Origin of the sequence: Streptomyces sp. CB02366, from assembly GCF_001905905.1 — a bacterium.
Taxonomy (GTDB): Bacteria; Actinomycetota; Actinomycetes; order Streptomycetales; family Streptomycetaceae; genus Streptomyces.
The window spans coordinates 344-41295 of record NZ_LIVT01000022.1 but is presented as its reverse complement, the minus strand read 5'-3'; the positions used below and the strand labels follow the sequence as shown (position 1 = coordinate 41295).

The following is a 40952-nucleotide window of genomic DNA, read 5'->3' as shown; positions in this document are numbered from 1 at the left end:
CACATGAAGTACAGCTTCACCTGGCGCCAGCCGTTGCCGTAGGCGGTGGCGACCGTGCGGATCAGGTCCTCCTCCGAGACCATCTTGTTGATGACCTTGCGCATGCGCTCGGAACCGCCCTCGGGGGCGAAGGTGAGACCGGAGCGGCGCAAGATCGTGTTACGAGCTCGAAGGCCCAGCGAGATCTCCTCCTTGAGAAAATCCGCGAGGAAAAGGAGCATGGCGGTCCCCGAAATCTGGCATCCTACGCGAAATCGGTGAGTTCCCCGCAAGAACGGGATGTCATTGAGCGTGCGGCTGCCCACTTCCGCAGCTCGCGGGACGACTAAGTCAGTTCCGAAGATCGCAGGGAGTTCTGCTGCTTTGGCTGGTGCAAGATGCCCTTCGTGAGGCAGCAGGACCCAGTTCGGGGTGTCGTCGGGTTTTTTTCGTAAACGCCCAGAGTGGTGGGCGGTGCTTCATAAGAGCACTTCCGCAAAGGGGATCAAAATGACTTCGAGAACCCATATGATTGAATCCGTGCTGGCTTGGATCAAACGAGAAATGGACCCAAGTCGGATGGTCGATGTGGCCGCCCAGGAAGCCAACTGGACTGTCGCAATAACCGTAGAGGGCGCAATGATCGTCAGCAAAGTCGGAGGCGTGACCAGTGGTACGTCGAACGTCCCAGCTCTGAGTCTGTGGATACAAGACCAAGCATGGTGGCCCGATCTCTCCGGACTTTATCTGGCGAAAAAGTTTACGAAAGATGGGGTGAGTAATCACGCCGAGATGTGCATCCTGGCTGCGGTCGATAGCCTTGAGATGAGCGTGGCGAAAATGGGGTGTGCTAGCGATAATTGTGAAGCCTGCGGGCATGTACTGATCTGGGATGGAACTGATTCATTGAATGATATGAGTACAAGCCCGCAGCAGGGCTGGGTTCACCCTCGTGGGCGCATGGGGCTTGGCCTGCAGGTGAATGACCAGTGGGCTAAGCAGATTCTAGAGTTGGATAAGTTCAACGATCAGGGGCCTGCAAACTATCAGCAGTTCGAGTTCAAGTGGACTAAAGAACTGCAATCTGACCCGAAGGGTCAATTTGAATATCTAGGTGCGCCTCTTTCGAGGTAGAGTATCTGTACTAGAGGTTGTCCCGTAACTGCTGGTCAGAGGTGAGATGATCTTGCCGTGGCTGGTGTGGTCACGGCGTCGGAGCCCTCGTGGAGCAGGTCCGTTTACCGGGCTGAGCCCTCGGCAGTTCAACAAGCTGACCACCGCGCTGCGGCGTGAGGGGGCCGATCCGGCCCGCAAGGGCTGAGCGTGGTCGCTGCCGTTGGAGGACCGGGTGCTGCTGGTGGCCGCGTACTGGCGCACCAACCTCACCCCGCGTCAACTCGCCCCGCTCTTCGGCGTCCCGAAGTCGGCGGCCGACCGGATCGTCGCCCACCTCGGGCCGGCTCTCGCCCTCCAGCCCCGGCGGCGGTTCCGCAAGGAGGCCGTGCTCATCGTGGACGGCACACGGGTCCCCACCCGCGACCGGACCGTGGCCGCCTCCAGCAAGAACTACCGCTACTCCACCAACCACCAGGTCGTCATCGACGCCGACCCCCGCCCCATTGTCGCCGTCGGTCGGCTGCTGCCCGGCAACCGCAACGACTGCCGGGCCCGGCAGGACTCCGGCGCGAAGGCCGCCGTCGGCACCGCCCCCACGGTGATCGCCGACGGCGGCTACCGGAGCACCGGGCTGACCATCCCGCACTGAACCTCTTTCATCCTGTGCTGGAGGGTGAAAGAGGTTCAGTGAGCCTCTTTCACCCTGAATAGTTGCAGGTCAGCAACGTGTGGACGGCTTGGACGATGGTGCCGATGCGTCGGGTGGAGCATCGGGCTCGGCGGAGGATGTGCCAGGACTTCAGCTGTGCGAAGGCGCGTTCGCCGGGTGCTCTCAGCCGTGCGTGGTCGCGGTTGAACTGCTGATAGTGAGCGGGCTGTTCGCGGTGGTGGTAGTACGGGGTGCGGAAGGTGGCGCCGGCGCCCTGGTAGGCACGGTCGGCGAGGACGAGGATCTGCCGGGTGAGGCAGGCCTGGACGACGGCTGTGGGCCCGGGCCGCGGTCAGGTCGTGGGTCCGCCGGGTGTCGCGCGGGAGAACCAAAGAGGTGTGCCGTCGGGACGGGCGATGACCTGCACGTTCATCCCATGCTTGCGGTGTTTCATCGAGTAGTACGGCTCGTCCGCGCCGATCCGGTCGATCGGGATCAGCGTGCCGTCAACGATGACGTGATCGCCCTCACCGAGACCGGTGAGCGCTTCGTGGAGGCCCGGAGCCCAGCCCGCCAGCACGTCCAAGGTCTCGTCGACGTACCGCCAGGCGGTGGCCTGGGATATCCCGAAACCGGCCCCGAGCTGCGAGAACGTCTCGTTCTTACGCAGGTGCACCAGCGTGAGCAACGCCTGCTTGAAACAGCCGAGCTTGCGCCAGCGGGTGTTGCGGGCCTGGCGGTGCTCGTACTGAAGCTTCCCCGTGATCTTGGACACTCGATGGTTATGCCGCGAGGGTGTGTCGGTGCCGTTGGCGGGTCTCGGTCGGGGTGAGGTAGCCGAAGACCTTGTGTCTGCGCAGTCGGCGCCGGTTGTAGAACGTCTCGATGAAATCGAAGACGTCGGCACGGGCGGTGGCCCGGTCAGGCCAGACGCGGGTGCCGATCTCTTCTTTGAGTAGGGCCCAGAAACTCTCCGCGGCGGCGTTGTCGAAGCAGGACCCGGTGCGTCCGCAGCTCTGGCGGAGTTCCAACTCCCTTATTCGGTCCTGGAATCGGGTCGAGGTGTATTCGCTGCCGCGGTCGCTGTGGATCACGCAGCCGGGTTGCAGTCCACCGCGGCCGTGGGCCATGTCCAGTGCATCGATGACGAGATCGGCGCGGTGGTGATCGGCCATCGAGTAGCCGACGACCTCGCGGGTGGCCAGGTCGAGCCAGCAGGCGAGGTAGAGCCAGCCCTCGCCGGTGGGCAGGGCGGTGATGTCGCCGACCAGTTTCGTGCCGGGCGTTTCGGCGTGGAATTCGCGGCCGATCAGGTCCGGGGCCGGCCTGGCCTTCTTGTCCGCTCGTGTCAGCGAACGGCGCTTGCGGCGGGTCACGCCCTGGATGCCGTGCTCGCGCATGAGACGGGCGACCCGTTTACGGTTCACCGCCCGTCCCAGACGCCGCAGTTCGGCATGGACGCGCGGGACACCGTAGGTCTGGCGCGAGCCGACGTGGATCACGGTGATCTCGTGCACCAGGGCCTGGTCGGCGGCCCGGCGGGCGGCCCGGGGCTTTGCCTCGGCGAGCCAGGCATAGAACGAGGAACGGGCCACCTTGAGCAGGCGGCAGAGGAAAGCGACGCCGTGGGTGGTCTTCTCCGCCTCGATGAACGCATACGTCTCGTTCACCGATCGCTCTCCTTCGCGAAGAAGACCGCGGCTTTTCGCAGAACCTCGATCGTCTTGGCCTGCTCGGCGTTCTGCCGACGCAGGCGCTTGAGCTCCTCGCGCTCGGCGGTCGTGAGTTCTCCCGGGGCGCCCTCGCCACGATCGGCCTTGGCCTGGCGGTACCAGCCGCGCAGGGACTCGGAGCTGATGCCGAGTTCCCGGGCGACGGCGGTGACCGTCTTGCCCGTGGAGTCGACGAGCGCAATGGCGTCCCTCTTGAACTCCGCGGTGTACCGCTTCGTGTACTTGCTTCCCACCTGGTGCTACTTCCTCTGGAACCTCAGGTCCCAGTCTCCAGGTGTCCACGATCAGGGGGAAGGCTCATACAGCAGCCAAGCGACATGCTCGACCAGCTCATGAGGGACGTCGAGCGTGGCAGCATACGGAAACCTTCAGGGCCCCTTCGGTCGCCGGTGTGATGAGTGGAATCACCACGCCAACGACAAGGGGCCCTGTCTCGTCACCACCCTCGCTGACCAGCCTCTTTCACCCTCCAGCACAGGATGAAAGAGGTTCAGTGAGCTTCTTTGAGTTGGTCACCGATCGGGTGAATGGGCCGTGACGCGCAACGAGCGAGGCCCCCGGGCTGTTGATCGAGATGTCTGACGTCTCAACAACACTGCTCGGGGGCCTCGTTGGTCGTCCATCCTGCCGCACTCGACATGCCGCATGCACTCGTGGAGTGGGTCACGACGCTGATCGTCCCCCGTGAGGGTGACCGGCGCTGCAAGCTCCGTCCGTCCCAGTGGGCGATGGTGGCACTGGTGTACCTGCGTGAGCACACCACTCTGGCAAAGATCGCTGCTGGGTTCGGGATCAGCTCCACTGCCCACGCCTACACCAGGGCGGTCGTCGACCTGCTCGCCGCCCGTGCACCAGGTCTGCTGAAGACGCTGCGTGAGCACGATCCCGGCTTCGTCCTGCTCGACGGCACCCTCGTCGAGTGCGACCGGGTCGGCAACGGCCGGGCCTACTACTCCCCCAAACACCGGCGCCATGGTGTGAACGTGCAGGTCGTCACCGACCCGGGCGGCAGGCTGCTCTGGCTCTCGCCCGCCCTGCCGGGCCGCACACGTGACCTGACCGCCGCCCGCACCCACCGGATCATCCGGATCTGCGAGCGCCAAGGCGTTCCCGTCCTGGCCGATCTCGCCTACCAGGGCGCAGGGCCGTGGCTGACGACCAGCATCAAACATCCCCCGGGCCGTCCAGGAGATACGCGCGCTCCTGGCCAAACGGGGGTGCGCGGTCCCCGACCGCCCGGACCTGCGTCTTCGGACCTTGGCGGATGTGTCCGCCTACGCCCAGGCCGAAGACATCGAGCTGCGGCTGGACGCCACCGAGATCCAGGTCCGCAGACCACCGGCCAACCGCGGCGGACGACGCGCGTTCGCTTCCGGCAAGAAGAAGCAGAACACGATGAAAGCAACCGTGATCGCCCACTGGCGTGGCCGCACACTAACAAGTTGGTGCTTGATAGCGGGTGAGGCGTGCTGGTCCGTTAGAGGACCGCGGTTCAGGCTTGGGCGGTGCAGTCGGAGACGAGGCTGGCGATGGCTCGGTAGGTATCGCGCAGGGCCTCTCGTAGGTGGGTCCAGCGGGTCGGCTGTTTCCAGCGTTTGTGGTCGGAGAGGGCGTGCTCGACGGTGATGCGCTTGGATGAGTGTCGGTGCCGGGCCTCTTCTCTGGCGGCGTGTACGTGCGGCAGGGCGATCTTGTTCGGTTTTTGGACGGTGTGATCGCCTGGCCGGGATGGTCACGCCGGAGCCCGAGGTAGCCGTCGCCCAGGAGCATTTCCGCGTCTGGGAAGTGCTGGAAACAGGTCCCGATGCCTTCGTTGTGGGCGGCGGTTGCATCGTGCACCTGTCCTGGTAGCAGGGCATCGGTCCAGAGCGTGCGGCCCTGATGGTCGGCGACGACAGTGGCTTTCATCGTGTTCTGCTTCTTCTTGCCCGAGACGAACGCCCGGCGTCCGCCGCGGCCGGCTGCGGGTCGGCGGACCTGGATCTCGGTGGCATCTAAACGCAGCCCGATGCCCTCGGCCTGGGCGTAGGCGACCACATCCGCCAGGGTCCGCAGACACAGGCCCGGACGTTCGGGGACCGCGGATCCGCGTGTGGAACGGTCGAGACCGGCCAGCAGGGCGAGGATGGAGTGGGGGAGATCGTGCCGCAGGTGGATCAGCGTGACGACCAGCTGGTCGACGAACACCAACCGATGGATCTTCCGGTCCTTCGCCTTGGCCGCGCAGCCCAGACTCTTGCCGTCCACGGCCAGGCCGCGCAGCCCGGCGGCCCCGGTCGTCGTGTGTGTGTGGGCTGTGAGCCAGCCTCGGGTCCGACCTGCGGAGTCTCGTGTAGTTGGTTAAGGGCGGGCGGGGTCAGCGATGATGCGTCGGCAGGCACGGTCTTCCACTTGGATCATGGGACGTAGAGAACTCCATGATCTTGGGGGCCGTGTCTGTCACGTTCCGAGAACACTGCTGAGCCGGCAGATCGCCACGAACCGGGCGTCACGCGACTACGCCGAAGCCCTGCCGGGCAGCCCAGTATGCGGCCGCGCTGCTCTGCTCGGATCCGTTGAAACCCGCGGCTACAGAACCGATCATGCTGCTTGCCTGCGGTCCGGCCGGATTCGGCACAAAGCCCGTCCTCGTCATGTCGGCGCAGTCCCGTCTGTCGAGGAGTGATGACCCTTCTATCAGTAACCACGGGGTGCCCTTGCCCGAGGAAGGGGCGTGCGGTCCTGTCCGGTACCGATCAGCCCCCAGCACACCCCGCCGTACCGCTCGTGGGTCGGTCGGAGACGGGTGGGGGCCGACCGGCCCTGGCCCGGCATCGTGCCCGGTGTCAGCCTAGGAACAGACAATCCTCCGCAGAAGGGTGGTGGGCATGATGCAAGCGCCACTGGTTGTAGGGGTCGACGGGTCTGAATCTAGTCTTCAAGCAGTGGACTGGGCCGCTGACGAGGCCGCGCGTCATGCGACCCCGCTGAGGTTGGTGTACGCCTCGCTCTGGGAGCGGTACGAGGGAGCGGTACCGACGGGCGGCCTGGAGCGGCCAGCGGGTCGGATTCTCGCCGAGAACATCCTGGGCGCGGCGGCCGAGCGCGCACGGCTCCGCGTACCCGATCTTGTCGTCTTCACCGAGGTGCTCGCTGAGGACGCGACCAGCGCCCTCCTGAGAGAGGGAGCTTCGGCCTCGGCGGTCGTCGTCGGATCGCGGGGGCGAGGACAGTTGGCGTCCGTGCTGCTGGGCTCGGTGAGCCTCGTCGTGGCGGCCCGCAGCGTGTGTCCCGTGGTCGTGGTACGTGGGGATGACGTAGCGCTCGCCTCCCGACACCAACGCATCCTCCTGGGGGTGGGCGGCAGAGACGTCGAGGCTCCTGCGGTGCGCTTCGCCTTCCGTGAGGCGGCCGCTCGCGGCTGCGCCCTCAGCGTTCTCAGGGCCTGGCGCCAACCGCCTCCGAGGCCCCCCGAGCACCCGCTCATCACGGGCGATCCCGCCCACTCGGCGGAAGCGCGTGCCGCCACGCTTCTCGACAAGGCCCTCGAAGGACCGGCCCGGGAGTATCCGGATGTCCGGGTGAGCAGGGCCACCCCAGAGGGGGCAGCTGCCAAAATCCTGGTCGAGCGGTCTGCTGCGGCCGACTTGCTGGTCGTCGGAGCCCGGCGTCAGGGGAGCTTCATCGGCCTTGAGCTCGGCAAGGTGGCCCACCGAGCGCTGCACCACGCCGCGTGCCCCGTGGTTGTCGTGCCCCAACACGTCACCGATGCCGCGACGACCGACGTCTGAGTTCCGACACCGAGTCGGCCTCTGCGCTGCGTCTGCTCCTGGTTCTGGCTAGCGTGAGCCGCAGGACCCGCCCCGGCGGGAGAAGTCGAGGAGTAAGGAGCCCGCAATGTCCTCAGCACCGCCTCCGGCCAAAGGCGACATGGGCCGACGCATCGCGGCGCGCCGCCTGCAACTCGGACTGTCCCGGCAAGACGTAGCACTGCGGGCAGGAGCCGCGCCCGGCTACATCGAGTATGTCGAGGAACAGGCCGCCACACCGGGCATCGGCTTCCTGCTCCGGCTGGCCGACGCGCTGGAGACCACGGTTCAGGAACTGTCGGGAAGTACGGGCGATCTGCCGCCCGGCTTCGGCCGCGGAGCCCGTAGGGCCCGGATGGTCGAACTCGACGAGGCAATGTGCTGGACGCTGCTGGGAGAGCACGGCGTAGGACGGGTTGCCCTGGCTCTGGAGGACGGACCGGTCGTGCTGCCGGTCAACTACCAGGTGCTGGGCAGCGAGGTCATGTTCAGTACGGGAAGCGCTTCCCCGCTCGCCGCTGCCGCCGACACGGAGATCGCCTTCGAGACCGACCATATCGACGACGCCTTCAGTAAAGGCTGGAGCGTGTTGGTCGTTGGAACCGTTCGTTCAGTGGCGGACGAAGAGGCAGCGCAACGGCTCAGGGAAACGGCGTACTCGACTCCCTGGGCAGATGAGAAGCGTGAGCACGTCATGCTTCTCGGGGCCCGGCGAGTCACTGGGCGGAAGATTCTTGTTCCCGATGCCCCGGGGGACGCCGACTGATGAGAGTCCGTGCGAGCTTTTGGCTGCGCCTTCCAGCGGGGAGGGCGCAGCAGCAGGCCCGCAGCTACGAAGGCGCTGGTTACGGCTGACGTCACTCGTAGGGGACTACGGCGACCGGTGCGGAGCTGTGGTGAATCACAGCGTGGGTGACGTGGCCGACGTGGGGCCCCACCGGTCTGCTGCTGCGTCGGCCTACGACGACGAGATCGGCTCCCTGGGATGCCTGGACGAGCTCGCTGGCCGGCGGGGCCATGACTGCCGTCTCGGTGACGTCGACCTGGGGGAATTCGGCCCGCCAGGGGCTCAGCATGTCGGTGAGTGCTTGGGCGGCGTGCTGGCCGAGTCCGCTGCCGACGTCCGGGTCGAGGATCGCCGCATACGTGTAGGTTGCCGGCAGTGACCAGCTGTGTATGACCTGCAGGGCCGCGCTTCTGCGGACTGCTTGTTCGAAGGCGAAGGCGAGTAGCGGGTCGCAGGGACGGGAAACATCAAGGCCCAGGACGATCCCGGGGCGGCCGTCTGAGGAGTCTTCGGAGGCGGCGTCGGTTTCCTGCGGACGCACCAGAACCACCGGGCTCCGCGTTTTCGCTACGACCCCCAGTGACACCGAGCCGATGAGGAAGCCGAGGAGTCTTCCGAGTCCCCGTGACCCGAGAGCGGTGACCTCGGCTTCGTTCGCGGCGCGTGTCAACTCGTCGACGGCCCGGCCCTGAACCACTTCCGTGGTCACCTCCAGACCGGGGTGATCGCGGCGGGCCCTATCTGCGGTGTTCCGCAGCAGAGCTTCGTACCGCTCGACGAGCGACTGCGTAAAAGTCTGCGGGATCTCCGGGGTGACCGGCCACTCCTCCACATGTACGAGGTGCAACGGGGCACCCCGGAGTGCGGCCTCCCGCGCGGCCCAACGGGCTGCCGCGAGGCCTTCGGGGGACTCGTCTAGGCCGACAGTGACGTGACCCGTCATGACAGCGCCTCCTCGGTGTACGGGGCTTCTGGATCGAAACCCTGCAACCAGGGTCTCGCCGAGGCATCGGTGGAGGGAGGGCCGACAGGTCTCGATCGGGACCGAACGGCCCATGCCGAGGACGCGCCGCGGTGGAACCGTTATATGCGCAGGCCTCTGGGCCATCCCGAGGAGGAGATATGACCAGCACTACTTCCGCCCCTGTCACACTCGGTGCCGTCGTCGTCGGTGTGGACGCGTCCGACCCGGCACGGGCGGCGGCGCTGTGGGCTGCGGAGGAAGCGGACCGTCGCGGTCGCCCGCTCCATATCGTCCATGCCGCTGACACCGATCACCGCATGCTCTATGCGAGTGTGGAGGCCATCCAGGCGATACTCGAGGCTGGCCGTGACCTGCTGACCGACACGGCGGAAGCGGTAAGTGAGCGATACCCCGACCTCGTCGTGACGAAGGAACTGAGCCGCATCGACCCGGTGGGCGGGCTACGGGCGGCGGCCGGTGAGCGCGGGACGATCGTTGTGGGAAGCCGAGGCTTGGGCGGCTTCGGTGCCCTGATGCTCGGATCTGTCGGGCTGGGTCTGGCGGCGCGGAACGAGGCTCCTGTGATCGTCGTGCGGGGTGAGCGCGACCGGGCCACGACCGGCGTGGTGACAGCGGCGGTGCACGGCGCATCCGACCTCGACTGGCTGATGCTGGCAGCCGCCGAGGCGCAGGCGCGTAAGGCCTCCCTCCGGCTGCTGAGCGTCTGCAACGTCCTGGCCCAGGTCGGCACAGTCACCACCATGCTCGACAGTCTCGGCGAGGTTGCGAAGCGACAGGTACACGAGGTGATTGCGGTGGCCGGGCGGATAGCGGAGGCCTATCCCGACCTCACGGTCACCCATCACGTCGAGGCCGGGACCAGCGTCCCGGGAATCCTCGTTGCGGCCTCGACGCATACAGATCTCATGGTCCTGGGAAGCCGACGTCACCTGCTCGGACTGGGACCGGCGCTCGGCCGGGTCAGTCATGCCGTTCTGCATCACGGGCATTGCCCTGTCGAGATCGTCCCCCCTGAGTACGTGGATACAGGCAAGCACAAGTGACTGTGCACTGTGGGGCAGGCTCGGAATTCGCGCCCCCCGTCGGGTGCCCTTGCCTCGCTGACCGTTTACGCGAACCTACGGAGACTGCCATGGCACCTCGGCAACACGTCATTCCGTTCACGGAGCTCGGCCGCCAGGACATCGGGAGTGTAGGCGGGAAGAACGCCTCGCTCGGTGAGCTGACCGCACGCCTCGGCTCCGCAGGCGTGCGCATCCCGCCGGGATTTGCCACGACTGCTCAGGCGTACGAGGAACTACTGGATGCGCACGGCTTGCGCGCCTCCATCGAGGACCAGATCGGGCGTCTGCACGACGACGCCCCGCTGGAGGAAGTCGGTCGGGCCACCCGCGCGCTGATACTGCGCGAGCCACTGCCGACATCGCTCCCGAGCGAAATCATCACCGCTTACGAGGATCTTGCTCACCGTACGGCTGGCGAGGATCCCCCCGTCGCCGTGCGCAGCAGCGCCACTGCCGAAGACCTGCCCGAGGCCAGTTTCGCCGGTCAGCAGGATACGTACCTCAATGTGCGCGGACCTGAACAACTGCTCGAATCCTGCCATCGCTGTTTTGCCTCGCTGTTCACCGATCGTGCCATCGACTACCGGGAACGCATGGGCTTCGACCATCTGTCCGTCGCGCTGTCGGTGGGTGTCCAGGTCATGGTCCGCGCGGACCTGGCCGGGGCAGGAGTGATCTTCACCCTGGACCCCGAGACCGGATTCCCCGACGTGATCGTGGTCAGTGCGGCATGGGGACTCGGCGAGACGGTGGTGAGCGGGCAGGTGGATCCTGATGAGTACACCGTCTTCAAGCCCAGCCTCAAGAACCCCTCCCTGAACCCGCTGATCGATGTGCGGGTGGGCGCCAAACGTCGCAAGACCGTGTACATGGACAGCGGACTCACGCGCACCGTGGACACGACCCCCGCCGAACGCGTACGCCGAGTGCTCGGCGACGACGACATCCGCACACTCGCCGGATGGGCCAGAGCTGTCGAGGAGCACTACGGCTGCCCGATGGACCTGGAATGGGCCAAGGACGGGATCACCGGAGAGCTCGCGATCGTCCAGGCCCGCCCCGAGACCGTACAGTCCCGGCGGCGCACCACCGCGATCCGGGAATGCCGGCTGACGGTGAACCCGGGGCAGCCACTGATCGAAGGCACAGCCGTCGGGGAGGCGATCGGACAGGGACCGGTCGTAGAGCTGACCGCCCCGGTCGCCCGGGAAGCATTTCCCGAGGGAGGCGTCCTGGTCACCGGCCTCACCGACCCGGACTGGGAGCCCGTGATGAAGCGTGCCTCGGCGATCATCACCGATCACGGCGGACGCACGTCCCACGCGGCCATCGTCAGCCGGGAACTCGGAGTCCCCGCCGTCATCGGCACCGGCCGTGCGACGCGCGTCCTGCGAAAGGCACACGACGTCACGGTGTCCTGCGCGGAAGGAGATCGCGGACGCGTCTACGACGGCCTGCTCCCCTACGAGGAGCGCGAGACCGATCTCTCGACCGTCCCGAAGACGCGTACGCGCATCATGCTCAATCTCGCCGATCCGTCCGCCGCCCTGCGCTGGTGGCGCCTGCCGGCCGACGGGGTCGGGCTCGCCCGGCTGGAGTTCATCGTCGCCCATCAGGTGAAGGCGCACCCCATGGCGCTGCTTCACCCGGAGAAGCTCGACGCGGATGACCGCCGCGGCATCGAGCGACTCACCGAGGGATACCAGGACCGGGGGGCGTATTTCGTCGACCGGCTTTCCCAAGGTATCGCCCGGATTGCCGCATCACGCTGGCCCGACCCCGTGGTGGTGCGTACCAGCGACTTCAAGACCAACGAGTACGCGCGGCTGCTCGGGGGGCGCACCTTCGAGCCCGACGAGGCTAACCCCATGATCGGCTGGCGAGGCGCCAGCCGCTACTACAGCGATGGCTACCGCGAGGGGTTCGCCTTGGAATGCCGTGCCCTTCGCCGGGTCCGCGACGAGATGGGTCTCACCAACGTCGTCGTCATGATTCCGTTCTGCCGGACGCCCGGCGAGGCCGACCTGGTGCTTGATGTGATGGACGAGCAGGGCCTCAGGCGTGGGCAGAACGGGCTGAAGGTCTACGTCATGGCGGAGATACCCTCCAACATCATCCTTGTCCGGGAGTTCGCTGAACGGTTCGACGGCTTCTCCATCGGAAGTAACGACCTGACCCAGTTGACGCTCGGCGTCGACCGGGATTCGGAAGCACTCGCCCATTTGTTTGACGAAAGCGACCCGGCGGTCACTCGCAGCATCCAGCGCTTGGTGGCCGGAGCCCATGACGCTGGACGCACCGTCGGTCTGTGCGGTCAGCGGCCCAGTGACGATCCCGTTTTCACCGAGTTTCTCGTGAGGTCCGGCATCGACTCGATCTCTGTGGCTCCGGACAGCTTCGCCGCGGTGAAGGAACATGTGGCGCCCGCCGAGGGCCTTCGGAGAGATGGGGATGTCCACCTAGGAGCAAGGTGAATGACATGCACAACACACATGTGCTGATCGCCTACGGAAGCAAGCACGGAGCGACACAGGGAATCGCTGAGAAGTTGGGAGAGGCGCTTCGCTCCGACGGATGCGACGCGGTGGTAATGCCCGCCGACCGTGTCGACGACGTGAGCGGCTACGACGCCGTGATTCTCGGTGGCGCTGTCTACGCAGGACGCTGGCACGTCGAGGCCCGCCGGTGCGCCCGACGTCATGCGGGGCAGCTGAGGCACCTACCTGTCTGGCTCTTCAGCAGCGGGCCGGTCGACGATTCGGCTGAACGGCGGGATATCGCGCCGGTACGTGGGGTTGCCCGCTGGATGCAGCGTCTCGGCGCACGGGAGCACATCACGTTCGGCGGAGCTCTCACGGCGGAGACTCCGGGCCGGATCGCCCACAGCCTGGTCCGACACGGGAAGGGCGGTGACTTCCGAAACCCGGAACGCATCCACCAATGGGCCCACCACATCGCAGCCCAACTAGCCACTTCCTCCTGATCGGTCGAGTGAGCCAGGGCTGTCGCGAGCAAGAAGGAGGGCGGCATGGTGAAGGACAACGACCATGAGCGGCCCGTCGACGAGCGCTGCTCCGTGGTCCGCCACCCCGCGCACCCCTGCAGTGCGTCCGGTGAGATCGCGCCACGGGACCGGCGATGACTGAGGAACCACCGACCGAAGGCAAAGGCAACGCCTTCCCGACTCCGGGCGAGACATTCGATCCCAGCGAGCCGGTTCCCCGACTGCGCCGCGAGCTCGCCACCGGCCCCGAAGGGCTCTCCGCGCGAGAGGCATCCCGTCGCCTCGCTGTCCACGGCCCCAACGAAGTGCGGTCGAAGGCCCACTCCTCCTTCCTCCGCGAGCTGTCCGCACAGCTCGCCCACCCCTTGGCCCTCCTGCTGTGGGCCGCCGCGGCCCTCGCCTTCGTGGCCGGACTCGCGGTGCTCGGCTGGGCGATCCTCGCCGTGATCGCGGTCAACGCCGCCTTCGCGCTGCTCCAGGAACGCCAGGCCGAGCGGGCGGTCGAGACCCTCGCCCGCTACCTGCCCGAACACGCCTTCGCCGTCCGGGACGGCAGAACCCGGCAAGTCGAAGCCCGGGACCTCGTTCCGGGCGACGTGGTCCTCCTGGAGGAAGGAGGCAAGGTTCCGGCCGACGCGCGGGTGACCGACGGCGGAGTCGAGGTCGACCTTTCAATGCTGACGGGGGAATCCGCGCCCGTGGAGAGGACAGACGCCTCCGGCCGGGCAGGCGCCCCGCTCATCGAGGAACCCAACCTCGTGTTCAGCGGGACGACCTGTCTGGGAGGGCAGGCCCGGGCCACGGTGTTCGCGACCGGGGACCGTACGGAGCTCGGACGTATCGCGGCGCTCAGCCAGCGCTCCAGGCGGGAGCCGAGCCCGCTGGAGCAGCAGGTCAAGAAAGTGGCCTGGTTCATCGCCGCCGTAGCTGTCGCGATGGGAATGGTCTTCCTCGTCCTCGGGGTGGCCGTCGGTCTGCCTCTCACCGATTCCTTGACGTTCGCGATCGGCCTCCTCGTCGCCAACGTTCCCGAAGGCCTGCTCCCCACGATCACGCTGGCCCTTGCGGTCGGCGTACGGTCACTGGCCCGCCGAGGAGCAGTGGTCAAGCGGCTGAGCGCTGTCGAGACCCTCGGCTCCACGGACGTCATCTGTACCGACAAGACCGGCACACTCACACTCAACCGGATGCGGCTGCAGACCGTGTGGACTCCCGGTCACGGCACCTCGGCCGGCCCGTGGGCCGCCGAGCTCGCGCACACCGCCTCACTGTGCACCACTGTTACCCGCACGGACGAGGGGGCCCTGCAGGGCGACCCCACAGAGACAGCCCTCGTCGAAGGGGCGGACGACCGGGGCGCGCCCGTGGACCTGGCAGAACGCGACGCGGATCGGCGGGCGCTGTTCCGGTTCGACCCTCGGCTGCGGTTGATGTCGATCGTTCAGGGCGACCAGGGGACGGGCACTCTCCGCGTCGTGGTCAAAGGCGCCCCGGAGGCCGTACTGCCACGCCTCCGCACCGCCGCGGACGTGGAGTCGGCACGCGAGGCCACGGAGAGCATGGCGGGGAAGGGGATGCGTGTCCTCGCTGTCGCGGGACGGGAGTGGCCCAAGGGCACGAAAGGCCCGTCGAAGCGAGAGGATGCCGAGTCCGAGCTGACGCTGCTGGGGCTGGTCGGGCTCTACGATCCGCCGCGTACGGAGGTTGCCGAGGCCGTGCGCAATTGTCACGACGCCGGTATCCGGGTGCTCATCGTGACCGGCGACAACGGTGCAACCGCTGCCGCCGTGGCTCGTGAGGTCGGCATAGGAGTTCCCCGTCTGCACGTCGTACCCGCCTCCGAATCGATCACGGACGAGGAGCTCGACCGACTTCTGGTGGAGGACGACGTCGAAGTGGTCTTCGCGAGGTCCTCGCCCGAGACGAAGCTGAAGGTGGCCGATGCCCTGCGCGCCCACGGCCGGATCGTGGCGATGACCGGCGACGGCGTGAACGACGCACCGGCTCTGCACCGAGCGCACATCGGCGTGGCCATGGGCAAGTCGGGCACCGACGTGGCGCGTGAGGCCGCCACCATGGTCCTGACCGACGACGACTTCGCCACCATCGTCGCGGCGGTCGAATCCGGACGACGTGTCTACGACAACGTCCGGAAGTTCATCGTCTACATCTTCGCGCACACCACCCCGGAGGTCGTGCCGTTCCTCGTGTTCGCGCTGTCGGCCGGAGCTGTCCCGCTGCCTCTCACCGTGCTGCAGATCCTCGCCATCGACCTGGGCACCGAAACCCTGCCCGCGCTGGCCCTGGGCCGCGAGCGGTCCGAGCCCGGTACCATGAAACGACTGCCCAGACCGCACCGCCAGGGAGTCATCTCCCGCGACATGCTGATACGCAGCTGGGGCTACCTCGGTCTCGTATCGGCAGCCCTGGTGATGGGAGCGTTCTTCTACGTGCTCTGGCGCAACGGCTGGACTCCCGGAGCACCCACCGGCGAAGGCACGGCTCTCCACCACGCCTACACCATGGCCACCACAGCCTCCTTCGCCGGCATCGTCACCTGCCAGGTCGGCACAGCGATCGCGGCCCGCACCGACCACGCCGCCCTACGCGACATCGGCCTGTTCACCAACCCCCTGCTGCTCGCGGGCATCGCCTTCGAACTGGCCTTCACCGCCGCCCTCGTGTATCTCCCACCGCTCCAGCACCTGTTCGGCACGGCTGCACTGCCTTGGGACGTCGTTGCGCTCGTGGCCACCTTCCCCATCCTCGTCTGGGGAACGGACGAGATGCGACGCGCACGTAGACGTCACAGTCAGCCGGACGCGGGATCGGCAGAGCCGGTCGGCCCGGTCCGCTCCTCCGGTCGGCCATGAGGCCCCCGTGATGCCAGCCGCTCCCGCACCTGTTCGGTGCCCTTGTCCAGCCGAGCCGAGTACCGGGGGGCCGGCGGCACGGGCCCCTCGATGCGCCGGGCGTCCGGCGGCAGTTCGCCGAGGTCGGCTTCGAACCGTGCACGAGCCGCGCCGAGATCATCGGGAGGGCCGGTGCGAAGCCCATCACGCATGACCGTCCGCAGCAGCGGCTCCGTGCCCTCGGGTGGTTCTTCGGTTTCCAGGCCGATCACGTCCCGGAGTCCTGGTCCACGGAAGACCTGCTTGGGTGCGGGAGCGGTGACCTTGGCCGAGGAGAGCTTCATGACCGGTGTGCCGTCGTACTCGACCAGCTTGTACGCCGCATCGAGATAGGGCGCGTCGGCGGCGACGCCGACGCGTGTGCCCAGGGCGAAGACGTCGATGGGCGCTCCGTCGCGCACCAGGGCGTCGACCGCGTACTCGTCCAGCCCTCCGCTGGCGATGATCCGCACGTCACGCAGCCCGGCCGCGTCCAGCGTCTCGCGGGCCCGGTAGGCCAGGGGCCCGAGATCGCCGCTGTCCAGTCGGATGCCGCACCCTGGGCCGCGCGCCAGGTCCGAAAGGACCCGGGCGGCGATGGTGACTCCGCGGTCGGTGTCGTACGTGTCTACCAGGAGGGTCAGGGGCCCTCGGTGAGTTCGGGCGAAGGCTCGGAACGCGTCTTCCTCGGAGGGGAAGCACTCGATGTACGAGTGGGCCATCGTGCCGGAGACGTCGATGCCGTACCGAGCTGCGGCGGCGACGTTGCTCGTGCCCGCGAAGCCCACCATGGCGCACAGTCGGGCGGCCTGGGAGCCCGCTTCCGGGCCGTGGCACCGGCGCAGGGAGAAATCGACGAGTGGACGGCCCGCTGCCGCGAGGACGCACCGTCCGGCCTTGGCGGCGACCGCTGTCTGATGACAGACCAACGACAAGAGGTACGTCTCCACCAACTGGGCCTGGGGCAGCGGGGCGGTGACCTCCAGCAAGGGCTCCCCGGCGAAGACCAGCCGCCCCTCGGGAACAGCACGGACTTGGCCGTCGAAAGCCAGTCCTCGCAGCGGTGCGAGGTCCTCGGGCGGCAGGTGCATCACCTGAGCGAACTCATCCGTGTCCGACTTCTCGACCCGGAACCCGGAGAGGTAGTCAAGTGCGGGTTCGAGTCCCGCCGCGACGAGAAAGCCGCGTCCAGGAGGCAGATTTCTCGCGAAGAGGCTGAACGTGGCTGGTGCCCGCATGCCTTCACGCACATAGGACAGTGCCATCGTGACCTCGTACAGATCCGTGGTGGTCACCTGGGACATACTTCGAGCATGCGCCGCCGATCAGGGTCACGCACGGCGGCGTGGGATGCCCTTCACCCGGCTTCGGCAGCGGTCAGCTCGCACTGTACGTCGACCACTCCTTCGACAGCCCGTGCCAGACGGGTTGCCACCGGGAGCAGGCGTGATTCCCTGACCACACCCGACATCGTCACGACGCCCGCATCGACCTGAACGGTCACCTGCTCCCGCGACACGGGGAAGAGCCGCGCGACCACCTGTTCCCGTACCGCCTCGGCGAGCTCGTCGTCAGGCCTGAGGAAGACTTTGAGCAGGTCCGACCTGCTGACGATGCCTTTGAGGATGTCCCCCTCGACGACCGGCAGGCGCTTCACTCCGCGGGTGGCCATCAGTCGGGCGGCCTGCGGCAGCGGCGCGTCCGGGGCGATGGTGAGGGCCGGCCGGGTCATCAGGTCCTCGGCGGACGACGAGCCTGCCTTGGCCGTCGCGTCCAGACGGCGCATCTGTTCCACGAGACCGGGACGCCGCTCGTGGAACTCCTCCTTCGGCAGCAGGTCGGCCTCCGAGACCACCCCCACGACATGGCCCTCCCCTTCGATGACCGGGAGAGCGCTGACGGACCACCGTGACATGGCGGTCACGATGTCCTTGAACGACGCCTTCGGCGCGACCGCGACGACCTTCTTCGTCATGACGTCGGCCACGGTGTAGGGGTGTGGAGTCATGATCCTCTCCTCAACGCCGGCGAGCAGGTCTGTGGTGTGAATTGGTGAGGCTGGGGCCGGTCATCGGAGTCGGTCATCGGACCAGCACGGCTTCTCCCGAGCGTGGGACGACGGCGGTCCAGCCGAGCTCGTCGGAGATGCGGGTGCGCAGCGTCGCAGCCGCCGACGGCTCGCCGTGCACCACGTACGTCGTGTGCGGGGGCGGGGCGCCGCGCAGCCAGTCGAGGATCTGATCCTCGTCGGCGTGCGCGGAGAAGTGCGGAACGTCGGCGACCTCCGCGCGGACGGGGATGTACTCGCCGAACATCTTGAGTGCAGGGGCGCCGTCCACGAGGTCTCTGGCGCGTGTTCCGGCCGCGGCGAAGCCTACGACGACGACGGTGTTGCGCGGGTCGGGCAGCAGTCGGCGTAGGTGGTGCAGGACCCGGCCGCCGGTGGCCATTCCGGCTGAGGAGACGATGACGCACGGCCCGTGCGCACTGTTGATCGCGATGGACTCCTGGACCGTCCGGGCCGCCAGGAACGGGTCGGGACTCAGAGCTCCCGCACCCTGGCCCAGAACGTCCGGCCTGAGCTCCGGTGACCGGTCGCGCACCGCTTGCCGGTAGACGTCCAGGGCTGCGAGGGCCATCGGGCTGTCCACGTACACAGGTACCGACGCGGGCAGGACGCCGGCCGCGCGCAGCTCGACCAGTTCGTGGAGGACGACCTCGGTCCGGTCGACGGCGAAGGCGGGGATGACGACGGTGCCGCCTCGCGCGAGGGTGCGTCCGATGGTGGAGGCGAAGGCGGCGCGGCTCTCGGCGGGGGCGTGGCGGCGGTCGCCGTAGGTGCTCTCCACCAGGAGTACGTCGGCGCCCGAAAACGGCTCCGGGGGTAGCAGCAGCGGGTGACCTGGGCGACCCAGATCGCCGGACACTGCCAGTGTGTGACCGTCCTCCAGGGTGAGATGGGCCCAGGCGGAGCCAAGGATGTGGCCTGCGCGATGCAGTGTCAGCCGGGTGCCCGCCATGATCTCGACCTGGCTGCCGACCGGCACGGGATCGAAGAAGCTCAGCGTCTTCTCCACGTCGGCGTCGTCGTACAGCGGCTTGGCGGGGCGGTGCTTGGACCAGCCGTGGGTGTTCGCGTGCTGAGCCGATTCCATCTGGAGCCGCGCGCTGTCCCGCAGGACGATCTCGGCGAGCCGCGCCGTGTCGGCACTCATGAGGATTGGGCCGCGAAACCCCTGCCGGACGATGCGGGGGAGATACCCGCAGTGATCCAGGTGCGCGTGGGTGACCACGACGGCGTGGAGGTCGGCGGGGGGCCGGGCGAACTTCTCCCAGTTGCGGCGGCGCAGATCGGCGAAACCCTGGAAGAGCCCGCAGTCCACGAGGATGCGGCTGTGGTCGCTCTCGACCAGGAATTTGCTGCCGGTCACGGTGCCCGTGGCACCGAGGAACGTGAGCAGAGCCGCGCGGGAGGCTGGAAGGACGGGCGGCGGTGTCGGCCGGGACATGAAGTACCCCCTTGCCGTCGATGCGGGCGCACTCCCACTTTCCCACTCGTCCCCCTGATCAGCAGGGGACCGCCGGGGGCCCTCATGGGGACCGACCGGCCCATGCGGACCACTGGTCCGTGGAGTCAGTCTGGTAGCGAATCTCGCGGGATTACGCACAGGAAGAAGGCCATGTCATGAAGGCGCTCGTCTTCCAGGAGCCAGGCCGCACCACGTGGCGGGACGTCCCCGACCCGGGCATCGAGGACGCTTCCGATGTCATTGTGCGCGTCGACGCGGTCACCATCTGTGGCACGGATCTGCACATAGTCAAGGGTGACGTGCCCGAGGTGACCCCGGGGCGGGTACTGGGCCACGAGGCGGTGGGCACGGTGGTGGAGGCCGGCGGGGACGTCCGCACCGTCCGGCCGGGGGACCGGGTGCTGGTCTCCTGCATCTCAGCCTGCGGGAGGTGCCGTTTCTGCCGGGAGGCCCGCTACGGACAGTGCCGGGGCGGAGGGGGCTGGGTGCTCGGGCACACCATCGACGGAACCCAGGCGGAATACGTGCGCGTGCCCTTCGCCGATCTCTCGGTCTATCCGCTGCCCAATGCCGTCGACAGCGTCGACGCCGTCCTTCTGGCCGACATCTTCCCGACCGCTTACGAGGTCGGTGTCCGCAACGGTGGGGTGAGCCCGGGTGACACCGTCGTCGTGGTCGGCGCAGGGCCGATCGGCCTGGCCGCCGTCGCCACCTCCCGCCTCTACTCGCCGGAGCGGGTCATTGCCGTCGACCTCGCCGACGCCCGGCTGGACGCGGCCCGGTCTCTCGGTGCCGAAGCCACCGTCCGTGCCGACGAGGAGCCGCAGCAACTCGTCGCGGATCTGACGGACGGTCTGGGTGCCGACGTGGTCATGGAAGCGGTCGGCGTACCGGAGACCTTCGAGACGTGCACCCGGATGGTCCGGCCCGGCGGCAGGGTCGCCAACATCGGTGTGCACGGCAAACCGGCCACCCTCCACCTCGAAGAACTCTGGATCAAGGACGTCACCATCACCACGGGCCTGGTGGACACCTCGTCGACCCCCATGCTGCTGCGGATGCTGGCGAACGGAAGGCTGCCGTCAGCCGAGTTGGTCACGCACCGGTTCGAACTGGGGCAGATGGAGGAGGCGTACGACGTGTTCTCCCGGGCGGCGGACACCGGAGCCCTGAAGGTCGCACTCCATGCCCCGCAGTGACCCACCGGTCCCTACCTCGCCGGTATCTCCCTCCGAGCAGACGGGCACGGGGACCGGTTCCGGTGTCGCGCCCGGCACACGGGGCGTCGTCTTCGACACCGACGGTGTACTGCTCGATTCCGCGTCCCTTCACGCCGCTGCCTGGAAAGTCGCGTTCGACCGCTGCATCGAGAAGCTGAGGCCCGGCGACCCGCGACAGGCTCCCTTCGACGCGAACGCGGAGTACCGACGCCTCGTGGACGGCAAAGCACGGCTCGACGGAGCCCGCGCTTTCCTGCAGGACCGCGGCATTGTGCTGCCACTGGGCGCACCGGGCGACCAGCCCGGCTGCACCAGCATCTGGGCGGTCGCCGCTGACAAGGAGCAGGCCTTCACTCACATGCTCTCGACCCGGGCCGTTCCCGTGTTCGACGATGTGGCCCCCGCACTGCGGTCCCTTCGCGCCACGGAAATTCGGTGCGCCGCGGCCTCCGCGTCACGCCATGCCGGTGTCCTGCTGGAAGCGGCAGGAATTCTCGGCCTCTTCGACACCGTGGTCGACGGCAGGGATGTCGCACGGCTCAGGCTTCCCGGCAAACCGAACCCCGCGCTGTTCCTGGAGGCCGCTTCCCGGCTGGGCCTGAGCCCGGCCGAAGCCGCGGTGGTCGAGGACGCGGAAGCCGGGGTGGCCGCGGCCCGTCGTGGAGGCTTCGGGCTCGTCGTCGGACTGGACCGGACACCGAGCGCCGACAGGGATGCCGCGCTGCACAGCATGGGGGCGGATCTTGTGCTGCGCGACCTTGCCGCTCTCGTCGACGAGCTACGGGTGGAAAGCCCATGAACGACGCCTGGAGCTGGAACTACTCCGCCTACGATCCGCACACGGAACGGCTGGTCGAGGCTCTGTGCACCGTCGGCAACGGCAGGTTCGCCACGCGAGGCAGCACACCGGAATGCGCGGCGGACGACGCGCACTACCCGGGCACCTACCTGGCCGGCTGCTACGACCGCCTCACATCCACCGTCGCCGGGAGGACGGTCGAGAACGAAGACCTGGTCAACCTCCCGAACTGGACGCTGCTGCGCTACCGCTGCCTGCCCGAAGACGGACCACCCGGGGAGTGGCTCACGCCCGACTCCGCCGAACTGAGACGCTCCACCACACATCTGGACCTGCGAGCCGGAGTCCTCACCCGTCGCCTGCTCTACCGAGACGGCGCGGGACGCGGTCTGCACGTCACCCACCAGCGATTCGTCCATATGGGAATCCCCTGGCTCGCTGCTCAACGCAGCGCGTTCAGAGCCTACGGCTGGAGCGGTCGACTCGAGGTCGAGTCGATTCTTGACGGCACTATCACCAATGCCGGAGTGGAACGCTACGGAGACCTCGACGGGCAGCACCTCACCGAGCACCGCAAAGGAGCGGAGCCCGGGGGAGTCGCCTGGCTCACCTGCCGGACCGTCCAGTCGGCGGTCCACCTCGCTCTCGCCCTCCGCACCAGCTCCAGCCCGGCACGACCTGCCGAGTACGTTCACGCCGCCCGAGCTGTCGTGCAGCGGTTCGTTCTCCCGGTTTCGCCCGGCAACTCGGTGACGGTCACCAAGACGGTCGCCCTGCACACATCACTCGACCGCCCCGCCGGTGACCCGCTTGCCGCAGCCCTGGAGAGCCTCGCCCACGCTCCGCTCTTCAGCCGACTGCTCCGCTCGCACAGGTCTGCCTGGCAACGCATGTGGAACCAGGCGGAGCTGCACGTGCCCGGGGAGAGCGGGCACGTACTGCGTCTGCACCTGTTCCATCTACTGCAGACCCTGTCGCCGCATACGGCGGAGCTCGACGTCGGAGTGCCGGCCCGTGGGCTGCACGGAGAGGCGTACCGGGGCCATGTGTTCTGGGACGAACTGTTCGTCCTGCCGTATCTCACTCTCCACTTCCCCGAAGTCGCCCGCGCGATGCTGATGTACCGGCATCGGCGGCTGCCCGCCGCCCGGGCAGCTGCCCGGCGTACCGGGGCGTGTGGTGCCATGTACCCGTGGCAGAGCGCCGGTTCCGGTCGCGAAGAGACCCAGGCGATGCACCTCAATCCCGCTTCCGGCCGGTGGCTGCCGGACCACTCCCACCTCCAGCGCCACGTGGGATCCGCGGTGGCACTCAATGCCTGGCGGTACGCGCAGGCAGCGGGTGATCCGGGGTTCCTCCACGCGGCCGGGGCGGACATCCTGCTGGAGGTGGCCCGATACTGGGCGAGCGCGGCGGTCTTCGACCCCGGCCGGGGCCGGTATCGGCTGCGGGGGGTCGTCGGTCCCGACGAGTACCACGACGCGTATCCGGGCGCGGACCGGCCAGGCATCGACGACAATGCCTACACCAACGCGATGGCCGCATGGGTCCTGACCCGGGCTCTGGAGGTCTTCGACGCGCTGCCCGATGCCCGGCGCGAGGAGCTCGCGGAGCGTCTGGCGCTCGACACGGAGGAGCACGCGCGCTGGGACGACGTCTCCCGCCGCTTGTACGTGCCCTTTCATCACGGTGTGCTGAGCCAGTTCGAGGGTTACGGGCATCTCGAGGAACTCGACTGGGAGCGCTATCGGCGCCTCTACCCCGACATCCGGAGACTGGACCGGCTCCTGGAGGCGGAGGGTGATTCGGTCAACAACTACCAAGCGTCCAAGCAAGCTGACGCTCTCATGCTCGGCCATCTCTTCCGGCCCGCCGAGCTGACCGCTCTCTTCGGCCGCCTCGGCTACCGGATGGACAACGAGATCTGGACCAGGACGGTCGGCTACTACCTTCCGCGCACCAGCCACGGATCTACCCTCAGCAGCCTGGTGCACGGCTGGGTTCTCGCACGTCAGAAGGGCCCGGGCGCCTGGAAGTACGTGGAGGAAGCACTTCTGAGCGATGTGGCCGATATCCAGGGCGGCACGACCGGCGAGGGCATCCACCTGGGTGCCATGGCGGGAACACTTGATCTGGTCGAGCGGGGTATCACCGGGCTGGAACCCTGCGAGGAGGGTTTGCGTATCGACCCCGTGGCACTCAGAGAAATCCCCCGCTTCTCCTTCACTCTGTGCTTCCGGGGCCACAGCGGCGTGCGGCTCCGGCTGCTCCCGGGACGCATCGGCATCAGTGTCCAGCCTTCGCCCCAGGGAGCCCTGGTGGTGCTGCTTCCGGAGGGCAGAAGGGTGGCTGTGCTGCCTGGCAGGGAGCACTGGTTTCATCTGCCTCCTCAGGAATCCAAGAAGTGAGCGGATAGCCGCGAGACCAGCAGGGCTGTGTGCCGGTGTCAGGCGATGTCCAGGACCTCCGTAACCGGTCGTCTGGGCGTGGCCGGGCCCGACGGCCCGTATCCGAACCGAATGATCATTTGCACGAAGCCCATCTTGGATTTCGGGTCACGTGTGAGGTGTCGAAGCTCGGGCCATTCCAGCGGCTGCGAGATCACGGAGGTCGCGAGTCCGTCGAGAGTGGCCTGAAGGAGCACGCGCTGCATGGCCTGTCCCGCCCTGAGCCAGTCCACGGCAAGGTCTGACTCCGTCCCCAGCAAGGCGATCTGCGGCCGCTCCTCGAAGGTGGCGGACGCCCGGTCCCGTGAGCCTTGGGGCACGTCGAAGTCCCGCACAGGGGCCGTCACTCCGTGCTGACGCGGACCGAAAGCGTACGAGGGGACGCCCTCGGTGTCCGACCCCTCCCCGGCCTTGCCCGTGCGGGTCCAGGTGACGATTTCGGCCCTCATGGCGTCGTTGGCGGATTCGTAGAGCTCCGCGTCGTGCACTAGGTCCAGGACGGCGCCGGCGTGCCAGGCTCCGGGAACGATCAGCCGTGCCCCTTCCAGGAGCGCGGAGGCGCTCAACTCGTCCAGAATCTCGGGTGCGGCCGCCTCGTCGGCGAACGGATAGCGGCTGGTGTGCCGGATCCGCACGGCAGGGTGCAGGTCAGCCAGTTGATGGTCAACGGTCCCGGAGTCCTCCAGCATGACGTCGGCGAGACGCCATGGGTCGCGGTGGTCGGGCAGAAGCTGGATAACGGTGTTCCAGCCACGGTGTGCTGCGGCCACCCGCAGATTCAGCAGCGCCGCCCCGCATCCGATATGCAGGCCGCGGTTGTCCGGGTCGCCGACGGGCAGGCCACGATCCGGATCGCCGTACAACGAGAGGAGGCGTGTTCCTGAGCGGTGGACGAACCTCCAGGGTTGTGCGTTGTGCATGGACGGCGCGGTCACGGCCTCCTCGACAAGCGAAGGTACAACCGAGGTGATGCGCTGTTCGATCGTCAGCATGGTCTTCGTGCCTCCTATCAGTCATCGTCCTCATAAGCACTCGCCTGAGAAGTTGGCGCCGGAGTCGCGTTTCAGGTGGGCCAGGAAGTAGCGTCCGGATTCTGCGGAGAAGTGCTGTCGTCGGGCTGTACTGATATGCGGTTCACGACGGCGATGACTCCTTCTGTTCGAGAGGTGAGGGCGAGGGCAATACGGATCAGGCTCCGATGCGGCAGCCGGCCAGCCAGGACGACAACTCCGTCGAGCACGTGGATCTGGACGGCGTCGGCCTGAACGCGCAGAACACCGTTGAGTACGTCGTCCCGGATCCGGTGCTCCACCTCGGCGTCAGGACGGAGGAAGAAGCCCAGGAGATCACGTCTGGTCACCATGCCGACCAAGCGTTCCTCGTCGTCGAGGACGGGGAGCCGCTCGCAGCCACGACGGGTCATAAGCCGGGCTGCTTCCGCCACCGTCTGCTCCGCGTAGACGGTGACAGCCGGAAACGACATCATTCTGCCGACCGTGGAGGCCGGCCTGCTGAGCAGGTCACTCGCCGAAACCATCCCCACGACGTGATCGTCCTCACCCACCACCGGGACGCCGTTGATGGCGTGCCGGGCGAGCAGCCCGGCCACTTCCGCTGAGGGCGTCGTGTACTCGACCGTGACCACTTCGTCCGTCATCAGGTCACCTACACGGAGATGCCGCATCCTGCTGCGCCTCCACTTCTCCTCACGGCGCGGAGCGCTTCCGGTATCACCTTCGGACACCCGCTGTACCAAGGGCAGGGGCCGAACGGTCCCGTCCAGAGGCCGATCGGATCCACATGCACGCTCCCCGCGGGGGCGACTCCCGGGATGGGCCCTTTGGGCCCCGGCTTGCCCCCTGCGGCCCCTTTCGAGAAGAAGGCCGAGTGGCAAGGTGGAACTGCGCCACCGTATTCGGTGCGCAAAGCACCCTCCGGGGAGGCTCCGGGCGGCGCCCATTGCCGGGGAGACGAGCATCGGAGCACGCTATGAACAGCGCAGAGATTCGTCAGGAGATCGTGGTGGGTGTCGACCCTCGTGGTGACTGGCACCCGGCCGTCGCCTGGGGTGCCGACGAGGCTCGCCTCCGTGGACTCCACCTCCGCCTCGCCCTCTCGGTCCCTCCCCGGCACGACACCCAGCACGTCGACGACGCCCCGCACCACGGGAGACTCGAGCAGGACGGCCGACGAACCCTGGAGGCCGCGATCTCGTGGGCGCATGCACGATGGCCCGAAACCGAGATCACCGGTTCGCTCCTCGACGGTTTTCCAGGGCGGCAACTGGCGCTTCTGTCCCGCCAGGTGCGCCTGGTGGTGCTGGGCTCGCGGCACCTGCACCGTGTCGAGGAGATTCTCAGTTCCGGCTCGGTGGCCATTCCCGTCACCGCTCAGGCACGCTGCCCGGTGGTCGTCGTGGGTCATCCCGAGGGGGGCGGTCAGGATCGGCCCTGTCTCGTGGTGGGCGTCGACGGCAGCGCGCCTTCCAAAGCCGCGCTGGCTCTGGCCTTCGAGGAAGCGGATCTCCGAGGCTGCGCGGTGCACGCCATAGCTGTCTGGCAGCCGCCGGTCTTCTCCCTCCGTACCGGCGACACTCTGTTCCACAACCAGCGCCGCCTCCTGCACGAGACGGTCGCGGGGTGGGAGAAGAAGTACCCCGATGTTCGGCTGCACCATGAGATGCAGATCGGCTCCCCGGTAGAAGTCCTGGCCGAAGCGGGGGAGCACACTCTGGGCATCGTGGTGGGCCGGCGGGGTGAGGGCGGGTACACGGGGATGAGGGTCGGATCCGTCGTGCACGGTCTCCTTCACCGGGCCCACTGTCCCGTCATCACGGTCCCCGCCCTGTGAGCCGATCGTGATGTTTCCTGCAGAGAGGGAGACAGGCGCCGGCCTTCGCCGTCGGACGCCGGGACTCACCCACGACGAGGCTGCCCGTCGACTCGCCGAGGTGGGACGGAACGAAGTCGCCGTCCGGAAGACGCGCCCGCTGTACTCGAGAGTGCTCGCGCAGCTCAGGGATCCGCTGATGATGGTGCTGATCGCAGCCGTCGTCCTCACCCTGGCGATCGGTGATCACGCCGATTCCGTGGTCATCGGACTCGTCATCGTGGTCAACACCACCGTGGGTATCGCTCAGGAGATAAGAGCCGACAACGCCGTGGCGGCTCTGTCGGCGCTCTCCGCGCCCCACGCCCGGGTCCGCAGAGAAGATGCGGACCGTGACGTCCCGGCCGCCACCGTCGTGCCCGGAGATGTTCTCCTCCTGGCAGAGGGGGACATCGTCGCTGCCGACGCCGCGATCGACGAAGCAGCCGCGCTGTTGGTAGACGAATCCATGCTCACCGGAGAGTCCGTACCCGTGGACAAGGACGCGACCACGTCGCTGCACGCCGGAACGGTCGTCGTCCGTGGCAGGGGGGTCGCGACCGTCACCGCCACCGGAAGAGCCGCCGCCCTCGGCCGGATCGCCGCCCTTCTCGACGACCATCGTCGGCCCACGCCTCTTCAGCTGCGGCTCGCCTCCCTGGGACGTGTGCTCGCGGCTGTCACGCTGGTCCTGTGTGCACTGGTTCTGGCGCAGGGACTCGTACGGGGGCTGCCCGCGGGAACCATGGCAGTGACCGCCATCAGTCTCGCTGTTGCCGCGGTGCCGGAATCACTTCCCGCCGTCGTCACTCTTGCCCTGGCCCTTGGCGCCCGGCGTATGGCAGCCCGCCACGCGCTGGTGCGTCGGCTACCCGCAGTGGAGACGCTCGGTTCGGTATCTGTGCTCGCTACCGACAAGACCGGCACGCTGACCGAGGGGCGCATGGTCGTGCAGCACGTCTGGACCCCCCTGACCACCGTCGAACTCCAGGGGGTCGGCTACGAACCGGAGGGGGACGTTCTGAACAAGGGAAGGCCTGTGGGCCCCGCAGAACGGCATGAGGTACAGGAAGTGCTCACAGCGACGGCCCTATGCAACGACGCCGCCCTACGACCCCCGCCTTCCGCGTCACCCGACAGCCGCTGGGAGGCCATCGGCGACCCCATGGAGGGCGCTCTCCTCACGGCAGCCATTAAAGTAGGGTGCCCGGATCTCACGGAGCTGGCATCCACCCACCCCAGAATCGCAGAAGCACCGTTCGACAGCCTCCGCAGGAGGATGACCACCGTGCATGCACTGCCTTTCGGTGGCGTCCTGGTATGCCTGAAGGGCGCTCCCGAGGCCGTCCTTGCTGCGACGGTCCTCACCGACTCCCCGGAGACGCTACGTCTCGCTCGTGCGGAAGCGGCACGGCTCGCGGCGGTCGGCTACCGTGTGCTGGCAGTCGCATCGGGCCTGCGTCAGGAGACGCCCCGACCGGCCGCAGCCGGGGAGTCGGGCCTGAGGCTGCTGGGCCTTGTGGCATTGAGCGACCCACCCAAACCACACGCGGCTGACACGCTGGCTTCGTGCAGAGCGGCGGGCATCACACCGATACTTGTCACCGGTGACCATCCCGCCACCGCGAGCGCCGTGGCCGACCACGTCGAACTGCTCGGACCGAACACCACCGCCGACCACGTCGTCACCGGAAAGGAGGTGGCCGCGGGCCGCGTTCCCGACCTCACGGCGGTGCGGGTGTTCGCCAGGACGGATCCGCAACAGAAGCTCGACATCGTGGCCGCTTGGCGCGCCCGCGGTGCGATCACCGCGATGACCGGCGACGGCGTGAACGACGGCCCGGCACTTCACCAAGCTGACATCGGCATCGCCATGGGCGGCCGGGGCACGGAAGTCGCCCGCCAAGCGGCGGACCTGGTGCTCACGGACGACGAACTGTCGACCGTGGTCGCCGCGATCGAAGAGGGACGCAGGGTCTTCGACAACATCCGGCGCTTCCTCGTCTACGGGATGGCGGGCGGTGCGGCGGAGATTCTCGTCATGCTGATCGGCCCGCTGCTGGGCCTCCCTCTGCCCCTACGCGCCGGACAGATCCTCTGGATCAATCTCCTGACCCACGGGCTGACCGGCGTGGCCATGGGAGCGGAGCCGGCTTCCCCAGGTGTAATGCGTCGCCCTCCGCGTCGCGCGGATCAGCACATTCTGGGAGGGGGTGCCTGGCAACAGTTGTTGCTGACAGCAGCTGTCGTCACAGTGGTCAGTCTCAGTGCCGGACTGATAGCTCAGGCATGGGACGAGCCGTGGCAGAGCGTGCTCTTCCTGGCCCTGCTCGCCGCCCAGCTGGGAATAGTCCTTGGCCTCCAGGATCGGCCGATGACGTTGGACAACCCGTTCCTTCTGGCCTCCGTCCTGGCCTCAGCCCTGCTGGCGGCGGCTGCTCTCTACTTCCCGCCGCTGGGTGCCGTACTGGACACCCAGCCCTTGGGGTGGAGGGCCGCCGGCCTGGCCACTGCCTGCGCCCCGGCCGGATTCCTTGCGGCCAGGCTCGCACGTGCCACCTTCCGTCCCGGGAATCCTCGTCACCTCCACGAGCGCGGAGCCTCCCTGGCCCGACATGAGGCGAACGAGTCCGAGCGTTAGATTGGAACTGCATCGGGTTCACGTGCGTGAGTGGCTCTCGCAGCCGTCGGAGGTGCTCCATGGGCGGTGTCGGTAACGACGATCACCGGCTCCCGCGGCTGAGACTCGACGAACTGCTCGACGAGCTTCAGGTGCACATCGACCAGGTCCGGGGCGCCCGGGATCGGTTGAACGGCCTGCTCGACGCAGTCATGGCGGTGGGGCGAGAACTTGCCCTGCCCCAGGTGTTGCGTGACATCATCGAATCCGCGGTCTCCCTCGTCGACGCCGAATACGGAGCCCTCGGAGTGGTGGGCAGCGACCAGAAACTCGCCGAGTTCCTTCCGATCGGCATCGACGAGGAGAAGCGGCAACAGATCGGCGGCCTCCCCACAGGACACGGACTCCTGGGCGAGCTGATCAGACACCCGGAACCTCTGAGATTGCCCGAGCTCTCCGACCATCCGGCCTCGGCGGGATTCCCCCCCACCATCCGCCGATGCACTCCTTCCTGGGAGTGCCCATCCGCGTGCGCGACGAAGTGTTCGGCAATCTCTATCTCACGGAGAAGCGTGGGGCAGAAGATTTCGACGCGGAGGACGAAGCCGTAGTCTCGACCCTGGCCGTCGCAGCCGGGATAGCCATCGAGAACGCCCGCCTCTACGAAGAGAGACGAATCAGAGAGCGATGGCTCACCGCCAGTTCCGAACTCACCCGTGCCTTGCTCTCCGGTGAGTCCGAGTCGCAGGTTCTCGAAGACATGCTGGAACAGGCTGTCGACATAGCGAGGGCGGACCTTGGAGTCTTCTACCTCATCGGCACGGACGGCGAGATGACCGGGTCACTGGCTCTCGGGGAGAAGGCCGAGCGCCATCGGAGCGTGACCCTCCCCAGCAACCGGGGCACGCTTGCCGCAGTAGCGCTTGCTGAAGACGGCATGGTCACGGTGGCGGATGTCAGCAGCGACCCACGGGTGCAGGTACAGCGCGAGCGGTGGGAGGGTTTCGGGCCCGCAGTGGCTGTCACGCTGGGGACGAAAGAACGGCTGAACGGAGTCATGATCCTCGCGCGCGTCCGGAACAGGGCGGCGTTCATGAGCGCGGAGATCACTGCACTGCCCGGATTTGCCGGGCAGGCAGCCTTGGCGCTCGAACTGGCCGACCACCGCAGCGACTCCGAGCGGATGAGCCTGCTGGCCGACCGTGAGCGGATCGCCCGAGATCTGCACGACTTGGCCATTCAACGGCTGTTCGCCACCGGAATGACGCTGCAGAGCGCCCGCCCCTTGGTGGAGCACCCGGAAGCAGCCGAGCGACTAGGCCGTGCCATTGATGATCTAGACACCACCATCAAGATCATCCGTACCACCATTTTCGGCCTCAGAGAGCACGAGACACCAGGCCAGGGCTCGAAACTCCGTTCCCGAGTAGTCCAGGCGGTGGACGCTGCCACTCCCGCGCTCGGATTCACGCCCGCCCTCCGCATGGAGGGGCTGATCGACACCGATGTCCCCCGGGTGGTGGCCGATCACGCGGTCGCGGTTGTCGGGGAAGCTCTCAGCAATGTCGCCCGACACGCACGTGCCCATCGGGCCGAGGTCTCAGTCATCGCCGACGACGGCGTTCTCACCGTGACGACGAGCGATGACGGGGCCGGTCTCCGGGGGCCCGAAGGCAGTAGGCGCGGCGGCATTCGCAACCTCACAGAACGGGCCGAGCGGCTGGGAGGCACCCTGTCACTCCGCCCGAAGCCACCTCCACGCCGAGGCACAGTGCTGGAGTGGCGGGTACCTATTGCCCCGGCCGGACCTGACCGATTCTCGAAGTGAGCACAGTTACTGCTCGCGCTGCTGATGCTCCCGGACCTCTGCCGCAATGACAGCTGCCTGCACCCGGCGCTCGACCCCGAGCTTCCCGAGCAGGCGGGAAATATGGTTCTTGACGGTCTTCTCCGACAGATAAAGCCGCTTGGCGATCTGCCGGTTGGTCAGTCCCTCGCCGATGAGATCGAGAACGGAACGCTCGCGCTCGGAGAGGATCGCGAGCCTCTCGTCCTCCGGCGACGAATCGGCCTCGGCCTCGCGCAGGGACCGCATGAGCCTGGCCGTGGTCGACGGGTCGAGCATCGACCGCCCCGATGCCACCGTACGTACGGCCGATACCAGGTCCGAACCGTTGATCTGCTTGAGCACGTATCCGGCCGCGCCCGCCATGATGGCGTCGAGAAGAGCGTCCTCATCGTCGAACGAGGTGAGTATCAGGCACGCGAGGTCGGGCATGCGTGATCGCAGTTCCCGGCAGACAGTAATGCCGTTCCCCTCGGGCAGCCTGACATCGAGCACCGCTACGTCGGGTCGCAGCGCCGGCCCGCGGGCCAGGGCTTGATCAGCCGTCGATGCCTCGCCGACGACGACGAGATCCTGCTCGGCCTCCAGCAGATCCCGTATTCCGCGGCGAACGACCTCGTGATCGTCCAGCAGAAAAATGCGCGTCACGGCGGTGCCGGTGTCAGTCGGTGTGTCACCCATCTGCGGTCCTTGCTATCGGATGCGTCTGCTAAGGCCCCTCCTGTGCATTGTCCCAGGGGGGGCGGTCCCGGTTCATGTGATGGACCGGCCCTTCGCGGTCACACAACCGAGCAGGGGATGCGTCTACCCAAGATCCATTCGTACGTCCACCACTCCTTCGACCGCCCGAATGGCGTTGGCCAGGATCGGCACCATGGAACGGTCTGCCAAAGAGCCCTTCAGAGTGGCCACGCCCTCCTCCACTGTGACGTCGAGATCCGACGGTAGTGAGATCAGTTTGAGTACCTCACTCCTGATTTCGGCGAGGAGGTCCTCATCCGATCTGAGGAAGACCTTGAGCAAATCGCCTCGGCTGACAACTCCTTCCAACATGCCTTCGGAGTTGACCACGGGGAGACGTTTGACGTGTTTGCGCGCCATGATACGGGCTGCCTCGGCGATCGGGGCGTCCGGATGCACGGTGACGGCCGGACTGGACATGAGGTCCTCCACCAGCACCGCAGCAGCCTTGAAAGCTTCCTCGAGTTCCGCGGCGGCAGGCGGACCATCCTCGCGAAACGCTTCCTTGGGAAGCAGATCCGCTTCCGAGACCACTCCGACGACACGTCCTTCGCCCGCGAGCACCGGCAGCGCACTGACCTTCGATTCCGCCATGATCTCCACCACCTGTCGGTAAGAGGCATGGCTGCCGACTGCGACGGGGGTGTGGGACATGACGGCACTGACTGTATGCGGAGTGATAGCCACGATGACCTCCTCCTGGTCACTATCCAGTCTCTGCTGTCCCCGCAGTGCGCGGCAGGGGCCGATCGGCCCCTGCCGCGCACCAGTCGGCTGCGGCCTGACTCCGATTTCGGGGACGGGGGCGTTTTCCCTTTTTCCGAAGCATCACGCGGGGGTACGTCGACTTTCGGGGGTCGACCTTGGGGCAGGATCACCCGTCAGGGGTGATCCTGTGCTGTTGGCGAGGCAGAGAGGCGGGATTCGGGAACATTCGCTTATCGGGGCGCGGACGAGATGAAGAGACATGAGATGAGCGAAGAGACCTTCGGATGCGGCCGGGGCGGCACCTCGTCAGAGCCAGTCCCCGATGCTGCGCATTGTTCTCGCAGAAGGGCAGCGGTAATAGCGGTTGCGCGTGCTGTGTCCGTCGCTGGTGGGCTTGTCACCGCCTACTACCTTCTGCCTCTGGACGAGCGACTCACGACTGGTACGGCGGTGTTATTGGTGTCTGGCCTGCTCGTCGTCTTGCTAGTCTTCTGTTGGGAGGTGCGGGCTATCACGCGTTCCCCTTTCCCACGTCTGAGAGCTGTGGAGGGTCTGGCTGCGACACTGGTGCTTTTCCTGGTCCTCTTCGCCGTCTCCTACTACCTGCTGGAGCGCTCCGAGCCCGGATCATTCAGCGAGGCGCTGAACAGGACAGACGCGCTATACTTCACCCTGACTACGTTCGCCACTGTCGGCTTCGGCGACATCACGGCACGCTCCCAGACGGGGCGGGTTTTTACGATGGCACAGATGGCAGGGGGACTGCTGCTCGTCGGTGTCGCCGCCCGGGTGCTGACGAGCGCCGTGCAGGCGGGGTTGAACCGCCAGCACCGGGAGCCGATGGATCCGGCTCGCGCCAGAACTGTGCCAGGGGAAAATCCGGAGGCCTGACCGCGATGGTACCCGTGGCTTCAACCATGGCTTGAGGCGGAGGCGCCGCATGCGGCGGCGGGGAACGCTCCGTTACCTGCGCTGTACCAAAATGCCAACTATCTCGCTGATTCGTATGCCCACCGCAGGGCAGGGCGCCATGATCGACCTGAATGGGCTCGGGGGGCGAGGTCGCCGCCCGCTGGCGAGAGAACCCGGCGCAGGCCGTCGCGCTGGTGCGGGAGCTGACGGCCGGCGGCGAGCTGACCGTCGAAGAGGTCCTCGACCAGGCAGTGGACGCCGCGATGGTGTGCGGGCTGCTGGCGCTGGCCCGTACCGCTGCCGCGTCCGATCCGAGCACAGCGGCCGAGCTGTGCCTGACCGCCGCACCCCACCTCGTACTCGCGGTCACCCTGGCCGCGCCGACCTCGACTGAGTGAACCGCTCCCGCCGCCCGTGATGGCGGGGGCAGTTGGGCGGGTTGAGCCGTCCATGAAACGAAAGATCACCTTCACCACCGCTGTGACTGTGGCCGCTGTCCTGGCCCCGGCGGTTCCCGCCTCCGCGGTGTCGGCTGCGCCGGCCGCCGCACGGTACGTCGACACCCGGGTCCGTGACTGCGCGGGGCCGGGGCCAGGGTGTCGCCCCGGCGCGGTGGTTCACCACTGGCACAAGCGCGGCGCCGCGGCGAGGGGGTGGGCTGGGTCTACGCCTCCCGCGAAGGTGTCCGCTCCGGCACCGCCCGCTGGACGCTCAAGAAGCCCGGCGGCGCATGGAAGGTGGGCGGGGGCTGGAAGCGGGCGTCCCGTGTCGGCAGCCACGTCGAAACGTCCTGGGGGAAGGACGGCCGCACGGGGCCGAAGTACCCGCGCAGAACCCGGATTTGTGTCGAGTTCCGGGGCCTGACGACGAAGGCGTGCGTCACCCTCAAGTGACTGACCGCCCGTGGTGAGCGGGCGGGCGTGAGATGAGAGCCGCCCGCACCCTCGGGGCCCCGGCCGGGGTTAACCGGTCATGACGACGATTTCCCACCTGCCCGTCCCCGCCGATCCGCCGTACGAGCCGTGGGAGGGGGAGGCCGAAGCGCTCGCCGCGGCGGCCGCGTCCGGGCGCCGGGCGGCGGCATGGGTTCGCTCCCTGCCCGGCCCGCAGGCGCCCACCCCGCTGAGCGTCTGGTTCGCCCGGCACCTGCCCGAGGCGGTGGAGAGCGTGATGCGCGCCCTCGATCCGCAGGACTGCGACCGTATGGACCCGGACGGCAGGCCGGTCCAGGGTGCCGCGGGCGCGGACCTTGAGGCGATGGAGAGTCTGTCCGCCGTGCCCCGGGTGGTCACCGAGGCGCACTGGCTGACCCTGGACCAGCAGGTCCGGCTCCTGGTGGTGGCCTCCGCCGTCACCGGCGCCGTGCAGCTGCTCACCAACGATCCCGGCACCGCCATCCTCTACGGCCTCCTCGCCCGGCAGTGCGCCCTCCTCGACCACGCCGCCCGCCCGGACGGCGCCCCGTGGGCACCGTCCGGGGCTCCCTGACCCCGAACCCTGCAAGGGAGGCCGCTCCGTGGGCCGGCCCCCTGTTTGGTGCGTGGTGGTGCTGGAGGGGCCCGCGAGTCACCGTCCGGAGCTGACGGACATGCACGTTGACCTGTCGTAATGAAGGTTGAGTGGTTCTCAGAGAAAGTTGAGCGGCTGCTTCTGACGGATTCGGTCCTTGTGTCTGGGGTGCGCTCCGACACTCGCCCGCCCGGGCCCGGCACCCCCGGCCGGGCCTCTGCCGTCTGCCGGGCCCCCGGGTCCGCCAACGCCGCCTGGGGCATCGCGGACGCGGGTATCGGCATCCCCGCCCCGGAGGTCCACCGCGGCGACTGCTGGGCCCGGGGCGCGGCCCTGCGGCCGGTCAGCGCGAGGGAGTCTCGCGCCGAGCTGGCCGAGGGCGTCCAGGCGTGCGAGGTGTGCCGCCCGGACCGCGTGCTCACGCCGTGACGAGCTGTCAGTCCCGCAGGGCAGACTGTCGCTCATGACAGAGGCCGGGCTCGATGCCGCCGCCCGCTCCCTGCGGGCCTGGCTCAACCAGCAGCATTTCAGTGACCTGTCCGCCGCCGAGGTGACCGCCTTCTTCACCGACTCGGTGGCCGACTGGGCGACCGGCCACGGGTATGACGTCCGGCGGGAGGTGCCGCTGCCCGCCGCCACCCGGCAGCACCGGATCGGGCATCTCGACCTGCAACTGCACCACCGGTCGGGCAGGGGGCGGCCGATCAGTATCGAGGTGGACCGGGGCACGAAGCGGTGGTCGCTGGAGAAGCTCGTCCAGGCGGCCGAACTTGGCCATCTGGCGCTGTGGCTCCGGTGGTGCCCCGGCCTCGTCGCCCTGCCGATCCCGCCCACGGTCCGGCTCATCCGGGCCCAGGTGCTCAGGCGCACCACGCTCGCGCGGACGAAGGTCCACTCACTCCAGCCGGACAACTGCGGGTAGCGGCGAGGGCACCTGGCCCCAGGGGCGGTTCACGACCGAGACCCGGTCAACTGGGCACTGGGCCCGGCCGCGCCGGATAGGGTCTGGGGCAGACCGCGCCGTATGGGTGTGCGGGACAGGTCCGGGTCCCCGGAGTACGGCCCGGGCCCCTGGTGCCGGCGGCGGCCCTGCCCCGGCACCAGGCTTCTTGCCAAGGGCCCTGAGATTGCCCCGAAAAACACGAACTCCCGTCGTCTGATGGGCTCTAAGCTCATTTGTGTGACTACGAGATGGCGGCGGTTCACGGATCGCCTCGCAGGCAAGACCGAGCCCGAAGTGCTCTTCGAAGGGCTTCCCGATCACCTCCAGGTGCCGGTGAGACGGTGGGTCGGGGACGTCGGTCGGCAATTCGACGTGGTGGAAGAGATCTGCCTACGTCTTCGCCTGCCATCCACGGTGCTCAGCAGCGACAGACCTCTGTTCGCGCTGACGCAGGTGCAGTCCGAGGACGAGATGCTGTTCATCGAGATTGTGGACGCAGCACTCGCCATTCTCTTCAGAGAGGACCCGTCCCCACACAAGCTAGGGGCGTTCATGCGGTCGAGGCTTGGTGCCGTTCTGATCATGGGCGGTTCGGCGTACACCATCACCCCGGACGGGGACGGGTTGTGCCTGCGGGTCGAGGAGACTCTCCGCCGAACGCTGGACGAGGCGATCCAGGCTGCCGAAGAGCTTCAGAAGGACGCGGGCGCCCACCTTAGAGAAGCCTTCGTCGCCGCGTACGGCATCAAGCCGGACCCGAGCGTCGCGTACTCCCAGGCCGTGAAGGCGGTGGAGGCGGTGGCGAACCCGGTCTTCCTGCCGAAGGAGCTGGAGCCGACCTTGGGCAAGGTGCGCTCCACCCTGGACCAGGGTCGGAAGAAGTACGTGATGGCGGTGAGCGACCGTGCCGGCGCACCCGCGGGCATCGATGCGGCTGTGGAACTCCTTAACTTGCTCTGGCATGGCCAGCGGGACAGGCACGCGGGCGGGCCCACGAGCGCTCCGGTGTCGCAGGAGGCGGCCGAGACCGCTGTGCATGCCGCTGCCCTGCTCGTGCACTGGGTCTCGAAAGGCTACGTACGCAAGAAGTAGCCGACTGATCGTCCCTGAAGCAACTCGTGCCCCCGGGCGGCGGGGCCGGGGGCACGGGACGGCGGGGTGCATGGCTGAATGTCAGGTGGTGGCCCAGTCGGCGCCGAGCGCGGCGAGCTGCTCGCGCTGGCCGGTCGTCAGTTTGGCGCGGCGGGCCTTGCTGTTGGACAGGAAAATACCGGCCTTGACCTCGTGTTCCTGGCCGTCGATGAGAACGGTCTCGGTGTGCTGGCGGGGGATTTTCAGGTGTCCTTCCCGGGCGGCGTACTGGGTGAGCGCGGCAATCCCCCGCTCGAACGCAGAAACTTTCACCGCCGGGGTCGTCACCGGGGCGGCCGGGGCCGGGGGTGTGAGGCCGAGGGCTTCCAGGCGGGTGCGTTGCTCGGGGATCAGGTCCGCCCACACGGTGGGGTCGGTCTGTCGGGTGAGCCAGGCGCCGACGTCGAGCCCGTTCACGGTGATGCCGGGCAGGACGTCGGCCGCGCGCATCGCGCCCTGTTCCTCGGCCAGGAGGTCGCGGGCGGCGGCGTAGTGGCGCTGCCAGTCCGCCGGCCAGGCGGGGTTCCATTCCGGGTCGATCGCCTCCAGCGCCCGGCGCCGCTCGTCGGCCCGTGCGGGGTCAGCGCCGAGGCTGCGGCGGTAGTTGGCGAGGGCCTGGCCGATGCGTACGCCGTCGATGGCGAGGGAGCGGGGCAGGGCGAGTGTTCCGTAGGTCTCGAAGGCGGTCCGGGCGGCGGTGAGGACCCGCCAGAAGTCGGCGTCCGCGACGGACCAGACCATGCCGATCTCGGCCAGGAGGTCATACCGCCACGGCCGCAGCACCCCGGCCTTGAACGCTTGGCGCTGCCGGGCCACCCAGGGGCCCAGCCCGAAAGTGCTGCCGTCGCCCAGCTCGACGGTGGTCTCACCGGGGACCTGCGCGTGGCCGTGCTCGCGGACCCAGGTGCGCAGCGCCTGGTACCCGGTGAGCCAGATCTCGGAGTCCGGGCGCAGGACACGGGTCCGCAGGAAGAGCGCGACGGATTCGGGGTCGCGGGGGAGGGAGAACCGCAGCAGCGGCGTCGTGCTGCTCGCGCTGCCCGGGGCCGCGTCGGTCTCCTCGCCGCCTTGGTCCTCGCCGCCCTGGTCGGCGGTGACGGGCTCCTCGTCGGCGGCGCCCGCCCGGTCGTCCTGGTCCTGGTCCTGGTCGTCGGTGTCGTCGAGGGGGGTGTGCTGCGGATCGAGGGCGAGTACGGAGGTGACGTCTCCGCGTGCGGTGGTGGTGGGCAGGGCCATGCGCTCGATGACCCGGTCATCGTGGGCGCGCAGGCCCTGGAGGATCGCGACCAGGCCCCGGTAGCTGGAGGAGGCCATCATGTCGCCGGGGTCCTCCCCGGGCTCCAGGAAGACCGGCACCACGATCCGGCTGACCTTGCCTTCGCCGGGTTCCTGGCGCAGGGCCCGCCCGATGATCTGGACGATTTCCACCGGGGAGGAGCGGGTGTCGGCGAAGACGACCGCGCCGACGCCGCGCTTACCGCGGATGTCGACGCCCTCTCCGAGGACCCGGCAGGATGCCAGGAAGGACAGCTCACTGACCCACCCCTCGGCGTCGAGGCCGTCCGCGTAGCGGGTGAGGACCTCGCGGCGGTGAGCGGCCGGGTGCTCCCCGGACAGCCAGTCGGAGCCGATGCGGGCCGGGTAGGCGACAGGATCGGCCGCATGCAGCCTCGCGGCCGTCTCCGGCATCGCACGGGCGAAGCTCATCGCCTCCAGCGTGCGCGAGTGGAAGGTCATGTAGCTGCGGGTGCCGGTCTCATCGGCGTGCGTGAGGAGCGCGGCCTGGAGGGCGGCGAGCCGCCGGCCGCGCCGCTCCTCGTCGGTGGCCTTCTCGCTGAGCGGGGAGGGGTCGTGGATCTCCAGCACGTCGATCTCGAACCGCGCGAGAATGCCCCGCTCCACCGCCTCCATCAGCGCGATCTCGTGGAGGACGGGGCCGTACAGGTCGGTGTCGTCCATCGAGGCGACGAGTCGCCCGCCCAGCGCCTCAGCCCCGCCGGGTGCGGTGGCGGCCGGGGCGGTGTCCTCCTCGTCCTCGGGCGTGTCCGCGGCGGGGCCGGGGGCCCACAGGCGCGGGGTCGCGGTCATGTACAGCCGCCGCGCGGCCGGGATGCGCGCCTGGTCGTGAACGGCCGCCCATGCCTTCGTGCCGACTCCCGAGGTCCGGTGCGCCTCGTCCACCACTACCAGGTCGAAGGACGCCATCTGCTGCCCGAACTGGCCGCGCAGCGCCAGCTCCAGCACCCCGGCGGACTCGTCGTCGGCACCCTGGTCATCGGCCATTCCCTGTCCGGCGAGCGAGGCGTAGGTGGCGAACACCAGCATCGGGCCGGTCGACGCCCACAGGGCGAGCTGGGTCGGGTTGGTGGTGCACCGCACCCCCAGCGCCTCCAGCAGCGGGTCCGCGCCCAGCGAGCACACCGCGACGGCCGGGCCCTGGTGCCCGGCTGTGCGCCACGCTTCGACCGTCTGCGTCAGCAGGTCCAGCGTCGGGACGAGCACGCCGATCACCCCGTTCGGGCACAGGCGCAGGGCGGCGACGGCCGCTGCGATGGTCTTGCCCGTGCCGGTGGCCATGTGGACCTGGCCCCGCAGCCCGCCCACGGGTACTGCTCCGTCCAGAGGCAGGGACAGTCCCCGCACGGTCGTCTCCACCGCCTCGACCTGGTGGGGCCGGAGAGTGATCCCGCCCGGGTTCGCCTGTGCTGTCTGCTGCATGCTCCTATGCTCCTCGCTACGCGGCGACCAATGCGTGTGTAACTGCTGAACAATGTAGCACCAAATGCTGGGTAAGTGTGGTACGGTTTTTTCATGAGTGAAGGTATCAGCGTCGAATCGCTGCTCGAAGAGGCCAGGCTCGCCAAGGCGATGCCGTCCCCGAAAGAGCGGCTGCGGCTGCGCGAGGCAGCCGGACTGACCCGCGACCAGGTCGCCGCCGCGGTCGGCGTCTCCCGCGGCACCGTCCAGAACTGGGAGCGAGAGGGAGGATCCACCCCCACCCCGCCCGCCCGCCTGCCCTACCTGCAACTGCTGGAGGGTCTGGCCCAGCTCCACCCCGCCCCCGCACCTGCCGCCCAGGGCCCGGACCCAGTCGCGGAGTTGCTGGCGGGCGCCGCGTCCTCCGCCACCCCGCCCCCGCCCACCCCGGCGCCTGCGACACCCGCCCCGCCCGTTCCGGCGGCGTTCACCAGCCTGGAGACGCTGCGCGGTTCGGACGGACTCGCCATCGAGGGCGACCCCGGCCCGTGCGTGCGCTGCGGCGTCGAAACCACCTACCAGTCCACCGACGGCCGCCCGCTGCACGCCGGGGCCCTGTGCCAGCCCGCCCCCACCGCCCCGGCCCCGGCAGCCCCGGCCTCGGCAGCCCCTGCCTCGGTGGCACCGGTCCCGGCCCGGGTGCCGACCCGCCCGCAGCGCCGCTCGAAGTCGGCCGAGCGCGCGGAGGCGGACCTTATGGGCCTGATCCGGGGCGCGGTCGAGCAGGAGGCCGAGCGCGCCGGCGGGGACGAGGAAGCCGCGCTGGCCGCATTGGTCAAGCGGGCGATTCCCGACGTGATGCACCTGTTCAACGAAACCCGCGCCACCGCCCGCTACGAATACACCGCCTACCCGGCGCTGCCGGACATCCTGCACAAGCCCAGCAAGCGCGAGCCGGACCAGATCTGGGAGGCCCGCCCCGCCT

The 40952-nt window shown here is 68.2% G+C and carries 32 protein-coding genes and 7 pseudogenes; 24 read left to right on the top strand and 15 right to left on the bottom strand.

Annotation, left to right across the window (positions count from 1 at the left end):
• Window positions 1–221: hypothetical protein (locus AMK24_RS33815; RefSeq protein WP_143203759.1), on the bottom strand; the 221-nt coding region annotated here is incomplete at its 3' end.
• A 298-nt stretch (window positions 222–519) separates the two neighbouring features.
• On the opposite strand from AMK24_RS33815, the gene AMK24_RS33810 reads away from it, so the two are divergent.
• Both AMK24_RS33810 and AMK24_RS30900 read left to right on the top strand, forming a co-directional pair.
• A complete protein-coding gene (locus tag AMK24_RS33810) occupies window positions 520–1113 on the top strand; it encodes a hypothetical protein (protein ID WP_143203758.1) in 594 nt (197 codons plus the stop codon).
• Window positions 1114–1170: 57 nt separating this feature from the next.
• A pseudogene (locus AMK24_RS30900) lies at window positions 1171–1741 on the top strand (transposase family protein); the annotation flags it as partial.
• A 52-nt stretch (window positions 1742–1793) separates the two neighbouring features.
• On the opposite strand, the pseudogene AMK24_RS30895 reads toward AMK24_RS30900, so the two are convergent.
• From AMK24_RS30895 to AMK24_RS33535, 4 genes and pseudogenes are all read right to left on the bottom strand, one after another.
• Window positions 1794–2519, bottom strand: a pseudogene (locus AMK24_RS30895) (transposase family protein).
• A 7-nt stretch (window positions 2520–2526) separates the two neighbouring features.
• On the bottom strand, window positions 2527–3414 hold the full coding sequence (locus tag AMK24_RS30890) for an IS3 family transposase (protein WP_073772199.1): 888 nt from the start codon (window positions 3412–3414) through the stop codon (window positions 2527–2529).
• Window positions 3411–3710, bottom strand: coding sequence for a transposase (locus AMK24_RS34070; RefSeq protein WP_073772198.1), 300 nt, complete (start codon window positions 3708–3710; stop codon window positions 3411–3413). Before AMK24_RS34070 ends, AMK24_RS30890 begins: the two co-directional genes overlap by 4 nt.
• A gap of 63 nt (window positions 3711–3773) precedes the next feature.
• Window positions 3774–3888 (bottom strand): annotated as a pseudogene (locus AMK24_RS33535) (IS5/IS1182 family transposase); the annotation flags it as partial.
• 200 nt (window positions 3889–4088) lie between these two features.
• On the opposite strand from AMK24_RS33535, the pseudogene AMK24_RS30880 reads away from it, so the two are divergent.
• Both AMK24_RS30880 and AMK24_RS35505 read left to right on the top strand, forming a co-directional pair.
• Window positions 4089–4655, top strand: a pseudogene (locus AMK24_RS30880) (transposase family protein); the annotation flags it as partial.
• Window positions 4654–4938, top strand: a pseudogene (locus tag AMK24_RS35505) (transposase family protein); the annotation flags it as partial. The pseudogenes AMK24_RS30880 and AMK24_RS35505, both read left to right, overlap by 2 nt.
• 31 nt (window positions 4939–4969) lie before the next feature.
• On the opposite strand, the pseudogene AMK24_RS30870 reads toward AMK24_RS35505, so the two are convergent.
• Window positions 4970–5673 (bottom strand): annotated as a pseudogene (locus AMK24_RS30870) (transposase family protein); the annotation flags it as partial.
• A gap of 674 nt (window positions 5674–6347) precedes the next feature.
• Between AMK24_RS30870 and AMK24_RS30865 the strand changes: the two are divergent.
• Window positions 6348–7247 carry a universal stress protein gene (locus AMK24_RS30865; protein WP_073772203.1) on the top strand — a complete coding sequence of 300 codons (900 nt, stop codon included), beginning with the start codon at window positions 6348–6350 and terminating at the stop codon, window positions 7245–7247.
• A 106-nt stretch (window positions 7248–7353) separates the two neighbouring features.
• Window positions 7354–8031: a helix-turn-helix domain-containing protein gene (locus AMK24_RS30860; RefSeq protein WP_073772197.1), complete on the top strand. Its 678-nt coding sequence runs from the start codon at window positions 7354–7356 to the stop codon at window positions 8029–8031.
• Window positions 8032–8122: 91 nt separating this feature from the next.
• Here AMK24_RS30860 and AMK24_RS30855 read toward each other — a convergent pair whose 3' ends face one another.
• Window positions 8123–8995: a universal stress protein gene (locus AMK24_RS30855; protein ID WP_073772196.1), complete on the bottom strand. Its 873-nt coding sequence runs from the start codon at window positions 8993–8995 to the stop codon at window positions 8123–8125.
• Window positions 8996–9174: 179 nt separating this feature from the next.
• Here AMK24_RS30855 and AMK24_RS30850 point away from each other — a divergent pair, with 179 nt between their 5' ends.
• From AMK24_RS30850 to AMK24_RS30835, 4 genes are all read left to right on the top strand, one after another.
• Complete coding sequence (locus AMK24_RS30850) at window positions 9175–10080, top strand: universal stress protein (RefSeq protein ID WP_073772195.1); 906 nt, start codon at window positions 9175–9177, stop codon at window positions 10078–10080.
• A gap of 89 nt (window positions 10081–10169) precedes the next feature.
• Window positions 10170–12575 (top strand): phosphoenolpyruvate synthase, encoded by a 2406-nt coding sequence (ppsA, locus tag AMK24_RS30845; RefSeq protein WP_073772194.1) that lies wholly within the window; start codon window positions 10170–10172, stop codon window positions 12573–12575.
• Between the two features lie 5 nt (window positions 12576–12580).
• Window positions 12581–13084 carry a flavodoxin domain-containing protein gene (locus AMK24_RS30840; RefSeq protein ID WP_073772193.1) on the top strand — a complete coding sequence of 168 codons (504 nt, stop codon included), beginning with the start codon at window positions 12581–12583 and terminating at the stop codon, window positions 13082–13084.
• Window positions 13085–13239: 155 nt separating this feature from the next.
• A complete protein-coding gene (locus tag AMK24_RS30835) occupies window positions 13240–15978 on the top strand; it encodes a cation-translocating P-type ATPase (protein ID WP_073772192.1) in 2739 nt (912 codons plus the stop codon).
• On the opposite strand, the gene AMK24_RS30830 is transcribed toward AMK24_RS30835, so the two are convergent.
• The 3 genes from AMK24_RS30830 to AMK24_RS30820 all read right to left on the bottom strand — a co-directional run bounded on the left by AMK24_RS30830 (window position 15918) and on the right by AMK24_RS30820 (window position 19427).
• Window positions 15918–17300, bottom strand: coding sequence for a nicotinate phosphoribosyltransferase (locus AMK24_RS30830; RefSeq protein ID WP_073772191.1), 1383 nt, complete (start codon window positions 17298–17300; stop codon window positions 15918–15920). The two genes, AMK24_RS30835 and AMK24_RS30830, sit on opposite strands and share 61 nt — an antisense overlap.
• Window positions 17301–17353: 53 nt before the next feature.
• Window positions 17354–18004 (bottom strand): CBS domain-containing protein, encoded by a 651-nt coding sequence (locus AMK24_RS30825; protein ID WP_073772190.1) that lies wholly within the window; start codon window positions 18002–18004, stop codon window positions 17354–17356.
• Between the two features lie 73 nt (window positions 18005–18077).
• On the bottom strand, window positions 18078–19427 hold the full coding sequence (locus tag AMK24_RS30820; protein ID WP_242435333.1) for an MBL fold metallo-hydrolase RNA specificity domain-containing protein: 1350 nt from the start codon (window positions 19425–19427) through the stop codon (window positions 18078–18080).
• 254 nt (window positions 19428–19681) lie between these two features.
• Between AMK24_RS30820 and AMK24_RS30815 the strand changes: the two genes are divergently transcribed.
• From AMK24_RS30815 to AMK24_RS30805, 3 genes are read left to right on the top strand one after another with little or no spacing between them, the layout of a single operon-like run.
• Window positions 19682–20725 (top strand): zinc-dependent alcohol dehydrogenase family protein, encoded by a 1044-nt coding sequence (locus AMK24_RS30815; RefSeq protein WP_073772188.1) that lies wholly within the window; start codon window positions 19682–19684, stop codon window positions 20723–20725.
• Window positions 20712–21545 carry an HAD family hydrolase gene (locus AMK24_RS30810; protein ID WP_073772187.1) on the top strand — a complete coding sequence of 278 codons (834 nt, stop codon included), beginning with the start codon at window positions 20712–20714 and terminating at the stop codon, window positions 21543–21545. Before AMK24_RS30815 ends, AMK24_RS30810 begins: the two co-directional genes overlap by 14 nt.
• The gene (locus AMK24_RS30805) at window positions 21542–23953 is read left to right on the top strand and encodes a glycoside hydrolase family 65 protein (RefSeq protein WP_073772186.1); all 2412 of its coding nucleotides are present in this window, start codon (window positions 21542–21544) and stop codon (window positions 23951–23953) included. The genes AMK24_RS30810 and AMK24_RS30805 overlap by 4 nt, the downstream gene beginning before the upstream one ends.
• A 38-nt stretch (window positions 23954–23991) precedes the next feature.
• On the opposite strand, the gene AMK24_RS30800 is transcribed toward AMK24_RS30805, so the two are convergent.
• On the bottom strand, window positions 23992–24984 hold the full coding sequence (locus AMK24_RS30800) for an Acg family FMN-binding oxidoreductase (protein ID WP_073772185.1): 993 nt from the start codon (window positions 24982–24984) through the stop codon (window positions 23992–23994).
• A 71-nt stretch (window positions 24985–25055) separates the two neighbouring features.
• On the bottom strand, window positions 25056–25649 hold the full coding sequence (locus AMK24_RS30795; RefSeq protein ID WP_242435332.1) for a CBS domain-containing protein: 594 nt from the start codon (window positions 25647–25649) through the stop codon (window positions 25056–25058).
• A 332-nt stretch (window positions 25650–25981) separates the two neighbouring features.
• Here AMK24_RS30795 and AMK24_RS30790 point away from each other — a divergent pair, with 332 nt between their 5' ends.
• The 3 genes and pseudogenes from AMK24_RS30790 to AMK24_RS30780 all read left to right on the top strand — a co-directional run bounded on the left by AMK24_RS30790 (window position 25982) and on the right by AMK24_RS30780 (window position 31308).
• The gene (locus AMK24_RS30790) at window positions 25982–26842 is read left to right on the top strand and encodes a universal stress protein (RefSeq protein WP_073772183.1); all 861 of its coding nucleotides are present in this window, start codon (window positions 25982–25984) and stop codon (window positions 26840–26842) included.
• Between the two features lie 10 nt (window positions 26843–26852).
• Window positions 26853–29501, top strand: coding sequence for a cation-translocating P-type ATPase (locus AMK24_RS30785; protein WP_073772182.1), 2649 nt, complete (start codon window positions 26853–26855; stop codon window positions 29499–29501).
• 59 nt (window positions 29502–29560) lie between these two features.
• Window positions 29561–31308 (top strand): annotated as a pseudogene (locus AMK24_RS30780) (GAF domain-containing protein).
• 6 nt (window positions 31309–31314) lie between these two features.
• On the opposite strand, the gene AMK24_RS30775 reads toward AMK24_RS30780, so the two are convergent.
• Window positions 31315–32007, bottom strand: a complete 693-nt coding sequence (locus AMK24_RS30775; protein ID WP_073772181.1) for a response regulator — start codon at window positions 32005–32007, stop codon at window positions 31315–31317.
• Between the two features lie 123 nt (window positions 32008–32130).
• A complete protein-coding gene (locus AMK24_RS30770; protein ID WP_079190723.1) occupies window positions 32131–32754 on the bottom strand; it encodes a CBS domain-containing protein in 624 nt (207 codons plus the stop codon).
• A 285-nt stretch (window positions 32755–33039) separates the two neighbouring features.
• Between AMK24_RS30770 and AMK24_RS30765 the strand changes: the two genes are divergently transcribed.
• The 7 genes from AMK24_RS30765 to AMK24_RS30735 all read left to right on the top strand — a co-directional run bounded on the left by AMK24_RS30765 (window position 33040) and on the right by AMK24_RS30735 (window position 37231).
• Window positions 33040–33666, top strand: coding sequence for a potassium channel family protein (locus AMK24_RS30765; protein WP_242435331.1), 627 nt, complete (start codon window positions 33040–33042; stop codon window positions 33664–33666).
• Between the two features lie 152 nt (window positions 33667–33818).
• Entirely contained in the window at window positions 33819–34085 is a 267-nt protein-coding gene (locus tag AMK24_RS30760) for a hypothetical protein (RefSeq protein WP_073772180.1), read from the top strand.
• Between the two features lie 255 nt (window positions 34086–34340).
• Window positions 34341–34580, top strand: a complete 240-nt coding sequence (locus AMK24_RS35030; protein WP_242435330.1) for a hypothetical protein — start codon at window positions 34341–34343, stop codon at window positions 34578–34580.
• Window positions 34581–34659: 79 nt separating this feature from the next.
• On the top strand, window positions 34660–35175 hold the full coding sequence (locus tag AMK24_RS35025) for a hypothetical protein (protein ID WP_242435329.1): 516 nt from the start codon (window positions 34660–34662) through the stop codon (window positions 35173–35175).
• 189 nt (window positions 35176–35364) lie between these two features.
• Window positions 35365–35625, top strand: coding sequence for a DUF6233 domain-containing protein (locus AMK24_RS30745; protein ID WP_143203756.1), 261 nt, complete (start codon window positions 35365–35367; stop codon window positions 35623–35625).
• Window positions 35626–35659: 34 nt separating this feature from the next.
• Window positions 35660–36118: a hypothetical protein gene (locus AMK24_RS30740; protein WP_073772178.1), complete on the top strand. Its 459-nt coding sequence runs from the start codon at window positions 35660–35662 to the stop codon at window positions 36116–36118.
• A gap of 258 nt (window positions 36119–36376) precedes the next feature.
• A complete protein-coding gene (locus AMK24_RS30735; protein ID WP_143203755.1) occupies window positions 36377–37231 on the top strand; it encodes a hypothetical protein in 855 nt (284 codons plus the stop codon).
• 81 nt (window positions 37232–37312) lie between these two features.
• On the opposite strand, the gene AMK24_RS30730 is transcribed toward AMK24_RS30735, so the two are convergent.
• Window positions 37313–39988 (bottom strand): DEAD/DEAH box helicase, encoded by a 2676-nt coding sequence (locus AMK24_RS30730; RefSeq protein WP_073772176.1) that lies wholly within the window; start codon window positions 39986–39988, stop codon window positions 37313–37315.
• A gap of 93 nt (window positions 39989–40081) precedes the next feature.
• Here AMK24_RS30730 and AMK24_RS30725 point away from each other — a divergent pair.
• Window positions 40082–40952 (top strand): helix-turn-helix domain-containing protein (locus AMK24_RS30725; RefSeq protein WP_143203760.1); only part of this gene is annotated, 871 nt, incomplete at its 3' end.

What these genes read in the sequence shown, in the direction of transcription:
- AMK24_RS30800 (WP_073772185.1), bottom strand. Translation starts at nt 24,984, where the DNA reads ATGCTGACGATCGAACAGCGCATCACCTCGGTTGTACCTTCGCTTGTC.
- AMK24_RS30765 (WP_242435331.1), top strand. Translation starts at nt 33,040, where the DNA reads ATGAGCGAAGAGACCTTCGGATGCGGCCGGGGCGGCACCTCGTCAGAG.
- AMK24_RS30760 (WP_073772180.1), top strand. Translation starts at nt 33,819, where the DNA reads ATGGGCTCGGGGGGCGAGGTCGCCGCCCGCTGGCGAGAGAACCCGGCG.
- ppsA (WP_073772194.1), top strand. Translation starts at nt 10,170, where the DNA reads ATGGCACCTCGGCAACACGTCATTCCGTTCACGGAGCTCGGCCGCCAG.
- AMK24_RS30860 (WP_073772197.1), top strand. Translation starts at nt 7,354, where the DNA reads ATGTCCTCAGCACCGCCTCCGGCCAAAGGCGACATGGGCCGACGCATC.
- AMK24_RS30835 (WP_073772192.1), top strand. Translation starts at nt 13,240, where the DNA reads ATGACTGAGGAACCACCGACCGAAGGCAAAGGCAACGCCTTCCCGACT.
- AMK24_RS30810 (WP_073772187.1), top strand. Translation starts at nt 20,712, where the DNA reads ATGCCCCGCAGTGACCCACCGGTCCCTACCTCGCCGGTATCTCCCTCC.
- AMK24_RS30815 (WP_073772188.1), top strand. Translation starts at nt 19,682, where the DNA reads ATGAAGGCGCTCGTCTTCCAGGAGCCAGGCCGCACCACGTGGCGGGAC.
- AMK24_RS35025 (WP_242435329.1), top strand. Translation starts at nt 34,660, where the DNA reads ATGACGACGATTTCCCACCTGCCCGTCCCCGCCGATCCGCCGTACGAG.
- AMK24_RS30740 (WP_073772178.1), top strand. Translation starts at nt 35,660, where the DNA reads ATGACAGAGGCCGGGCTCGATGCCGCCGCCCGCTCCCTGCGGGCCTGG.
- AMK24_RS30795 (WP_242435332.1), bottom strand. Translation starts at nt 25,649, where the DNA reads ATGACGGACGAAGTGGTCACGGTCGAGTACACGACGCCCTCAGCGGAA.
- AMK24_RS30790 (WP_073772183.1), top strand. Translation starts at nt 25,982, where the DNA reads ATGAACAGCGCAGAGATTCGTCAGGAGATCGTGGTGGGTGTCGACCCT.
- AMK24_RS30855 (WP_073772196.1), bottom strand. Translation starts at nt 8,995, where the DNA reads ATGACGGGTCACGTCACTGTCGGCCTAGACGAGTCCCCCGAAGGCCTC.
- AMK24_RS30775 (WP_073772181.1), bottom strand. Translation starts at nt 32,007, where the DNA reads ATGGGTGACACACCGACTGACACCGGCACCGCCGTGACGCGCATTTTT.
- AMK24_RS30805 (WP_073772186.1), top strand. Translation starts at nt 21,542, where the DNA reads ATGAACGACGCCTGGAGCTGGAACTACTCCGCCTACGATCCGCACACG.
- AMK24_RS30865 (WP_073772203.1), top strand. Translation starts at nt 6,348, where the DNA reads ATGCAAGCGCCACTGGTTGTAGGGGTCGACGGGTCTGAATCTAGTCTT.
- AMK24_RS30730 (WP_073772176.1), bottom strand. Translation starts at nt 39,988, where the DNA reads ATGCAGCAGACAGCACAGGCGAACCCGGGCGGGATCACTCTCCGGCCC.
- AMK24_RS30785 (WP_073772182.1), top strand. Translation starts at nt 26,853, where the DNA reads ATGTTTCCTGCAGAGAGGGAGACAGGCGCCGGCCTTCGCCGTCGGACG.
- AMK24_RS30840 (WP_073772193.1), top strand. Translation starts at nt 12,581, where the DNA reads ATGCACAACACACATGTGCTGATCGCCTACGGAAGCAAGCACGGAGCG.
- AMK24_RS30830 (WP_073772191.1), bottom strand. Translation starts at nt 17,300, where the DNA reads ATGTCCCAGGTGACCACCACGGATCTGTACGAGGTCACGATGGCACTG.
- AMK24_RS30825 (WP_073772190.1), bottom strand. Translation starts at nt 18,004, where the DNA reads ATGACTCCACACCCCTACACCGTGGCCGACGTCATGACGAAGAAGGTC.
- AMK24_RS30850 (WP_073772195.1), top strand. Translation starts at nt 9,175, where the DNA reads ATGACCAGCACTACTTCCGCCCCTGTCACACTCGGTGCCGTCGTCGTC.